A 57671-nucleotide genomic window follows, 5' to 3' on the forward strand; every position below is an offset into this window, starting at 1 on the left:
AGACCACAAAGGCACTTAGCCTCAGAGTTAGGTTTAAGAGTCAGGGTAATAAGTGATGCTGTCTGGTGAGACTTTACTATTTGAAAGCCTTCCCAGAATGAAGATAGGAAAGTATGATTCGGCATGAAAACGGTAGTTTGTGTATGATTTTTGTTTGGCGACTAAACCATGTCACTTACTACCGTTTTTGTTTTTAGTTCCCGCTAATGCGCGATGAACCTTATTTGTTTCGACCTAGTGAGTCAGAAACAGATAAACGGCTCTTTTATTGAGTGGGTGCTGGATTCGAAATCTAGCTCACGAAACCTTAGAGATTGAGTCTACTCAGTGATCTCTTGCAGCACTTCTCCGATTGACCCGCTTGGTTGGGTGATACCCAGTTTGTTCGAAAGCGTTGGCGCAATGTCATATGGCGTCACTGGTCGCGATACCTTCTTAGCTTCAACGTCGTAGCCTGCAAAGATCACAGGCACATGAGTGTCGTATTTCCACGGAGAACCATGTGTAGAGGCAATTTGGAGGCCTTCCATGTCGTTAATGTAGCTGCGCGGTGCAAATACTACGTACACGTCGCCAGAACGAGCAGGGTGGTAGTTGTTTTTAATTAGCTGCATCACATGCGTATCCGGTACTCGGTTAGCCGCAATGTCACTACTTGATACAGCAAACGCAACACCTTTCACTTTTGCAATTTCATCCGCAATAGCTTCTTGGACCTTAGCCAGATCAAGCTTCTTCTCAGCGATCAGATCATGATTCAGATAGATGTAAGGTTGTGCGTACAAGCGAATCGCGTCTTTGGTTAAACCAAATTCATCCTTCAATCGTTTCTCAACACCACTCGAGAGTAGTGTGTCTTTATTGAAGTATTGAGCTTGATTGAAACCAAGCGCATTTGCCGCAGGTGAAGATTCAGGTACACCGTGGTCGGCAGACAGCACAATCAATGTGTTTTCTAGCCCGACTTGGTTATCCACGGTTTTGAAAAGCTTAGCGAGAGTCTTATCAAGTCGGATAAGGTTGTCTTCTGTTTCTAGGCTTTCAGGGCCGTAAAGGTGCACCACGTAGTCATTTGATGAGAAACTCACTGACAGATAATCGGTCACGTCGCCTTGGCCAAGCTTCTCTTGCATCAACAAGGTGCTAGCGAAGTTTTCCGTGATTTCGTCACCAGCAGGGCTGACGGTTAGCGTTGTGCTGTAGTACTTGTAACTTGCCGGGCCATAAGGATGAGGGAAGGTGCGTTGGAAGTCACCGAGTTTCACTTTGTGTTCGGTATCGTGTTCTTGCAACGTGTATTTATCACGCGGTAATGAGAGCTCCCATTTCTGTTTGGAATACTGAGCAGCAATCGCTTTCTCGTTCCAGCGTGATACCCAATCTGGATACTCGTCATAGTAATAGTTACTGGTGACAAACTCCGATTGTGCTTTGGAGAACCAGAAGGCTTTACCACTGTGTCCTGCCAATGAGATTGCGCCGCGGTCTTTCACTGATACACCGAATACTTTTGATTTGCCACTATTGGAAATCGTCAGTTCGTCACCAAACGTGGTGGAGAGTATTGGCTCTGGAGAGCGGCCATCGCCTTGTGCTGTCTTCTGCGTTGGGTCGATCTCTGTTGCTTTATCGACACCTGCACCAGAGGTCAGCATTTGGTAGTTACCGTCTTCTACGTTATACACCAAACGTTCTTCGCTACGGTCATACCAAACGTTACCTACCATGCCGTGTACGCTCGGTGGAGCACCTGTTGCAAGCGACACATGGCCCACGATCGTTTCCGTGTTGCCATGTTGGTAGTTTGCGTTGGTGTAGTAGGTACCATCATCCATTAAGTACCGGAAACCGCCTTCACCGAAGTTGTGCTTATATCGTTCGATTAGATCTGCGCGCAGGCCATCTACCGTGATTTGAAGGACTAGATTTGGCTTTTCCTCAGCTGAAGCTGGGAGAGCGCAGAGTAACGCGAGGGTTAGTCCTGAAAGCTTGGTGTATTGCATAGAGTTTCCTTATTCACTGTTGCCGCTGAGTTCTAATGTTTGGTCAGGTTTCCAACGTTTGGTCAGGTTTCCAACGTTTGGCCAGATTTGTAACGTGTGTGCAGTGCGAATCGTATTTTTAGTATTGTTGGTGACGATTAGTGAACCATAACCTTCGGCATCTTTAGTTAGTTCGCTTCGTTAGCTAGTTCACATCCTTAACTAAACGCAGCCCCATATCTGACATAGTGATCGATTGGCTTGCGAAGTCACGACGGTAACTTTCAGATTCATTTTCGTCATAAGCAAAGCTGCCACCGCGAACCGATTTGTGTGATAAACCGACGTCGCTGTGTTTTGCGTTGTTAGGGTTGTCTGTTGGACCGAATCGGTAGAAGGTGTCATCGAAGGCATCGATAACAAACTCGCCCACGTTTCCTGTCATGTCATATAAGCCTAGTTCATTTGGTTTCTTTAGCCCGACTGGATGTGCGCTATTTTTAGAATTTGCTGAGTACCACGCAACATCATCTAAGTTATTGGAACCACTGTAAGTATAGCCTTTACTTTTATTGCCACCTTTGGCTGCAAATTCCCATTCAGCTTCAGTAGGCAGACGGTATTCTTCACCCGTTAATTCATTCAACTGCTCAACAAAATAGTTTGCTTGCTGCCAACTAAGGTTATTGACCGGAACTTGTGGGTTTTGGAAATAACTGAGAGATGAACCCATCACCGATTCGAACAATTCTTGAGTCACCTCGAACTTCGCAATATAGAAACTATCTACAGTTACATTACGTGCAGGACGCTCTGCTTTGGTCGCTTCTGGACCGTTCGACCCCATGGTGAATGTGCCGCCTTCAACCAACACCATCTCTTGGTCAATTTGTTGGGCGATGGGGTGTGTAGGCACGCTTGCACAGCCACTCAGAAGGATAGTCATGGTGACGCTGCTAATTGTTGCTAACTGTTTGTAATTAAGAAATTTCATCACGTGCCTCAGATGTTCGAAATAGGGTCTAATTCTAACGTTTAAGGTCATTCCTATTGGTTATAAAGGGTATAACATGTCACCTGTTCGAATAGGAATTATGATGGGTCCAGAATACTAAAATAGGTAGGTAAATCATGCATATTACTCAAGGTCCACAATATAACGGTAAAGCGTCTAAGCGCTTGCATGTCATGGCTAAGCCGATTGGCGCAGCATGCAACATTGACTGTAAATATTGTTACTACCTAAGTAAGCAAGATTTGTTGGAGTACAAGAAAGGCAGTTCTCCAAGAATGGATGATGAGACGTTAGAAACCTACATCCGACAATACATCGAAGGTCAAAACACGCCAGAAATTATCTTCTCATGGCAGGGCGGTGAACCGACAATGCTAGGTTTGGCGTATTTTGAACGCGTGGTTGAGCTACAGAAAAAGTACCAACCTGAAGGTGTATTGATTTCAAACGATTTACAAACCAATGGTACCTTGCTGAATGATGATTGGGCGGAGTTTCTTGTGAAGAACAACTTCCTGATCGGTTTGAGTATTGATGGTCCCGAAATGCTGCACAATGCCTATCGTGTTAACAGAGCTGGCCGTGGCACATTCAAACAAGTGATGGCGGCTGTGGAGCTGCTGCACAAACACCAAGTGAAGTTCGCAACGCTTACCTGTGTGAATAACCTCACCAGTCAAAATGCACTTGAGGTCTATCGCTTCCTACGTGATGTTGTGAAGTCACCGCAAATGCAGTTTATTCCTATCGTTGAACAGAAAACGTTCCGAACGGTTGCACCCCAAACATCCCAAGTGAGCGAACAGCTCAAACAAGGCGACAAACGCCTGATCCCCGGCCATAAAGATTCGATCATGGAATCGTGGTGTGTGTCGGATTTGGCTTGGGGTAATTTCCTTATTTCTGTATTTGATGAGTGGGCTAAGAACGACATCGGTAAGGTGTTTGTTCAGTATTTTGAAGCGAGCGTAGAAACATGGATTGGGCGTCCGAACCCACTGTGTACCTTGAACGAGATATGCGGAAAGGGCTTAGCAATGGAGTCAAATGGCGATGTTTTCTCATGCGACCATTATGTTTACCCTGAATACAAGATTGGTAATATTCATCACGAGAAACTTGATGATTTGGCGTACAGCGCACCACAGCAAAAGTTTGGTTTTGCTAAATCCCGCACACTGACCAGTCAATGTCAGCAGTGTGATTACAAGTTCGCTTGTCATGGTGAGTGCCCTAAGAACCGCTTTATCAAAACTCGTGCAGGCGAACCGGGCTTGAACTACTTATGTGCAGGTTGGCATAAGTTCTTTTCTCATGTCGATAAGTCGATGGCGTACATCGCTCGTGCAATGGGGCACCCAGTGGCTCATGGTAAATTCAGCGACTCAGTATTGATGGCGCACCGAGCAAAACAGGCGCAACAAGCCACGTTCGAGACCAAGTTTTAACTCGTTCTTTGGATCAACAGGTCCAAGAAAAATTTAATCAGATACGAGTCTAAGGACAGGCTAAGTTCTCCAGTTTAAGGTAATACTATGATGAAGAAGAGTTTAGCGACGGCTGTTGCTTTATTGATTTCAACGTCCGCATTAATTTCAACGTCTGCGATGGCTGCGAATAGCGTACAACAAACGGTTGACGCGCCAGCACAAAATATCAATCAAGTGCTTGAAATGACGGACACTCAAACCCGCATTCAACAGTTGTCTTACATGGCACAAGATCAGAATCAATCTGTTGAAAATCGTACTGGTGCACTGCAAGAGCTTGCTTCATATCCAAGCCAAAATGCGCTGGTGGCGGTGGTAAGAGGCTTAAAAGATCAAAACCCTGAAGTTCGTGAAGCGGCGGTTATCGGTTCTGAACCTTACCAACTTGAACATCGCTGGGCGTTAGTTTCACCCTTGCTAAAAGACAGCGATACCATGGTTCGCCATACGGCAACGTCAAACCTAGTCCGTGACTTCAATGCATTGGATGACGAGCAGAAAGCACAAATTGAACCACCAGTCACAGAGCTTATTAGCTTCTTGGAAACGCAAGAATCTGAAAAGTACCAATTACTGTTTGCTGATGTGCTTCGTTGGCACAATGACTGGGATAAGGCGGAAACGGTTTATCTAGAGCTGATCAATACGCATCCAAAAGAAGCGCAAGTTTGGTTGAGCTACGCAGATAATTTTCGAGCTCAGAACAAAGATAAGCAAGCAGTCGAAGTATTAGATCGTGGTTTGGAGAGCGTGCCAAACAACGCCGCTCTGCATTATTCGAAATCGTTGACTCTGGTTCGCCTTGAAGACAAAACTGCGGCAGCCAAAGAGATTGAAGTGGCTGCGAAGCTAGCGAAAGATAACAGCTACTACTGGTACCTAAATGGGGTATTACAAGAAGAGTTGGATATCGACAAGTCGACTAAATCGTTCGAGAAAGCATATTTGATCTCTGGTTCTCCAGAGCAGCTATACGCGGTATGCGATATCTATGTGCGCTACGGAAATGAAAAGACCGATGATTGCTTAGGTGAGCTAGGTAAAGTAGCTCCTGACTATGTTATTGATCAGTTGAAAGATAAACGAGTAGCGCCAAGCTCATAATATCCTAATGAGTAATTAGCGAAGCCTATAATGAAAAGCCAGTCGACACGTTCGACTGGCTTTTTCGCATCCATGAACTGCTTAGACGAGGTTCAAGTAACTAAAGACAAAATAAGGGCAAGCCTGTTACTTGCCCATTTCGTTTTATTATTCACCCATAGAGCTTGATGCACGGCGTCTGTCGGTCGCGCCATAGATCTTGCCATCTTTGACTTCAATGGCATTCAAGCCACTGACGACTGGAATGACATGCACCGGATAACCGAGCTGCATGAACTCTGGTACTAACATTTCGGCGTAGGTTTTCTTTTCGACGAGCAAACCCGTTGGGTCATAAGGTTTGGTGCGATCAATCTTGGTCTTTGTCTTTTTGGTAAAACAGCGCAAAAGTACCGCCGCCAATCCCAGTCATATCCGGTTCAACCACCGACATTGTCATCTGCATCGCCACCATTGCATCGACTGCATTACCTCCTTGCTTGAGTACCGAATACCCAGTGCTGCTTACATATGGATTCGTTGCACTTACCATAAACTCTTCGCCAGTTTCGTCTGGCGTAATTGGAAAAGGATTTGGGTTAGAAGACGAAACTCAACATGATCGTATAAAGGACGGCATCTTTGTCATCAAAACCAGTAAGTGCATTGAAATTCTCAACAAAGGCACCGTTTGCTTTACGAGCCTCAAAATATTGCACTTCGCCATTGATGGAGACGTTAGGTAACACATCGTAATCCACACCAATTAGGTAGCTGTTTCCTGTTAGGTGTTCGTGAGAATCAAACTCTGCTCCGTAAACGACGTATGGAGTGAATAAATCTAGTCTGTAGCCCAAACTAGCGTACATCGAGGACGAGATGTCACTGATCTGTCCTTCACTTGTCAAAACAAATTGACCCAGTTCGTATTCTGCTCCTAATGACCAAAGTTGTATATGCTGGTTATCTTGCTCAGTTCTGAATGGGGTCGGTACTCCGGGAATTGTTGTGATAACAATCTGATCGAAATTTGAATCTAGGAAAGATAAATTCCAACGGTAGCTATCACCGCTTAGCTGCAGATTTGCGCCGAGCATGCGATTGGTTTCAAATTCCAGTTTTGTAGTCGAGTTGAAATCTACGTCATTTTTATCTTTTATGCCGATAAACGGAGTAAGTAAAAGAGTAGCTTCGTCACTGACATCGTGAGTCCAGCTCACTTTTATGCCATTGAAAGCTGTGATTCCGAGAACGCTGTTATACACCTCTGTAGGTGGCCTCGCGGTCATATAGGCTTGGCCTACATAGTAGTACTCAGAGGCAAGGAACAGTGGCAGTCGTAATCGACCAATGCTGACATCAAAGTCATTAAATTCATAACCTAAGTAAGCCCACTCTAGCTGCGGCTCACTCCAATCATATTGGGGTGGCTTGACAACTTGCACGGAAGCTTTGAATGAGTTGTAGAAGTAATCGAGTTGAACACCAAATGTGGTATCACAGTCGTAACAGCTCTCATCAGTAAAACCGCGGTTGATGATTAATGGATTATCGTTATCCGATGTTGCCCAAGACGTTGAGCCAAAGCCACTCAAGGATAAATTATCGGTAAGTTCGATATTCGCAAAAGCCGGAGAGGCCATTGAGGCACATAACACTGACGTAATTATTCTTTTCATATTATTTCTCCGAACTTATAACGTAGAGAACGTTGGCATTTTGAGGAACCGAAGAGAGTGGGGAGTAACCAATACGGTTTGGTTTGTCATCAAGCCAGTCGACTAAGCTGTCGGTTGACGCCGTTTTGATTTCTCTTGGATAACGCGCTTTTCCTGAAAAAGATAAACCAGCCCAGTGTGCATTCATTTGAGCGGCATTTTTTCCAAGCAAAAGCTGATAAAAGTCCTCTCTTTCGGCACTGTTCTCAGGCCAATCAGACAGTTCAACACGTTTGCCATTGAGGTGCTTAGTTTTCCCTCTATAGAGCTTTCGCGCTTTGTTTATTGATATCTCTTCAAATCCGGAGTCTAAAGAAAATATGGCATAATCTTCAGCGGCGTGAGCAGGGCTTAGAAAAAGCAAGCTTCCTAATAGCCCTACCGCGACTGGCAACATGACTCTGCGGGGAAGTGTTTTTATTGTTCTAATCCAATCCATGAGGTATCTCCTAACAAGTCGCACTTTCTATTTGATGGAATAGCTTTTCTTTTCTTACGGGCTTCGCTACGTATCCATCCATTCCGGAATCAAAGCACTTTTGAATATCATCATCGATAACACTAGCGGTTAACGCGATAATAGGAGTTTTGCTTAAGCCTTGGTTTTTCTCGTGTTCTCGAATCTCCTTAGTTGCCGTGAAACCGTCCATAACAGGCATCATGCAATCCATCAAAATAATGTCGAAGCTACTGTCGTTCTGGTACATATCAACGGCAATTTGTCCGTTGTCTGCAATTTCAAAGGCATATCCGGCCTTCTTCAGCATGATAGAAGCTACTTTTTGATTGACGCGGTTGTCTTCGACTAGCAATATTCTCTCTGATTTGCTCGGAATTGCGTTTTGTTCCGCTTCTTCAGGCAAAGTACGTTTGGTCGCAGCCCCGTTGATAATTGGAGTGACAGTTGCAGGTTGTTTCTTAGGTTGAGCTTTATAGGAAGCTGGTAGTGGCATAGCTTCTACCGCGGTGAGTACTTTCTCTTTAAGCATTTCGAACTTGAATGGTTTTGGTGCATAGTCATCCATACCAACGTCGAAACACCTCTGAATATCGTCATCGATGACACTGGCGGTCAATGCAATGATAGGGATGCGTCGCGTCGCTTCTGTTTCTTTTTCAATTCTTCGGATGTTGCTTGTTGCATCAAAGCCATCCATAACCGGCATCATGCAGTCCATGAGTATCACCGCGTAATGAGGATTAGCGGTGAACATGTCCACAGCTTCTTGACCATTATTAGCGAACTCGAATTCAAAACCACTTTTACCGACATGAAGACCAGCAATTTTTTGGTTGATCTTGTTGTCTTCAACGATGAGGATTTTGTGTTGGATCTCGACTGATGTCTGGCTTGCTTCTGATAGTTCCGCCAAACCTCGAGTATCACAAAGCTCAATAGCTTTAATTAAACGCAAGCCGAGTAGGGGCTGTGCGACTTGTGCAGTAACGCTGTCACCAAGATCCGCTGGCTCACTTAAGAAGGAACGTATCAAACAGATAGTGATGCCGTTTTGGTGCAGCTTTTCTAAGTTATCTGCGTGGGTATTAGCTAGGAATGCGTCATCTTCGGCGAAAACAACAGTAATAGGTTTAGTGTGTTTTTGAGTGGAGAGCTGCTCTGTAATTGCCGTTATATCATTCGTTTTATCGGTAACCTTCAAACCATAAAGGTTAAGGTCGGACTCTATTCGCTCGGAGAGCATGTTTTCGTTACCCAGCACATAAATATCAGCCGTTGCTGTACTTGGTTTTGGCAGTATCAAGTCAACAGGCAATACCAAGTCGAAGTAGAAACAGCTTCCTTCACCTTTGACGGAGTCGAGTTGAATTTGACCACCCATCAGCTCTACCAACTGTGTACTGATGGCTAGACCAAGACCAGTACCACCAAATTGACGTGTGGTTGAATCGTCTTCTTGAGCGAACGGTTCAAATATCTGTTTTTGTTGCAGTGAATCGATACCAATACCCGTATCTCGTACAGCAAATCGAATGGTGGCATTGTTATCTGCTTTGTTGAGCGTTTGAATTGATAATGTGACGCCACCTTCAGCCGTAAACTTCACCGCATTCGACATAAAGTTCATCAAGATCTGTCTTAAACGGTGATCGTCTATCATCACGCGTGCTGGTGTATCTGGGCTGATATCAACGTTAATCGATATTCTTTGTTCTTTCGCTTTTGGTGCCACAATAGAGGCGATGTCGTATATCGACTCTCTAATCGATGCAGAATGCGGGCTGATTAATAGCATGCCAGACTCAATTTTAGAGAAGTCTAAGATATCGTTGATTAAGCTAAGGAGCAGTTGGGATGAAGTTTCGATCGTATCAACATAGTCACGTTGTGTCGGTGTAAGCGGCGTATCTGCGAGGATTTCCGAAATACCAATAACACCATTGAGCGGGGTGCGAATTTCATGAGACATGTTGGCCAAGAAGCTACTTTTTGCTTTGCTGGCTTGTATTGCGTGGTCTTTCGCGTGTTCGGCATCCTCTTTGGCTCTCTCTGCGTCTTCTTTTGCTACCGTCAATCTCTCTTTCGCGAGCTCTCGTTCGATGGTCAATCGTTCAACTTGCTGAGCAAACAGACTGAGTTCATCTTTACCTTGGATTAATTTATCTAAAGAAGGGCGCGTGTCATCATTTTCGCTTTTTAAGAAAGCTAACACCAAATTAAGGTTGTTAGTGACTTGTCTCGCCAAGCTAAGAGTTAAACCCATAACAATCGCTGCCAGCAAAGCGACGATTGAAATAAACAGGGTTCGTTGTATTTGCGCGTCATAGATGGCTTGCTCAACTTCTTGTTGAAACTCTTGCTTGATTACGCCGCCAAGGCTTTGTAATAAGTTGAGCCGTGCGCTCATCGCTTCTAAGCCGACAGACACTTCTTGTGGCGTCAGTTGGCTGATTGTATTTAGGTCGAGTAGCGCGCTTCTTATCTCTTGGCTTTGAGCAAACACATCATTTCGAAACACTTCAACCATCAAAGAAACTTGATGTTCGTTGGCGTTCAATGAAACAAAGCGCTCTAAGAACAATTGCTGTCTTTCACTCAAGGTTTTGATCTGTTCGGCGAGTTCTGGGTCGTACTCTTGGCTGATTTGGAAGATCTCAATCAGTGAACTACCAAGCTTGAACTCTTCGTTCGACCAAAACATCAACCACTCAAGTTGTTGAAGGGCAGTGAGGTGCTGTTGAATTTCACGTTTAGTGTTTTCAAAAGGGACTTTCTCTACTTCAAGTAACAGTTGCTTGTATAAATCGCTCTGCCATTCGAGGGCATCCAATTTATCGTAAGTGTCAGTCACTTGCATCGTCGATAAGGTCGCTTCGCTGAAATCGGCAACAAGTTGATTCATTTCATCAGATGCGTCTAAAAAAATGATGGGAGACAGGTTTTTAAGTTCTGCCTTTACTTGGTTGCTTTGAGTAGCAAACTCTTCAGGGCTAGAGGTTAAGGTACTTCTATACAAAATAGAAATATCTTGAAGATAGACAGATAAGTGATTGGTTCGTTCAAAATCGGTTAACTGAGTCGTTAATATATAAGCCTGTCTACCTGCTAGGAAGAGTAATAATGAAATGGGAAGTAGAACTAAGCCAAAGAGTTTATGTTTGACTGAAAGGTTATTCCAAACCGTAATCGCCATATAAGGATCCATCCAACTGTCGTTATATAAAAACAGTAGAATAAAAATGCCGATATGGAAACTTTGAAACGGTAAATTTTACGTAAGTGTGGGAGAGGTATAAGTTCTTGTGATTCCAGAGCTTATTTTGAAATGCGTTCTTTTATTAGTAATTTATAGCGTTTGGCAGTTTGTTTAATTTTATGCTTATTGATGAATCACTTAAAAAGCTTACTAATGAGGACGATTGTTATCGAGGCTTAATTCGAAAAGAAGTTGCTCTAATACGGTTTTTGCAGAGGGTTCTAATGTCCAAATACCGAGCATTCTGTTAAGTGCGGCGCGATACACTCTGTTTTTTAGTAGGAAGGCGAGTGTGCTCGTATCATTGCTGAATACGTGCATTTGTACGATGGTGAGCTCTGCTTTGTTCTCAATGTCTATTTTCTGAAGATTGAAAGCGGGTAGGAAGGCAGACTCATACCAAACCTCAACGATCTCTCGAAGCTCCATCTCTTCTTCAGGTACATCGCACTCCTGAAGTTGGTGGTTTTCAGGAATTGCGGATAAGTAAGCTACATCAAGCTTGTCTGCAACGAATGTGTACATATTCTTCCTTGTTACCTGTGGTATTGGGGCGAATCATCCCTCTCGCTTATGAATTTGTCAATTATATCCATTTCCCTAAATAGCGAATTGTGATTAAGCGTTGAGGTTTTAGCTTAAGCTGTTTAAGTATTTGTCTGTTAAGCCAAAATATTTCAAATTTCCATCCGGCTCTAACACTAAACTCATGTTTGATGTTGCGATCAAACCTGGGTCGTTAGTAGAAAAAATCACGGTCTTATTCAACAATTTATCGGAGAACAGGCGATTAAAGTATTGAGCGTTTTCTTGCTCTGCACCGTTGAACGGTTCATCAATGATAATCAGAGATTGCTCACAGTTACCTAGGCCAAGTGCCAGACGCAGTTTTTGTTGAATTCCATTCGGAAGACTTTTGCATTTATCCACGCTTAACTGAGTAGCCAAGCCTTCCGGAAGCCATTCATCTAATTCGAAGAAGCTGATCATCTCTTGCATCTTGTCTGTTGGAATCAGTCCGTTGTGTAAAATGAAGTTGGTCTCAAGTGAGCCTTCAAAAATATGCAAATTGAAAGGGATGTAGTTAATCGACGTGCGATAACGGTAGCTATTGAACTGTTTAATGTTGTAACCATCGACAGATACAGCGCCTTGATAGCGGTCTTCTAACCCAGCAATGATTGAAATTAAGGTGGTTTTACCGCAGCCCGTAGGGCCACAAATGACCACTTTGGCACTGGGTGGGATTTTGAACCCCAAGTTAGTTAAACCCGTTGCGGCTCCTGCATATCGGTGACTGACTCCGCTGCCCACAATGCTTCCTTGGAACAGGCGAATAGGTGGGCTTTTTTCTAAGGTCAATTTGTCGTCATTCATCGACATCAGGTTGTTTATCTGTGCTGATGAAGCCTTGATCGATTGGAACTTGGAAATTGAGTTATAGATACCCATGATTGGGCCTAACGCTTTCCAAACCAAAATAACGGTTGCGAGCATGGCACCCGCATCAGAAGTACCTTCCATCACGCCGATTACCGCGGTCACGATACTTGCTGTGCCAATCACTTGGATCAAACTACCGCCAGCGGCCTGAATCTTACTGTTAGTCACGGCAACGTTCTCTGCATCGCTGGTGCTTTGCATATGCGATGCACTGAATCGAGATTGAACGACACGAAGTAAAGGCAGGCCTTGGATTGTTTTGATACCACGAAGGATTTCGTTCCATTGATACGAGACCATCGCATTGGCGCGCGAACTTTTGGATGTGGCTTGCGAGTAGATATAGCGAGAGTAAATACAGAACACTAACATCAGGATTAAACCACCCATCACCACTAATGCCGCTGTACCAGACATCAGAGCAATGGCGATGATAAATACGATCACAAACGGCATATCAAAATAGCTGAGCGTCGATTCGGCAGTCACCAAGCGTCGGAAGGTATCGATATCTTTCAAACGTGCTAGCTGAGAAGAGACCCCAGCAGTAGATGTCATCGCATAGGGTAGCCAAAGCAACTTAGATATAACGGCTTGCGAGATGTGCACGGCGAGGTCTTTACCGGAAGTGGCAATGATGTTGACCCGCATTTTCTTAAAGAAGTATTCAGAGAAGCCGACAATAATGGCGAATAAGGTTAGCCAATAGAGTGTGGCTTCGGAGCTCGAAGTCAGTGCGAAGTTATATACACTCATAATAAAGAATGGCTGCAATGCACCGAGAATACTGATGACGAAGCTGAGAATGATCAGGCTTTTAAGTTCATTGTTATAACGATAGAAAGCGTATTTAATCCAATTGCTTCTGTCTTGCGATTCTGGAGGTGGCTCGCGGAACAGACGAGAATATTCGCTAATCGCAATCAGCAAACAGGGCTTTTTGCACATTGGGTATTCAATGGTGTTGTTGTTCGTGTAATCAAACAGCAGCAACTTTCCATCTTTGGTGCCTAAGAAAATCGCACTTAGATTCTCTATTTCAATAAAGCATGGCTGAGGGTGTTTATCTATATTCTCGAGTGTCTTTAATTTGGTCACATCACAGCGATACCCAAGACGCTCTATGGTTGCTGTAAAGCTGTCGCTGTCTTTGTGTTTCGGAATAAAAGCATCGCTGAGTATCGCGGGTGTGCCTTCCCATTCGAGTGCTATCAAGGTGTAGGCCAAACCGCGGATAAGTGGCGATTGACTGTAACGTTCGTCGTATCCGCTGGATTCAAAATCCAAGACACGTTGCGGTACATTATTGAAGTCGACTAAGATACTCATTGGTCACCTCCGGTAAGTTTTACGCGTTTGAGGCGATGGTTAAGCTTGTCCATTTTATTACTGGCGATGATCAAGATTTTGTCGTTGGCTCGATAAGCCGTACTGGTGAGAACCATTCGTGCAAATTCCTCATCAAACACACAGTCGATGTCATCAAATATCAATACGCGCTTACTGGCGAGCAGGGCGCGAACTAATAATAGGGCGTAGCCAACTTGGCGTGAGAATGGGTTACGCATATGGCCTTTGAGTTCTGTATAAAAACCGGCAGGAAGCCCATCAATTTGGGCTTTGATGTTCATGGTTTCACACAGTGCAAACGCCGTGTTATTCAAGCTTGGGCGGAAACAGGTGAGGTTATCGATAATCGTCCCTTCTACGAACGAACTGGTCTTATCAACCATCAGAACACTGTTACGCCAAACGTTGTAATTGACGTCATCCAAAGGCGTGTCGTTAATCATGATATCTAGTTTGCTATCACTGTTCTGACGCGTAATACAGTTAGCGAGGTGGGTCTTACCTGAACCACTTTTCCCTGTCAGCAAATAGGCTTGTCCGAGTTCGAACTCGATACGCTGCTTTTCAGAATACTTAACCGAGATACGTTCTACTTCTGTTGTTTCATGTTGGTGTTTAACAGAGGCGGCCAATTCAAGGAGGTCAACGATACGCTGAATATGGAGTTTGTTTAACTCCCAACGGCTCGCGGTGCGCATCACTTGTTGGTAAGGCGCAAAATAACGGTTGGTTAGCATGATGATCGCGGCCATGATGCCTTGGCTAGATTCCATATTGATAACGGCCGTTGCCAGTACCACAACAACGCAAGCAATGGATAGCTGTTGGATGAGCGCCAAAATCAAGCCAAAGTTCGACTCGATTTGCTCATATTTGATGTTCTCAACTTCGCGCTCTTCGACCATTTGTGTCATCAGGCTTTCAACGCGGTATTCCATATTTCGAGCTTTGATATCAAGCGGGCTAGAGATGATCTCAATGATTTTGGAGGTAGTTAACCCTTCGATGTCTGACTTATTCTGCAAACTACCAATCTTTTGTTTGGAAAGGCTCCACGCAAAAATAGCCAAGATGACAGAGGCAATCAGAAGGATAATGCCAGCCCATATGTTGATGAGTCCTATGATGAGGATAGTGATCACGCTGACGGCAAGGTTGATAAGCGCTCGAACCGATTCGCCACCAAAGAAGGTTTTCAATTCAGGAATGGTTGAGATTCGTTCTAGGTATTCGCCTGGCTCCAAACGTCGGAACTTAGAGATTTCCGCCAAACAGATGGATTGAAATACCTTATTGGTTAAGTTGGTCTCAAACTGCCTCATGATGACAGAGGAAATCTTCTCTTCCTGATTTTTTAAGTGATAGTCGAGGAAGATAGAAATCAAGATAATCGCGAACAATAAGAACAGAGTATCTTGTGCTTGGTTGGGTAACACTCGGTCAAAAATGATCAGAATGGAGAAGGGCAGTACCAAACCAAACAGGGTCGATATTATCGTTGAGAAAGTCAGATAACACTTATCTGCCATGTTGATCTTTTGCGAAAACTGCTCAGTTTGCATTGCGACCTCCTTTCCTCAACGACTCCGTTGAGAGAAGATGTTTAGGCACCAAATCTTGATTGTCTCGTCCCTCAATATCGCTCATTAATTGCATCACGCTTTCGATAGATTGAATTGAGAGTATTCCCTTAATTTGCTCAAGCTTGATGGTCTCGATGATGTAGTCGTATCGTGCGCTTTCGTAGTCTCTTAAGGCGCTGAATAGTTTACTTTCCGCCGCCAGCAAGTCGGTGATAGTACGCGTGCCCAATTGGTAGGCTCTTTGGATCCCTTTATAAGACGCGTAGTTGGCGCGAATGATGTTTTCGTAACTGCTTATAGACTGCGAGAAATCGTTAATGTTGAGCACGGAGGTATTCACACTGTTACGTGTGGTGTAAAGCGAATCTTGGTAAAGCAGCTCAGTACGTTCGATGGCCGTCGATGATTTTTGATAGCCGTAGTAATCAGAGCCACCAGACAAGATAGGAACTGCTAGGTTTAACCCAACACTGGTTGAGTTACTTTCGCCTGTCGCTGTAATGTCGGTTTTGTCGAAGTTATTGGCGTCATCGTGTCGATAGCTGGCTGAAAGCGATACGGTCGGTAAGAAGTTCGAACCGCTCTCTTTTAAGCTTCTGCGGCTTCTCTCGACGTTTTTCTTAGCCACTAACAAGTCGTTGTTGAGCTTTAACGCTTGATCCATGATTGATCGTTGTTCGGTTTCGTTTATCTCTTTTAAAGGCACACTTTCGTAGATATCTTGAGACGGAGTGATAGGGTATTGAATCTGAATCGATAGCCCGTTGAGAATGACGCGACGGTCTTTCTGCAAGGTTCTCAATCGATTCGACACACCTTCTTTCTGAGCAATCACTTCGTAAAGCTCACTGGCGGCTGTATTGCCGAGTTCCACATTGCGTCGCATTTGATGTTCACGCGTCTCAGACGACTTAAGCTCTACCTTGGTCGCTTTAATTTGTGCGTTGTTTTTCAAATACTCAAAGTATTGAGAGCCGATTTCTGAAATAGTGCTTTGGATTTTGTTCTCGTGTTTAATCTCTTCAATGTTGAAGTCGAGCTTTGCCGTCCCATATTTGAAAATATCGCCCAGATTGAAGATCGATTGAGAAAGGGAAAGGCTGTAGCTGTTCGAGTTATAGCTTGAAGTTTCATCAGGCACACTTGATAGCAAGGTTTCATTTTCATTCCATGTGGTATCGGCAGCACCATTGAGGGAAGGAAGAAATTTTGAGCGGCTGATACCAATGTTGTACTCGTTCTCTTCGACCCCTTTATCACTCGCCCGAAGAGAAAGGCTGTTCTGCAGACCGAGTTCTACCGCCTCAAGCAGGGTAGTCGCCGATGCTGAAGGTGTCGTGCTTAATGTAAGCGCAGCTATGATGCTGCTAGTTAAGTTTTTGTACCGCCACATACTTGTTGATCACCTTGATGATTTGGTCGCTTTTATAAGGTTTGCTGATTACGTAATCCATTCCGGCCTCAATACAAGCCTGGTGTTCGTTACTGCTGGTCAATGCGGTTGCACCTATGATGGTACAAGGGTTTTTCTCGTTTTCTTGTTCGAATTGGCGAATGCGTTTTGTGGCTTCGATGCCACCCATACCCGGCATGATGCAATCCATGAAGATGATGTCAGAACGCTTGTTCATAAAGTGCTTCACGGCATCGGCGCCATCGCCAACCATGTCTGGTTCATATTCTTGTTTGGTCAAGATTCGTTTCAGTAAAATTTGTTGAACTCGGTCATCCTCTACGATAAGGAATGAGCTGTTTTCCATCTGTTCTTCCGATGCTTCCGCTTCCATAATGGTGAGTAGGTTTGGAATGAACTCGTAAGGGATAGCAGGAGCGTTGATGATTTTGTCGACGAAGCTATGACACTCTTGTGCTTGCTGAGTGTTGGTCACTGACAACAGTAACTTGGTATTTGGGTGGTTCTTAAGCTGAGATTTCACCGTCTTGCTCAACGACGGCAGCTTGTTGGGTTCAAAGGTATCGGTGAGCATAATCGCATCGTAATCACCGAACGTTTTCGCCGCTGAGAAAAGCTCATTTGCAGTGCGAATCTCGGTGATATCAAGCCCCAAGTTACTGAGCATTTTCTTCATCACATCGATGCGAACTTGAGTATTAGCACACAAGAGTAAACGCTTGCCATCAAAGCGAGTTTTCTCTGTGTGGAAGTTCTTAGCCTTAAGATCAAGCTCGATCTGAAAACGTTCCTGAGCCCCTGACTGGAACCAGTGGCTCTCGTAATATCCGTAATCCTTCAGAACGCTTTTCGCTAAGTCATCTGTGCTGGCTGTATGGTCTTTGTGTGCGCTCCAATGGAGTTTGTTGAGCTTGGCAACAGAAACATCCAGTGTTGATAAGAAGTTGAGGTTGATGGTGACACGGGTATTTTCCATGTCTGAAGCCGCACCCGATTCAATCGTTACAAACAGTTTCTTATTTGATTTGAGTTGAATGGCATTGGAAAGCTGCAGGAACAATATCCAGAACAAGCTGGTGGATTGACCTTCTACACGATTGGGTAAGTTGTCAGAGATAAAACAGTCAAGTTGGCTTTCATTACGTTGTACTTTGGCACTGATATGAATCATTAATTCAGATAACACACTCAGTAAAGAGAACTCTTTCGACTTGCTTTCCGTACCCTGTGATATCAAGCGATTATAGTTTTCTGCTAACTCAGATAGTGTGCTACACGCAGAGGTAATATCGTTCGCCATCAACACGCCGTTTTCATCGGTTTCTTGAACCAGATATTGGACGCCACCGTTGATGGTGTTTGTAATTCCGCGAATCTCATAACCGATCAGCGCATACAACTGTTTGTAGAGATCGTTATTGCGCTTTTGGTCTTCTAATTTACTGAAAATAAGTTTGAGATGAGAGTAAATCTGACGCTGCTTGGGGTTGATGCTAACTTCATTAAGAAGCTCTTCAAGACGTTGTAAATCTAGCTGCTTCAGCTCTTGATACAGGGCATCGAATTCATAGTCGATTTCGCGTTCGTTAGAACTGGATTTCTTTAGCTTCAACATAGCAACTGAGTTGGATAGAATCGTAATCACAGCCAATATCACGACCACCATAAACAACCAGATAAAGAACTCGTTTTTTTCTGACATTAAGTCATTTGCATGGTTGTTAAACATGGTGCGATAGTTGTCGTCCATCTGCAGATAGTTATTGGTCAATGAAAGGTACAAGCCTAATACGTCGTTACGTGTTTTTGCGCTATCGGAGAAACGATTAATCGCCAATTCCAGTTGTGTGTATTCAGTTGCCCCAACCAAGCTGAACTCGGTTTTGTTCAACGAGGCTAAAGAGCGAAATTCATCAATTTCTAGCTTCAAGTTAACCAGGTTGAATTGGTTAGTGCCGCAAGTGTTGGTACTTAAACACTGTTGCAGAGTTTGAATATCTTGTTCTATGGTCTGATTAAGCTTCTGGGCTTGTATGAGCAGTGGGGCGCTTTGCACTTGTGCGACTGAATCTATTTTTGACCAAGAACAGTATAAATAGAAAGCGAGCGCAGCCAATACCACACTAAATAGTATGCTTAGACGTAGGGCGGGTATGGAAATATTGTACGAAGGTTTACCGCTCATTGATTATCTCTCATCGAAAGCATCCTCGATGGCTGACATCACCGGTTTCGCAGCGTATTCGATCACGCGACGCGAGCCTGTTTTCACATCAGCGGTAAACTCCATGTAAGGTGATAACTTGTATTGAGTGCCTCCTCGTTCAAGAAAGTTTCGGTCAATTTCAATCTCAGCTAAATAGAATTCAGCGTCTTCTTCTTCGTATGATGAACGGCTGATTGAGGCGATGGTTCCCTCAACAAACCCGTATTTTGCAAAGTTATAGGTATCCATTTTTACTTTCACTGCCTGACCAATTTCGACAAATCCCATGTCTTTACGTGGGATCTTCGCTTCACCGTGTAACGAATTATTTATTGGGGCAATATCGGCGATACTTTCTCCTGGCGGAATCACAGCAGAACGGAAATTGAAGTGAAGTTTATCGACCACACCATCGACTGGCGAGTAGACGACTAGGCGATCAACCTTGTCGGAATGCTGCGGTTGTAAGATTCGCTTTAGCTTGAGGTCTTTGTTCGCTTGAATGATTTGTGCTTGGTACTCAGAGTTTCGATTCTCAACCAAGTCACGGTGTTGCTTTTCCAGTTTGTCGAGTTGGAAACGCTCATTCATCACAGATTCGTCAAGGTTCTCAATCTCACGCACCATATTCGACTCTTGTACTTTCATGTTAAGAACGTCGACATAAGACGCCATCTCTTCTTTATAGAGGGTGTTTTTGATGTTGAGCTGCTTACGTATCAGAGAGAGTTGATTCTCTGAACTTTTGCGACGCTTTAACATTGAACTGATCAACGAGTTCTTGTGCTTAATATCGTGTGTAATGAGTTCTTCATTTGAACGGTTTTTAGAGAATTCTTGTCTCCAGGTATTCATGTTGACCTGAACTTGCTCAGGGTATTTCTCAATGAAAGCGTCGAAGTTAGGCTCTATCATGTCGCGTAAGCTTTCATAACGAATCTTATCGAGCTCTATCTGAATAATTTCAGTATTGACGGTATCAAGTTGAGTGTTACGGTCAAGTGAGCGTATTCGAGCGATAGGTTGGCCCTCATAAACGACTTCCCCTTTTCTGACTAATAATTCTTCTAATATCCCGCCTTCTAAATGCTGAACTTTCTCAACATCCGATTCCAATAGCAGTTCGCCACGTACAGAAACAACAATATCGATACGTGCTTGTGACGCCACCGCAATAGCGACCAAAGCGAGCAAGAATATAATGAGCAACGTTTTGTGAACGCTGGTCATGGCACTAGCAAGCACAATAGTGTCATCAGCTGTGACCTTAGAAGCCTCGTTATTGGAAACAAGTGCTTTTCTGAGGTGATGTTCTATTTGGTTATTGCTCATGACTGACCTCGGTTACTTGCCATCTATTACTTCCTTAATATCCAACAAGTGGTTGATTTGTCGATTGACGTTGTGCAATTCAGTTTTTACATCCTCTATTAGATCTTCCGGCGCAGGAAACTCGTGTCTACTCAAGTGTTCCAATTTGGCCATTTTTGGCGGAAGGTCTTGGTCGCAAAGCAACGTTAAGATGGTCTTCAATCGTTTTGAGTAACTGTTGAGTTCATCAAAACGATTACCTTTATGAAGCGCTTCTATATTTAGGGCTGCGTCAGAAAAGTCATTGTAAAAGTCGCCTAATAGCAATTGCAGCCCTTTGTGGTTGTTGTCGACCGAGCGCAACAAATTCGTCATGTCTATCATCGCTCCACTCCCTTAATTGCTTTAATCACAATAACTAAGGATCTTTAAAGGCAGTTTTCAAATTTTTTTTGATTCTTTCTCTTTAAAAAGAAATTATGAAAAATGTTGTATAAAAAATTGGTTTTTCAAAATGATGTCCTTTAATGCCTCTATAAATACGATCAGTTAGCTAGTAGCAACGGAGGCTGTAATGGCAGGCGAAAATAACCAAAACAACCAAAATGAAGATCTAAATGACGCGGTAGAACAAACGGACACGAACGACGCGGGTACGCCCTCCCAACAGCAGAATCAACAAAATCAACAAAACACGATTGCGTCGACAATAGCGACGGGTGCTGAAAATGCGGATGCGGCAGACGAAGTTAACCAGGCTTTAGACGAAAATCCGAGTGGTGCAGGTAATGCTGAAGATGCCTCTGCTTCTGGTGCGGCTGTACAAGAAGAGACGCCAGAAAGTGATGGAGATTCAGACGCTGCACAATCCAATGTAGTTGGTGGAGCCGCTTCTGAAGCTGGCTCGGATAACGCTGCTGGCAGTGGTGGCGGTGCTGGAGCGGGCGCACAAGCTGTAGGTGGTGATATCGCAGAGGCTGCGACAGGTGGTGTAGACGCTGAAGGTAATGAAGAACAAGGCCAAGCTGCGCGTACTTCAGCAGCGCCGAGTGCGACATCTTCAGAGTCGGGTGACCAACAAGTTGGTGATGAGCTAGATTCACAAACAGTAGAAGAGACGTTTGCAGTTGATGTTCAAGCTTCTGACGAAGAGACCATTAGCGAAGTAGAGGATGACTTTGATTCTGAAACGTTAAGCGAAACGTTTAAAATCAAAGTGGAAAGTGAAAATGATGCGCCAGAAGCTGAACAAGATCTGGCTTACATCATGGATGAAGATGGCTCCATAACATTCACTCAAGAACAATTACTCGAATACGCAAGTGATGTAGATGGGGACGAGCTTGTTGCTTCTAACGTTCAAGTTGGTGATGATGCAACAGTTCAAGACAATGGTGATGGTACTTTCACCGTTGTTCCTTCAGCTGATTTTAATGGTGAACTTGACCTTACTTTCGACATCAGTGACGGCCAAGAAACGATTAGCAGCGCAATTGATTTAACGGTACGCCCGATTAATGACGCGCCTGTTTCTGAAGATAAAACGTTTGAAATCGAGGAAGACGGAACTCTTGTATTCACCGACGCTGACCTCCTTTCTGGTGCGACAGACATTGAAGGTGACAACCTAACGGTTGAAGGTGTGACCTACGATGGTGGCGACGGTATCCTTACTGACAATGGCAACGGTACGTACACCTTTGCGCCAAATGAAAACTTCAATGGTGACGTAAACTTCGGCTTCGATGTATCAGACGGCACCGATACGGTCTCTGCCAACATCGACGTGAGCGTAACTGCCGTTGATGATGCGCCAGTGTCTGGCGATTTAGCGTACTCAATCGACGAAGATGGTTCTATCCGTCTAAGCCAAGAGCAACTGTTATCACAAGCATCTGATGTTGAAGGCGATGACCTTACTGCTAGCGACCTTACGGTTGGTGGAGATGCGACGGTTGTAGCTAATGATGACGGCAGCTTCACCATCACGCCAGATGAGAACTTCAATGATGACATCGATATCAGCTTCGATATCTCTGATGGCACCAATACGGTTCAAGCTTCTGCAGACCTAACCGTTAACCCAGTAAATGATTTGCCAGTACCTCAAGATCAACAGTTCAGTGTTGAAGAAGATGGAACGCTTATCTTCACCGATGCAGACCTATTAACAGGCGCTACTGACATTGAAGGCGACAACCTAACGGTTGAAGGTGTGACCTACGATGGCGGCGACGGTATCTTGACCGACAACGGCAACGGGACTTACACCTTTGCGCCGAATGAAAACTTCAATGGCGACGTAAACTTCGGTTTTGATGTGTCTGACGGCACCGATACGGTGTCAGCAAACATCGACGTAAGCGTAACTGCCGTAGATGATGCGCCTGTGTCTCGTGACCTAGCGTACTCAATCGACGAAGACGGTTCGATTCGTCTAAGCCAAGAGCAGCTTCTATCGCAAGCTTCTGACGTAGAAGGCGATGACCTAACAGCTAGCAGCCTAACGGTTGACGGTGATGCAACAGTCGTTGCTAATGATGACGGCAGCTTCACGATTACGCCAGATGAGAACTTCAATGGCGACATTGATATCAGCTTCGATATCTCAGATGGTACCAATACCGTTCAAGCATCAGCTGACCTAACCGTTAACCCAGTTAACGACCTGCCAGTACCACAAGATCAACAGTTCAGTGTTGAAGAAGACGGTACGTTAATCTTCACCGATGCAGACCTATTAACAGGCGCTACCGACATTGAAGGTGACAACCTAACGGTTGAAGGTGTGACCTACGATGGTGGCGACGGTATCCTTACTGACAATGGCAACGGTACGTACACCTTTGCGCCAAACGAGAACTTCAATGGTGATGTAAGCTTCGGTTTCGATGTATCTGACGGTACCGATACAGTGTCAGCGAACATCGACGTAAGCGTAACAGCGGTTGATGATGCGCCTGTATCGGGTGACCTAGCGTACTCAATCGACGAAGACGGTTCGATTCGCCTAAGCCAAGAGCAGTTGCTTTCTCAAGCATCTGATGTGGAAGGTGATGACCTTACTGCCAGCAGCCTAACGGTTGGCGGTGATGCAACGGTTGTTGCTAACGACGATGGCAGCTTTACCATCACGCCAGATGAGAACTTCAATGGCGACATCGATATCAGCTTTGATATCTCAGATGGCACTAATACGGTTCAAGCATCGGCTGACCTAACGGTTAACCCAGTAAATGATTTACCAGTTCCTCAAGATCAGCAGTTCAGCGTTGAAGAAGACGGTACACTTATCTTCACCGATGCAGACCTGTTAACAGGCGCTACCGACATCGAAGGTGACAACCTTACTGTTGAAGGTGTGACCTACGATGGTGGCGACGGTATCCTTACTGATAACGGTAACGGCACGTACACCTTTGCTCCAAATGAAAACTTCAATGGCGACGTAAACTTCGGTTTTGATGTATCAGACGGCACCGATACGGTCTCTGCCAACATCGACGTAAGCGTAACTGCCGTTGATGATGCGCCTGTATCGGGTGACCTAGCGTACTCAATCGATGAAGACGGTTCTATCCGTTTAAGCCAAGAGCAATTGCTATCACAAGCATCTGACGTAGAGGGCGATGACCTTACTGCTAGCGGCCTAACGGTTGGTGGAGATGCGACGGTTGTAGCTAACGATGATGGCAGTTTCACCATCACGCCAGATGAGAACTTCAATGGCGACATTGATATCAGCTTCGATATCTCTGATGGCACCAATACCGTTCAAGCATCGGCTGACCTAACGGTTAACCCAGTAAACGACCTACCAGTACCTCAAGATCAACAGTTCAGTATTGCAGAAGACGGTACTTTACAGTTCACAGACGCGGATCTGCTTACAGGCGCGACAGACGTTGAAGGTGATAACCTGACGGTTGAGGGCATCACTTATGAAGGCACTGATGGCGTACTGACTGACTTGGGTGAGGGATCATATAGCTTTGCTCCAAACGAAAACTTCAATGGTGATGTGAGCTTTAGCTTCGATGTGTCAGACGGTACCGATACCGTGTCTGCAAACATTGATGTTAGCGTGACTCCTGAGAACGATCCGCCTGTTGCGGGCTCAACCTCATACATGGTCAATGAAGACAATGCCATCACAATTTCTGATGAACAGTTGCTAGCTAACTCTTCGGATATTGAAGGTGCGGTGTCGGTTGATACTGTGACTTACAGTGGCACTGATGGTGTGTTCCAAGATAACGGCGATGGCAGCTATACCTTCCTTCCTAATGAAAACTTCAGCGGTGATATCAGCCTTGATGTGATTGTTGCAGATGAAGAAGGTGCAATTGATGAAACCACAGCAGGTATTACCGTTCTTGAAGTGAACGATCCACCAGTTGCGGGTCCAACGTCATACACCATTGACGAAGATTCGGTTCTGACGTTCAGTGAATCTCAGATTCTTGTGAATGCTTCGGATATCGAAGGCGATGTAGAACTTGTTGGCATTAACTACGATGGCTCTGACGGTATCTTCACTGTAAATGGTGATGGTACATGCAGCTTTGCACCCAACGAAAACTTCAATGGTCAGGTTCAACTGGGTGTGACCATTCAAGATGAAGATGGCGCAACGGTTGAAACACACATTAACGTTGATGTATTGCCAATCAATGATGCGCCAGTATCGGGCGATTTGGCTTACACCATCAATGAAGATAGCTCCATCACGCTAAGCCAAGAGCAATTGCTAGCAAGAGCAGGTGATATCGATAGCGATAACTTAGAAGCTATCAATCTATCTACTGATGAAAATGCGACCATCCAACACAATGATGATGGCAGCTACACCATCACACCGAACGCAGATTACAACGGTGACCTAGATCTGAACTTCGATATCATCGATAACGATGGTGGTTCAGTTCAAGTTGGCCTAGACATTACCGTGAATCCGGTTAATGACTTGCCACAAGCGCAAGATCAACAGTTCACGATTGAAGAAGACGGTACGTTACTCTTCACCGATGCTGACCTGCTTGCAGGTGCGTCGGATATTGATGGTGATGAACTGTCGATTGAAAACGTACTCTACACAGGTGCAGATGGTGTTCTTAGCGATAATGGCGACGGCACATATAGCTTTACTCCAAACGAGAACTTCAATGGTGATGTTCAATTCTCATTCGATGTCTCTGACGGTACTGATTCAACATCAGCTGTTATTGATGTCAGCGTAACGCCTGAGAATGACCCACCAGTAGCGGGCTCAACATCGTACACAGTTCAAGAAGATGGCCAAATCACGATCAGTGATGAGCAATTATTGGCAAACTCTTCCGATGTAGAAGGTGATGTTTCACTGTCTGGAGTATCGTACTCCGGTGATGACGGCTCTTTTGTTGATAATGGCAATGGTACTTACACCTTTACGCCAAATGAAAACTTCGATGGTGATATTTCACTAGACGTTGTTGTCGTTGACGAAGACGGTGCAACCGCAACCACAACCGCTGGCATCGATGTTATCGCTGTGAATGACGGACCTGAAACTTCGGGCATTCAGGCTGAAGTCGATGAAGATAATTCAATCACCATTACTCAAGAGCAGTTACTCGCTAATGCGACCGATGTTGAAGGTGATGAGTTAACGGCATCTAACCTACAAACCAACGATCCAGATGCGACAATTGTTACTAATGACGATGGTTCATTCACTATTACGCACACAGAAAACTTCAATGGCGAGTTGGACTTCACATACAGCATCAGTGATGGTGAGAATGAAGTTCTGACGACACTCGACTTGACGGTTAACCCTGTCAACGATGCGCCGGAAGCGGGCGATGAAATCTTCATCCAAGCACAAGAAGACCAAACCGTTGGTGTGACACTTCGTGAAGAACCAGCACTACGTTTAGACCAAGCGCCAGAAAACGGCATCATTGAAGCGAATGTGAATGACGAATGGGTGGTACTGGAAGTAGGACAAGAAGTTCCTGCAGATACCGAAGTCCGCTTTGTTCCAAGTGAAGATGCTCTTGCTGAAGGTACACACACCACACAAATCGGTACGTTTGACGATAACGCGAGTGTGGATGATTGGGGTACAGAAGTTGACCCTTATACGCGTGAGTTCTCAGATGGTGACTTAACGGTAACCGTTCAAAGTAACGATGATCCTCTTGGTGCTTGGAATGGTAACACCCACATTGGTCACGGACTTGGTGATACCGACCGCCAAGGCCTGAGTGGTGATGAGAAACTGACTGTTTCGGTTGAAGGTCAAGACATCAATGAAATCAGTTTCCACCTAGATGGTTTGGGTGGTTGGTTCATGGAAGAGTCTCGTCATTTTACAGAAGTCGAAATCAAAGCGTTCAATGAGGATGGCGACTTAATTGACTCGATGACTTACCACAAAGAAGACCGTGGTACTTTCGAGACAGATTACACGCTAACGGTTGATCAACCAGTGTCTTACTTTGAGCTTGGTACCGTGCAAGGTAATGGTACTTACGTCGTTCAAAACATGACAGTGTCACAAACTTGTCATGATGAAGCTGTGTTTACATCGATTGGTGTAGATGGCTCAGAGATTACTGAAACGGTTGAGTTGAATATCCATGCGGGTGACAACGAAATCGAGTTAACGGCTGATCTTCCGAATATTACTGTCGATACCGATGGTTCTGCCCAGTTTGCTTCGGTTGTAATTACCGAAGAGCAACTACTGGCGCAAGCATCTGATATTGATGGCGACGACCTTGATATTGAAAATCTCGAGCTAGTGGGTGAAAACTCAGAGCATGCAACACTCACCGATAATGGTGATGGTACTTGGACGGTAACACCGGATGAAAACTTCCATGGTGAAATCGAACTCGGTTACCAAGTTACCGATGGTGAGCTGACAGACAGCAACATCATTAATATCAACTTCGAATCGGTGAATGATGCGCCAATCGTTTCTGGTCCGATTGTTCTATCGACAGATGAAGATGAAGGTATCACGTTCAGTGCAGATGACTTACTAGCGAACACCACTGATGTGGAAGGCGATACGCTGTCTATTTCTGACATCACTTACGGTGGTGATAACGGTGACTTGGTCGACAACGGCGATGGTACGTTTACCTTCATGCCGAATGAAAACTTCAATGGTGAAATCGACATCGACTACAAGGTGTTTGATGGTACTGATGAAGTTGCAACGCACCTAGACCTAACGGTTGTACCGGTCAATGATGTGCCAGTTCCTGGTGAACCATTGCACACCCAAATGCTTGAAAACGGTTCCATGATCATCGAAGCGAAAGACCTATTGTCTGGTGCTACCGATGTTGATGGCGACATTCTTCATGTCGAAAACCTATTACTTGCAGACCAAACGCAAGGTACGTTAACGGATAACGGTGATAATACCTTTACCTTCGAACCTGCAGAGGACTTCTACGGTGAAGTGAATCTGACTTTCGATATCAGTGATGGCCAAGCAAGCGCACCAAGCACAGCAAGAGTTGACGTTGAAATTGTCAATGAAGGCCCAGAGGTGAGTGGTCCAATTGAAGCCGCTGTTGATGAAGACGGTTCAATCACTATCACTCAAGAGGATCTGTTAGCGAATGCAACCGATGTAGATGGCGATAACCTTGAAGCGGTTAACTTTGCGACCAACGATCCAAATGCGGTTGTTGTAGAAAACCCAGATGGTAGCTTCACGATTACACCAAGTGCAGATTTCTTTGGTGAGATTGAATTTACTTACGATGTCACTGACGCGATCGAAACTGTTGCGGCTGACCTCAACCTAACCGTCAATCCAATCAATGATGCGCCAGACGTGCCTGACATGTCTTTCACTACGGAAGATGGTCAAGCGATTACTATTACCGAAGCTGAGTTACTGGCACAAGCGACAGACGTTGAAGGTGATGAACTGTCAGTTGTGAATGTGACGAGTGCAAGCGACACGGTAGAAGTCACAGACAATGGCGACGGAACATACACATTAACACCAGAGCAGGGCTTCTTCGGTAATGTTGACCTAGCGTTTGATGTGAGCGATGGCACGGATGTGGTTGCCGCAAACATCGACCTAAAAGTTGAGTTCGTCAATGATGCGCCAGAAGCGACGCCAATGGTGGCTGATGTCGACGAAGATGGTTCAATCCTCGTTACACAAGAAATGCTACTGGAGAACGCGAGCGACCAAGATGGCGATGAGCTATTTGCTTCTTCGCTTGAAACCAACGATCCGAATGCAAGCATTGTCGACAACGGTGATGGCACGTACACAGTGACACCTTCTGAAAACTTCAACGGTGATATTGCATTCACTTATGAGGTGAGCGACGGTGAGCTGAGCACGTCTAATGATATGACATTGACCGTTAATCCGGTGAATGACATTCCAATTGTTGCTCCAGGCATGTATCACATTGAAGAGGATGGCAGCATCCTGTTCACTCAAGAAGATCTATTGAGTGCTGCAATTGATATTGATGGCGACGACCTAAGCGTTACCAGCATCAATTACTCTGGTGATGAAGGCACAGTAACCGACAACGGCGATGGCACGTTCAGCTTCGTTCCTGAAGAGCACTTCAGTGGTGATCTGCAGTTCAGCTTTACTGTGACAGACGGTACGGATGAAGTTGAACAAGACATTAATGTTCACATTGAAGCAGTTGCTGATGCGCCTGACTTAGTTATCACGGATGGTGATGGTGTTAACGTCGACGACCAGGCGATTTTGGTTGAGCCAGGCGGTATTGTTGAACTGAACATTGCTGCGGCACTTGTCGACCAAGACTTGTCTGAAACACTCACTGTTACAGTAGATGGTGTGCCAGAAGGTTCGGTTATTCAATACGATAACGAAGGCGTTCTGAATGACCAAGAGAACGGTATCACCAGTTACAACGACACTGAAATCATAGTAACGTTTGAAGGTGAGACGGCTGGCTACCAAAACGCTGCGGGTTACTACAAAGTAGACGAAGACGGCAACATCACAGGTGTTGAAGTTGTTTACGAAAACGCATCACAAGTTGGTGGTGGCGGCGACCTTGTTCCAGGGCAAGATCAATTCAGCTTCCAAGTCGAGGAAGGTGAGAGCTTTAACCTGTTCTTAATTCCAAACGGACATCAGCACAACGACTTTGATGCGATGCAAGACGGTCAGTACGAGTTCCGTGCTGAGGATGGTTCGCCTGCGAACATGGATACGGTTGATCCTCAACTTGTCTTTGTGGCTGCTGATGGAACCGAGACAGTGATTCAAGGCCAGAATGGTGACGCGATCTTCCATGGTGGTTCAAGCTCTCAGCTAAACCAAGATGGTATCGAACATACTCGTACTATGGTTAATGAAGACGGCGAGCTGGTTTACGGATTTGAAGATTTGTATGGCGGCGGTGATGCCGACTATTCAGACTTCAACTTCACAATCGATGTGGGTGAAGTGAACAGCCAAATCTACAGCGGTGAAGTGACGGTTGGCCCTGATGGTACGGTGAACTTACCAACAACGGCTATCGAAAATGCGCTACAGATCCAGTTACCAGAAGACTTCAACGAACAGCTTGAAGTTCATGTAACTGCAACCGCAACAGAGCTATCGAATGATGATTCTGAAACGGTCTCTCAAACCATCTACATTAACGCGACAGGCGCGCACATTGAGCACGCACCTGAAGCGCTGCCTGTTGCAGCAACAGTAGAAGAAGATGGTTCTATCACCATTACGCAAGAAGACTTGTTAGCTAATGCTCGTGATCTCGATGGCGACCAGCTGACGGCTTTGAATTTAGCGACCGATGATGAGAGCGTTACGATTACCGATAACGGTGATGGTACGTACACATTAACGCCAGATGCTGACTTCAATGGCGATGTTAACTTTACGTTTGATGTGTCTGATGGTGATGATGTTGTCTCTACCAACCTAGAGCTAACGGTTTCACCAGTGAACGATGGTCCAGAAGCACAAGACCAGACATTCACAGTCGGCGAAGATGGCGTGTTAACCTTCAATGACCAAGACCTATTAACAGGTGCAACGGACATTGAAGGGGACGACCTAAGTGTTGAAGGTGTAACTTACACTGGCGCAGATGGTGTCCTAACCGACAATGGCGATGGCACATACAGCTTCGCGCCAAACGAAAACTTCAATGGCGATGTGAACTTCTCGTTCAATGTATCAGATGGTACCGATACGGTAACCGCTAACATTGATGTGAGCGTGACGCCAGAGAATGACCCTCCGGTTGCGGGTAGTACGTCTTACACGGTTCATGAAGACAACTCTATTACAATCAGTAACGAACAACTGCTAGCGAACTCTTCGGATATCGAAGGCGAAGTCGCAATTGATAACGTGACTTACAGTGGTAGCGACGGTGTTCTGGAAATCAACGGTGACGGTACATACACCTTCTCGCCAAACGAGAACTTTAATGGCGAAGTTAGCCTAGATGTTGTCGTGACGGATGAAGATGGCGCGACCGAAGCAACAACTGCGGGTATTACTGTCCTTGAGGTGAACGATCCGCCAGTTGCTGGCCCAACGTCATACACCATCGATGAAGATTCAGTACTGACTTTCAATGAGTCTCAAGTTCTGCTGAACGCTTCTGATATTGAAGGTGATGTTGAGCTTGTTGAGATCAACTACGATGGCCCAGACGGTATCTTCTCAATCAATGGTGACGGTACATGTAGCTTCGCTCCGAATGAAAACTTCAACGGCCAAGTGCAGTTGGATGTGACCATTCAAGATGAAGACGGCGCTCAAGTTGATACGTTTATTACGGTTGATGTATTACCAATCAACGACGTACCAGTATCAGGCGACCTGGCATACAGTGTTGAGGAAGACGGTTCGATTACCTTGAGCCAAGAGCAGCTTCTTTCTCAAGCAAGCGATGTAGATGGCGACGACCTTACTGCTTCTAACTTGATTGTTGATGGAGACGCGACGGTTGTTGCTAACGATGACGGCAGCTTTACCATTACGCCAGATGCGAACTTCAATGGTGACATTGACCTAACGTTCGACATTAGCGACGGTACAGATACGCTTGTTGCGACGGCTGACCTAACCGTCAATCCAGTTAATGACCTTCCACAACCACAAGACCAAACGTTCAGTATTGGCGAAGATGGCGTCTTGAACTTCACTGACGAAGACTTGCTGACAGGGGCGACCGACATTGATGGGGATGACCTATCGGTTGAAGGCGTTACTTACACAGGTGCGGACGGTGTTCTTACTGATAATGGCGACGGAAGCTACAGCTTTGCGCCAAACGAGAACTTCAATGGTGATGTGAACTTCAGTTTTGATGTGTCAGATGGCACAGATACGGTTCAAGCCAACATTGATGTCAGCGTGACACCAGAGAATGATCCACCGGTTGCAGGTAGCACGTCTTACACCGTTCATGAAGACAACTCAATTACCATCAGCGACGAACAGTTACTTGCTAACTCTTCGGACATTGAAGGTGATGTGGCAGTCGATAGCGTGACTTACACTGGCGCTAATGGTGTCTTTGAAGACAATGGTGACGGTACTTACACCTTCTCGCCAAACGAAAACTTCAACGGCGAAGTTAGCCTTGATGTTGTCGTTACCGATGAAGAGGGCGCAACTGAAGTGACCACCGCGGGTATTACTGTACTTGAGGTGAACGATCCACCAATCGCAGGCTCAACGAGCTACTCAGTCAACGAGGACGAAGTTATCACCATCAGTTCAGAGCAACTGTTGGCGAACGCTTCTGATATCGAAGGTGAAGTGGCGATTGATAGCGTTAACTACACAGGCTCAGACGGTATATTTACCGACAATGGTGACGGAACATTCAGCTTCGCACCAAACGCTAACTTCGATGGCGATGTAACCCTTGATGTTGTCGTTACTGATGAAGAAGGCGCAACCGTAGCAACCAACGCAAGCATTGATGTTCTGCCTGTTAATGATGCTCCAGTATCGGGTGACTTGGCGTACAGCGTGGACGAAGATGGTTCAATTACCTTGAGCCAAGAGCAATTACTTGCTCAAGCGAGTGATGTTGATGGCGATGACTTAACAGCGGCTAACCTAACCGTTGGTGGTGATGCGACAGTTACAGCAAACGATGATGGTAGTTTCACTATCACGCCAGATGCTAACTTCAATGGCGACATTGATTTGAACTTCGACATTACCGATGGCGATGCGACGCTTCAAGCAACGGCTGACCTAACGGTTAACCCAGTTAATGACCTGCCAACAGTCGGTGAGCCACAATTTGTGACTCAAGAAGACACCAGCTTTACCTTCACAGAAGAACAACTGCTGCAAAATGCGGGCGACATTGATGGCGATAACTTATCGGTTGAAAATGTGGCTTCAGATAGCGGTACTTTGGTAGATAACGGCGACGGCACTTACACATTCGCACCGAATGAAAACTTCGACGGTAATGTGAATGTGACGTTCGACGTGAATGACGGTACCGCGACAGTACCAGCAGAAGCGACAATTGATGTTCAATCTGTGGTTGATATGCCAGAGCTGTCGATTGCTTCTGACCTAGTGATTGCTTCAGACAACTTCGAGTCTGGCTCAAACGGTTGGAATACAGGCACAGAAAGCTCTCAAGGCTTCGAATCAGGTGACATGCTAGGTCGTATTGGTGGCACTGGTGGCGATGAAGCTGTCAGCAAAACTTACGACATTCCAAGTGATGTGAGCGAAGTTAATATCTCGTTCAGTTTCTACGAAATTGATTCTTGGGATGGTGAGTCATTCCAAATCTTTGTCGGCGGCGAAGAGCTTACTTCGTTAGATAACTCGGCGTTCCAAACTCAAGATGGCACGACAACGTTGTACGATTCAGCGGGCAATGAAGTCGGTGAAGTTGTTCACGGCGTGTCGCAAGGTGAAGGCTTCAGTGGTTGGAACGACCAAGCACATCAAATCAACCTAACGGTACCAGTAGAAGACGGCCAACTTGAACTTGGCTTCGGTTCAACCCTGAATCAAAGCGTCGATGACGAGGCGTTTGGTATCGACAACATCGAAATCACAGTGTCTGACGCGGATTACCAAATCATTGGTACTGAAGACACACCTGTACCACTTGATATTGATGCAGCTCTAACAGATACCGATGGCTCAGAAAACCTTGCTATCTTGATTGAAGACGTGCCAGAAGGCAGCTCGCTTTCTGCAGGTACCGATAACGGTGATGGCACTTGGTCATTGCAACCAGGCGAGCTAGAAGGGCTAGAGTTTATCCCTTCAGGTGACTTCAATGGTGATGTGGTTCTAACTGTGAATGCAACATCAACAGATGTTGATACCGGTACAACCGCAACAGCTACGCAAGACGTGACGATTCACATCTCACCTGCGAACGATGCTCCAGAAGTTGACGGTGATATTAGTGCCGTTACAGCCGAAGATAACAGCATCACGCTAACTCAAGAGCAGTTGCTAGAGCACGCTGTCGACATTGATGGTGATGACCTATCAGCAATCAACCTAACCACCAATGATGAAAATGCGACCGTTCAAATGAACGACGATGGCAGTTTCACCATTACACCGAGTGAAAACTTCAACGGTAATATCGAATTTAGTTACGATGTCACCGATGGAGAGGACATGGTCGCTGCTGGCCTAGACTTGACGGTAACACCTGTCAATGATGCGCCAGAGCCACAAGACCAAGCATTCACTATTGGTGAAGATGGGGTTCTTAACTTCACTGACGCTGACCTGTTAACGGGTGCGACGGATGTTGAAGGTGATGACCTAACAGTCGAAGGTGTGACATACACTGGTGCTGATGGTGTGCTTACCGACAATGGTGACGGAAGCTACAGCTTTGCGCCAAACGAGAACTTCAATGGTGATGTGAACTTCAGCTTTGATGTGTCAGATGGCACGGATACGGTTCAAGCCAACATTGATGTGAGCGTGACGCCTGAGAACGATCCACCAGTGGCGGGTAGCTCGTCTTACACTGTGCATGAAGACAACTCAATCACGATCAGTAACGAACAGCTATTAGCCAACTCTTCAGATATTGAAGGTGAGGTTGCGATTGATAGCGTGACTTACACTGGCAGTGATGGTGTGTTCGAAGACAACGGTGACGGCACTTACACCTTCTCTCCAAACGAGAACTTCAATGGAGATGTGAGTTTAGCGGTTGTTGTTACCGATGAAGAAGGGGCAACAGAAGCGACTACCGCGGGAATCACTGTACTTGAGGTGAACGATCCGCCAATCGCAGGCTCAACCAGTTACTCAGTCAACGAAGATGAAGTTATCACCATCAGTGCAGAGCAACTGTTGGCGAACTCTTCTGATATTGAAGGTGAAGTGGCGATTGATAGTGTTACTTACACAGGCGCTGACGGTATCTTTACTGACAACGGCAACGGCACATTCAGCTTTGCACCGAACGCAAACTTCGATGGCGATGTTAGCCTCGATGTAGTGGTGACAGATGAAGACGGTGCGACAGTAGCCACCAGCGCAAGTATTGATGTTCTTCCAATTAATGATCCACCAGTATCGGGTGATTTGGCATACAGCATTGATGAAGATGGTTCGATTACTCTGACTCAAGAGCAGTTGCTGTCTCAAGCATCTGATGTGGATGGCGATGATCTGACCGCAAGCAACTTAAGCGCAGGCGATAATGCAACCGTTGTTGATAATGGCGATGGCACCTTTACGGTAACGCCAGATGCGAACTTCAATGGCGATATCGACCTAAGCTTTGATATTTCGGACGGCACCGAGTCGATTGTGGCGAACGCCGATCTGACGGTAAACCCAGTCAACGACTTGCCAACGACATCTGATGTTTATGCGAACGTTGATGAAGATAATGTCATCACTATCACGCAGGAGCAGTTACTTGCGAATGCCGCTGATATTGAGGGCGATGACCTTGTCGCTTCCGACTTAACCTTAGTGGGCGACGATGCAACGATTGTCGACAATGGCGATGGCACGTTCTCAATCACTCCAAGCGAAAACTTCAATGGCTACATCGATGTTGCCTACAGCATCAGCGATGGCGACACACCAATTGCCGCTAACTTAGGCTTAACCGTTGACCCAGTTAACGACGCGCCAATTGTTTCTGCTGATGTGGCGATAACCATTGAAGAAGACGGTTCATACACCATTACTCAAGAAGAGCTCCTACAATTCGCGACTGACATCGAAGACGATGACATGACCGCAATTATCGGAGAGCAGGGCGATGAAACAACCGTAACCGGTACAGTGTTGGATGCTGAAACTGGCAATCCAATCGCAGGTGCGGATGTTACGCTAACCGACAACGCAGGTCATTCTTACACAGCGGTGACCGATCAATCTGGTAACTACTCTGTGAGCGGTCCAGTTGTTGACCAAGGTGCCGTTACGATTGAACAAGAAGGCTCAATTACTAGCAGCTTCCTAGTTCCAGCAGGCGAAGATACCAATGGTGGCGTGACTGCAATATCTGAAGTCCTTGAAGAAACAGATATGCGTATCGTGGTCACATGGGGTGACAGTCCACGTGATATGGACAACCACCTATGGCTCTACGATACAGAGAATGGCAGTGAGCTAGACCATATTTACTATCGCGACATGAGCCATGATTTGGGTGAAGGTAATGTCGTTCAGCAAGATGTAGATGACACGAATGGCGGTGGTCCTGAAACCATCACTATTCCAAATTATCAAGATGCTGACATGCACTATTCAGTACACAACTACACCAGCAGAAGTTGGGATGTAGATGGTGTTGAAGATGTACAGGTTCAGGTATTTGTTGGCGATACATTGGTTGAAACCTTTAGCCCTGATTTATCTGAAAGCCCATCGGGTGACCACTGGCATGTATTTGATATCGTGAACGGCGTTATTGTTCCAAGCCAAGATGTAGGCAGCGAGAATGCGTTTGATTTACCAACGGCAGAAGAAGCGCTCGCGAATGAAAACGGCATTGATATCTCTGAATTGCTAACCGGCGAGGAAGGTGATGATTCTGGTGAAACGGGTGGTAACGAACCAAGTGTTGGAGATGTTTCCATTGAGAACGCTCTTATCACTGACAATGGTGATGGTACTTACACCATTACACCGGAAGAGAACTTCAATGGTGAATTCTCGATTAGCTACAACGTAGACGATGGCAACGGTGGGGTTACTCCAGCGGAACTAGACGTGACCGTAACAGCAGTTAACGACCTTTCTGTAATTTACGACCACGACTACACCATTAATGAAGATGGTTCGCTGACCTTTACCGATGAACAGCTATTGGCTGGTGCAACGGATATTGATGGCGATGACCTTTCTGTCGAGTCGGTTAACTACGAAGGTACAGACGGTGTGTTCACGGATAACGGCGACGGTACTTATACCTTTGCTCCAAACGAGAACTTCAATGGTAATGTCGACCTAACTTACGATGTGAGTGATGGTACAGATGTTGTATCGGCGAATATTGATGTTCAAGTGGTTCCAATCAACGACGTACCGGTAGCGGGTTCTACGACTTACAGTGTTGAAGAAGACGGCAGTATCACCCTAAGCGATGCACAACTTCTAGCGAATAGCTCGGATGTTGAAGGGGAAGTGTTTGTCAGCGATGTAAGCTACAGCGGCACTGATGGTGTATTCACTGATAATGGTGATGGTACTTACACCTTTGCTCCAAACGAAAACTTTAACGGTGACATCAGTCTTGATGTCTCTGTTATGGATGAAGATGGCGCAACCGCTGAAACAACCGCAGGTATCGACGTCATTGCCGTTAATGACTTGCCAGTTGCAGGTTCAACGACCTACAGCGTTGACGAAGATAACGTGATTACCATCTCTGAAGCACAGCTTCTTGCGAACAGCTCAGACATTGAAGGTGATGTATCCGTTAGCGACGTTTCCTACTCAGGCGCAGACGGTATCTTTACTGACAATGGTGATGGTACTTACAGCTTCGCACCAAATGAAAACTTCAACGGCAATGTCAGCCTAGATGTCACCGTTGCTGATGAAGAGGGTGCAACGGCTGAAACCACTGCGGGTATTGAAGTTATCGCGGTTAACGACGCGCCAGTGTCAGGTGACTTGGCTTACTCAGTGGATGAAGATGGTTCAATCACACTAAGCCAAGAGCAGCTGCTTGCTCAAGCATCGGATGTGGACGGCGATGATCTTACCGCTGCCAACCTAACCGCCGGTGATAACGCGACCGTTACGGCAAACGATGATGGTTCATTTACCATTACCCCGGATGCTGACTTTAATGGCGATATTGACCTAAGCTTCGACCTTTCTGATGGTACTGAAACGGTTGTTGCAACGGCTGACCTTACTGTGAATCCAGTGAATGACATCGCAGTTGTAGAAGATGTCGCTTACACCATTGAAGAAGACGGTTCGCTTACCTTTACGGACGAGCAACTGCTAGCAGGTGCTTCTGATATTGATGGTGATGAGCTTTCAGTCGCCGACGTGTCTTACACTGGCGCAGAGGGTGTGTTTACCGACAATGGCGATGGAACCTACACCTTTGCACCGAACGAGAACTTCAACGGTGACGTAAGCCTAGACTTCTCAGTATCTGACGGTACAGAGACGGTCGATGCTAACATCGACGTAACGGTAACAGACGTTAACGATGCACCAGTGGCAGGCGCAACGTCTTACCAAATGAACGAAGATGGCACCATCACATTGAGCCCTGAGCAGTTGATTGCTAATAGCTCCGATGTGGACGGTGAAGTGTCGCTTGATAGCGTGAGCTACTCAGGTGCAGACGGTATCTTGGTTCAAAATGAAGATGGGTCGGTAACGTTCGCACCAAACGAAAACTTTAACGGCGACATCAACCTTGATGTGACGGTTATTGATGACGACGGTGCAACGGCTCAGACTACCGCTGGTATTGAAGTTATTGCAGTTAACGACGCACCAGTGGCCGGAAACGTGGCTTACTCGGTTGATGAAGACGGTTCAATTACGCTATCTCAAGAGCAGTTGCTGGCTAACGCATCCGATGTTGATGGTGATGCACTAACCGCAAGCAACCTATCTGCAGGTGACAATGCGACCGTAACAGCGAACGAAGATGGTTCATTTACTATCACTCCGGATGCTGATTTCAACGGTGACATTGATTTGAGCTTCGATGTGTCAGATGGCCTTGAAACTGTTCAAGCTGGAGTCGACCTAACGGTTAACCCATCCAATGACCTACCAACAGCAGAAGACCAAAACTTTACTGTTGAGGAAGATGGAACGCTAATCTTCACGGATGCAGACCTACTAGCAGGTGCTGCAGACATTGACGGCGATGACTTGTCTATCGTTGACGTGTCTTACACGGGCGCAGAAGGTGTGTTCACTGATAACGGTGACGGCACTTATAGCTTTGCTCCGAACGAGAACTTCAATGGCGATGTCAACCTAGGCTTCACAGTGACTGATGGCACTGAGACAGTCGATGCCAATATTGGTGTGACGGTAACGGATGTTAACGATGCGCCGGTAGCGGGTTCTACGTCTTACCAAATGAACGAAGATGGCACCATCACAATCAGCCCTGAGCAGTTAATTGCTAATAGCTCTGACGTTGATGGTGAAGTGTCACTTGAAAGCGTGACTTACTCAGGCTCTGACGGCACCTTGGTTCAAAACGATAATGGGTCTGTGACCTTCACGCCAAACGAGAACTTTAATGGTGATATCAGCCTAGATGTGGTCGTGACCGATGATGACGGTGCAACGGCAACAACAACGGCAGGTATCGAAGTTCTGGCTGTGAACGATGGACCTGAATCTGAGGATGTGAAACTAACCACAGCCGAAGACAGCACCATTCTTATCACACAAGACATGTTGTTAGCTCAAGCTACCGACATCGATAACACCGCAGACGAGCTGTCGGCTTCTGGTCTACAAATCGACCCTAGCTTGGGTGAGTTGCTAGATAACGAAGATGGTACTTGGTCATTTACACCAAACGAAAACTTCAATGGCGATGTGCCAATGACGTTTAATGTTAGCGATGGCCAAGAGACAATTTCAGTCGACGGCAACATCGATGTTACGCCAGTGAATGATGCACCTGAAGCGCCAATGATTGAGATGCAAGGCGAAGAAGATGTGGTCATGGTGATTGACCCGGCTTACATCGCGGATCAAGTGACAGACCTTGATGGCGACGAGATCAGCATTGAGAGCATCACAGTTCGAGCTCCAGCGAACGCGACCTTAACTCAGCAACCAGACGGCATGTATCACTTAGTGACTACTCAAGACTTTAATGGCTTAGTGGAACTGGGTTATCAAGCTACTGACGGTGAAGAAGTGGTTGATGGCTCGCTGAATGTGGATGTCATTCCGGTTAACGACGCACCATTCAATGTCGGCAACGCAATGATGACCACAGACGAAGATGGCGCGTTCACCTTCGATGCTGGCGACTTGATGAACTTGTTCGGTGACATTGATACCGCTGACCTTGTTGTTTCTCGCATTATCACTGCAGACGGTGAAGATGGCGGAGAAGTAACAGACAACGGTGATGGTACTTGGACATTCACACCAACAGGCGACTTTGCGGGTGTTTCTGACCTACAAGTTGTCGTGAGTGACGGTGAGTTCGAAACTGTTCTCGATGTTCCCGTGTACGTACGTCCTGTCGCAGATGGCGCGGTTATTTCAACTGACCATGACGGTCCATTGGTGTTCGGTGAGGATGAAACCGGTCACTTAGGACTGAATGTTGGCCTAGTCGATGACTCAGAGACACTGAGTAACCTAGTGATGACAGGTTTCCCTGTTGGATTCGAGGTAACAGATGGTGTGAATACCGTGATGATCACCGAGCCGGGTCAATACATCGACCTGTTCGACTGGGATATCTCAAACATTCAAATGACGCCTCCTGAAGACTTCCATGGTGAGTTCTTCGTAACCGTAAGTGCAACAACGGTTGATTACGGAGATGAACCGGAAGCGTTTGATGATGGTATCGATTCAGGTGATTTCGAAACTGTAGCGGGTGATTCCATCATCCTAACAGCGGACGACCTAATCGGATTGGCTGAGAATGTGGATGCAGACAGCGATGATGAAGTGAAACTGGTTCATCTTGCTGACCGCAGCCAAGGTGAGATTGTCGATAATGGCGATGGCACTTGGACGTTCACACCAGCACCAGGCTTCACGGGCGAAGCAGACATTGCGTACGTAGTTGATAAAGATGGCGTGCTTCATGATGAGCAAACTGGCGTAGTCGTGAAAGAAGGTGACTCGCAAGGGAATGCAGCACCAGAAGTTAACAGCATCACAACGACGGAAATCGCAGCGGATGCCACCTTGTCGTTCACTGATGAAGACATGTTAGCGAATCTGAGCGATGCAGAAGGCGACAGCTTGAGCATTGAGTCAGTAAGCTTGATGGAAGGTCAGGGCGTAATTGAGAGCGATAACCAAGGTAACTATCAATTCACTCCTGCTGAAGACTACACCGGCGATGTTCAAGTTGGGTTTATAGCGACCGATGGCGAAAATCGCATCGAAAGCTTCTTCAATGTGGATATCCAAAGTGGCGATGAAGCAGCGGCGAGCGAAGGTTATACCTTAGCTGATGATGGTTCACTAACTATCACGGATGCACAGCTGGTGGATGAGTTAGGCGTCAGTGATTCTGCACAAGTTGTTGATGTTGCAGACGCGAACGATGCTGGCTTCTTTGCCGAATCAGGTGAAGGTGAGTGGACTTACTGGCCGAACGAAGACTTCGATGGCAATTTAGCGATGAATGTTGAAGTTAACGACGGCGGTGAAGTATCAAGTCACAGCTTAAGCATCCAAGTTGAAGATGATTCAGTACAAAGTGATGAACCACAAGTCCAAGCTGCTCAAGCAACAGAAGAGCAACAAGTGGAAGTGGCTCAACAAGCTGATGACCAAGCTCAAGATGCTGAAGCTGAAGGCAGCACAGCAGATGTAACCGCGGCACCGGGCGATACCATCTCTATCTCGATTCCAGATGAGGTGAGTGGTAACGAATCGGTTGATTACGCTGATATGTCTGGCTTACCTGAGGGCGCTACTGTGAACAACGCACTGGATAACGGTGATGGTAGCTTCACAATCAGTGGCAACCTAGAGCAGCCTGTATCCGTTGAACTTCCAGAAGGTTATGAAGGTACTAGCGAGATCCAATTCCAAGGTTACGACGAATTGGGTAGTTCAATAGACGGTGCTAGCGGTTCTGTTGAGGTTGAGGTCGATGATCAATACACCATGCAAGGTTCTACTCAAGAGCAGCAACCAGACATGGCGGGTATGGAATCTGGAGGCAGCGACTGGACAAGTTCAGGTGGTCAAGATCAAGGTGTTGACTTCACGGATGACTCTGGAAGCTTTGATTCAGATTCTCAAACTGGAACCGATCAAGGCAACGACTTCGACCAAAGCTCGATTTAATCGAGAGGGCTTGGTTTTAGTCTGAACCGACATTTAGTCTAAACCGACAAGTAGATAGGGCAGCGTAAAGTTGCCCTCATTAAAGCCATGTAGAGTTATTGATACATGGCTTTTTTTTATTTATTTTTTTGTTTCGCTAAATAAACTTGAGAACAGGTAAATATGTCCTTAATTATTAGAAGGGTCCGTTAGACAGGAGGGACGACATGTATCGTTATGTCAGTTCACCGCAAGCGTCGAAGTACATAGTGCCACCGCCTCAACATCGAGAGTTGTCGAGTGTGGATGTGCCTGAGTCTGAATTAGAGATGCGAGAAATATTGAATAATTGGTTTGCTGATGGTTTAGCGCCCATTATTGAAAGTGACGATGACTACATCTCTGCGAGCGATCACGTTCGATTTGAAAAGCTTAGCCGCACCGTTGGGATGTTGTTGAGAAACAAAGATTATTATTTTGCGGCTAAACGGATTTTATCAGTGTGGGAACAAGATTGTCTTGAAACCACTTATATCAATTATCTCATTTTGCGCAGTGAGCGAGTCACTTCTTTAAGGTAAGTTAATGATGTGGCATTTGTCATTTTTCATTAGGCATTAGGCATTAGGGATTAGCGACTTAGGGTTCGTGTGCTTACGATCTTTTTATTTTTCTAACGAATCAGCAAACAAAAAGGGCAAGCTTGGAGGCTCACCCTAAAGGTCTTTGTTTTGGCTTAACGTTATTTTCAACTAATTCTCAACTGGGTTACGACTTACACCCAACCATCAAATTTGAGTCGTTTTTGAATTCTTTCGACCGCTTCTTTCTGCATTTGTCTAACACGTTCATTAGAAACATTCACATCCAACATTTGTCCGACCTCAGACAGCGTTTTCACCTTGTTATCAAAGAAACCAAAACGGTGGATGAGCACCTTTTGTAATTTTGGAGGAAGTGTATAGATGATTTGTTCTAGAGCTTGGGTAAAGGATTGATCCTCACAATCTTGTTGAGGGTCTGGGATATATTCACTTTCGCATTGATCAAGCACCATAGGCGCATGGCTAGTTCCAACCGTTGTCGTCACGTCAATAAACCCGCTTAACGCCACCAGTTGATCGACGCGTTCGGCCTTTACACCTGAACTGTCTGATAGCTCAGAAATTGAAACCTCTTTACTCATTTTTTTGCTTGCATCGAGCTTTTTTGAGGCGAGGCTGTTTATTTCTTTACACACGTGGGCTGGCAATCGAACGGTTCGACCCGTGTTCATGAGTGCGGCTTCAATGTTTTCGCGGATCCACCAAACAGCATAGGTTGAAAAACGATAGCCTGGTTCTGGATCGTATTTGTCGATGGCCTTAATCAAGCCAATGTTGCCTTCCTCGATCAGGTCGAGCAGGGTGAAATTATTGCCTTTACGTTTTAGGTAACTCTTTGCGATTTTCACAACAAGGCGCAGGTTTGATTCGATCATGACATCACGCGCTTTTTTATCACCCGCGCGATTCAATTTTGCGTAATACACCTCATCTTCACGCGACAGCAGATCAATGCCAACAATATCTTTCAGATAATGAGCATAAGGGTCTGCACTGGTAGAAAATGATTCGGTAATGGGTGTTTCATCCGTGAGCCCCTGAAACGCAGCAAAACTATCGTTGTTCATTTCCTTGTCCTTATCTAGCCGACTGAACGTTTTAGTTTTTTTTATTATGCCACCAAGTGATTAACGCTTGGTTTCATTAGAGTGTAGATAACAATTTCTTCTTTACCAATAAATAAAATGCAATTTCGTATGTTTATGTCACAAAAAGATCTACAAATATTTAACTATTTTGCATCTCATCAAGTGTGTTGGTTTTTCGTTTAAAACATTAAGACGGATAGTTTATAAAGCATGTGTTATACATCGGTTTATCTAGATAAATGACGTGAATTTATAGGTGTGGGTTAGAACTATAATTGAGAGGAGAAATGATGAGAAAAATGTTAAGAGTCGAGGTTCAATGTTTCCAAGCACCTCAACTCTTTTAGCTGTGTCGGCTGTTAAGTATCGCCATGCACGTTTTAATTCTATCGACTAATAAGTGCTAAGAACCTCATCGATTTGCTGATTAATGATCTTCATTTCGCTGTAGATAACCGAAAGATCATCATCTTGCGGCGCAAGCTTATTGAGTGTGTTTTGTTCTACTCTTTCCAATGCAACTGTGGCCGTTTCTTCACCAAAGCTGGCTAAAATGCCTTTTAAGGTGTGCACGGTAAAATGAAGCTTGCCCCAATCTTGTTGTTGAACCAACTCTTCGATCTCTTGTAGCGAATTGCCATGGTCTTCTTGATATGTAGACAAAACGGCGTAAATGACGTCTCTGTCATTGTCTAAATAGGCGTTTAAAGCATCAAAGTCTAGCATGTGGACTCCTGTCGGCTGAATGTTGAAAATGGGCTAGGCGGCTTAGTGGAAAAACCATACCTTGATGAATCACTAATCCATTGATTCCATTTTGGAGGAAGTTCTAACTGTAAGATTTCTTCTAGATAGTCGTCGCTAAGTTTCTCATCTATATGAGCTTTATTGACGGCGTATATATAGTCAAGTTTGGCGGCAACTGAATATGGGTAACTGTGAATGTAGTCCTTTATTTCTTGGATCGAACCCAAATTTTCAATGTTTATACACGTTGAAGGGTCGACATTTTTGGACTCAAGTTGGTGATTTATGGCTTCTCCACGAGATTTGAGACATTCCACTGTTAAATGATAAAGAGAGTACTCACCAAAGTGGGCGAGCATGGGTAATAACTGAGTGAGCAAATAAGTCGGTTGGCTGTGGAAATTGTTCGCTAACAGTGTCGAAGCTCTAATCACTTTTTTGTGGGCAATCTGAGGGCTATTTTCGATGAGCAATATGCTGCTCTGAAATAGGGCAAGGCTGGCCAAAACTTGCTGCTGTTGTTTTACCGGAAGTTTCAGGTTTACCAACTCGGTGAATTGGTTGGCGTGCTCAAGCAAAATACGTTTGTACTTTAGTTGCGTCTCGCGCTGATACGTTGCTTTTAAGGAATTAAAGTGCGCACCAATGGAATGGATGACATCAATGTCAGCAGCTGAAATGTGGGTTGCATACATCTCACCTAACTTTATGATCATATGTGTGTTATCTGCGTTCTCAGCTAAGTCGATGGCCCTGATTGCACGATGGCTGATGCTGGGAGTCATCTCAAATGCACGAATCGCTAATTTAAGAGCAGGCAGCAGCATTTTATGTTTTTCATAGATACAGCTTAAGCAGTCAATCACGCTCAATGAGAGTGGCTGTGCTATTAGAAAATTGTGGAGCTTATCTATGGCTAAATTTGGCTTGCCTAAGCTGTCGAGAATCAGCGCCTCAGCCACCAATTTGGTTGGGTGCATGTTGGTTTTGGAGTTGTTAATGACGCTAGAGAGTAACTGCCATTTCTTACCTGCAATTAAATGTTCAATCAATGTCGCTTCGAACTGAACGCTAGTACCATTAGGGGAGATCGCCAAAGCTTGAGCTAATCTCTCTTGACTGGCAATGGGATACAAATCATTCAGTTGGGTGAGTTTCTTTGAAACGGACACGGCACTTTGGATCTTTTTACCCAACGTTTGAGTATTAATCGGTTTAGAAACGAAGTGGTGTGCTTCACCTGAAAGGGCGGTTAATACTGTTTCCTGACGCATATCCCCAGAGAGCAAGATTGTCGCCACAGTATGATCGATGAGGCGGTTTCGATACAGAATGCCCAACAGCTCAAAGCCAGTAAAAGACTGTTCTAAGTGGTAGTCAATGAGGAGTACATGAAAAGAGTGTGTCTCGACCGCTTTAATGGCTTTTCGATAGTCGGTCGCAATAAAAATACAGTCGCGCGAAACTCCCAAACTAGCCAGTTGCTGCTTAATAAGTATTGTTGCGCTTTTAGAGTCGTCGACGATCAAAATTCGAAGGTCTGTTGGTAAGGTCAAATCCATTTTCCTTAATACCAAATGTTATTTTTTAATTTAGGTGTCAAGTTGCACATTGTCAAGGTGCCTATATCACATACAAACACTCAATAAACTATTGGTAATTAAAGAGTATTAGATAACATTTATGAAAGCCTTCAAACGCAGGTGACTTTTACCTGATTTTAGTGGGGTTATACGTGTTTTAGAAATAAAAAAGAGGCAAGCCGATAAGCTCACCTCTCTGTTTTATTGTTCGAGTTTTTATTCGAAATGTTGTTCTTTGCTTGAAGTTTTATTTACCGAAACTCTAGCGTTAATCACGCATGTTTAGAATCAATACTGCCGCTAGAGCCAAGAACGCCGTCATCATTAAGAACACATCGTTGTAAGCCATGATGGCTGCGTCACGTTGCATTGTGCCGAGCAAACTTGCTTGTGCTTGTTGCATCGCAGTTGCGGCATCACTTCCTGACTGAATGAAAAACGCTTGTTGTTGCTGAAGCGTCTGCCAACCAAGTTGACTCACTGAAGGTAGCGACTCCTTGATGTGTGCTAAGTGCTCACGGGTTTTGTTATCCAATAGCGTAGCGATAATCGCGATGCTGAAAGCGCCCCCTAAGTTCCGCATTACGTTGGTTAACGTTGATGCGTCTGGCGTGTCCATTTTGCTGATGTTCTTCATGGCAACCAAAGACAGCGGAACCATGATGAACGGACTACCAATAGCACGCAGAACCATAGATAAAATCAGCTGTTGCCCGCCAAAATCGATTGTCATGTGTGTATTTACGTAACAACTAAAACCGAACATCGCGAAGCCAAAGGTAACCAAGTACTTAGGCTTAATGATCTGTGTTAGCTTTGGCACAATTGGGAATATCAGAAGCTGTGGGAAACCCATCCACATTAGCACTTCACCAATTTCCATCGCGTTATATTGCTGAATTTGAGTGAGATACATCGGTAGAACATAGATAGAGCCGAGCAATGCCATTCCTAGAATCAAATAGGCGATACAAGACATCGCAAATTGCCCATCCCGCAATAGCCGCAGGTTAACCAATGGCTTCTTGTGTTGGAGTTCGTTTATCACGAAGTAAACCAAACTCACCGCCGACACGATACTCAAGCCAATAATAAAGCTCGAACTGAACCACTCTTCACGGTTACCTTCTTCTAACACCACTTCCAAACAACCTAGCCCTAATGCCATGGTGGCGATACCAAACCAATCGGCTTTTTTCAGCGTGCCAAGGTCGAGCTTTTCATCGTCCAAGCCATATCGGATCATGGTGATCACAAGCAAAGCTGGCGGAATATTGATGTAGAAAATATAGTGCCACGAGAAGTTCTCCGTCAGCCAGCCACCAAAGGTAGGGCCAATCGATGGAGCAAAGGTCGCGGTTACACCAAACAGTGCCATACCCACAGCACGCTTGTTGACCGGCAATAACTGAATCACCAGCGAGAAAGCAAGCGGGATTAGAGCACCACCACTGAAGCCTTGCATCGCGCGGAACACGATCATCGAGGTCATGTTCCAAGAGAACGAACACAACAAAGATGAAATGGTGAAAATGGCTGTCGTCCACGTGATATAACGGCGTTTACCGAGCGCTTTAGAAAGCCAACCACTGAGTGGGATAGCGATCATCTCTGCGACTAGGTAAGACGTAGAGATCCACGAGCTTTCATCCAAGGTGGCTGATAGCGCACCTTGAATATCTTTGAGAGACGAGTTGGTGATCTGAATATCCAAGATCGCCATAAACGCGCCAATCAAGCCGCCAAATAGGGCGATCCAATGGCGTCTCGAAACCTCGTCATCATCATTTGTTTGGGTGACAACACCAGCGTTACTCATGGTCTAGCCTCGTTTATCGATGGTCGCTACCACAGACAAACCAGGAAGCAGTCGACCTTTCAACTCTTGCTGATCTGGAATAGTAATTTTAACCGGTACACGTTGAACGATTTTAGTGAAGTTACCGGTCGCGTTTTCTGGTGGTAGGAGCGCAAATTTAGCGCCAGTCGCAGGGGAGAAACTGTCTACCACACCTTCAAGAGGCTGCCCCGGGAACGCATCCAGCTCTACTTCAACCGTCTGACCTTTGTGAATACCACTTAGCTGTGTCTCTTTGAAGTTGGCTTCAATCCACACTTGGTTGTTTGGTACCAAGCTCATCAGTGGTGCGCCTGCTTGAATCAGCAAGCCTTCACGTACGCTGCGTTTACCAATCACGCCATCTGCTGGCGCGTAAACTTTGGTGTAATCAAGGTTAAGCTGTGCTTGATCTCTCTGGGCTTGAGCTTCGGTCACGGATGCATTTGCTTGCTCAATCTCACTAGCGATAACGGTTAATTGGTCATTGGTTGCAACGAGGTTTGCTTTTGCTTCTTCTAAATCTGCCTGAGTTACTTTTTGTTGTGCAACCATGCTATCGACTTCATCTTGAGACGCGTAGTTACGCTTTAGTAAGCTACGAGAACGTACCACTTGTTGAATCGCGCGTTCGTATTCAGCTTGTGCAGAATCAACGCGGCTTTCTGCTTGATTGATCTTGCTACGTTGTAACGTTTGTTGTGCCACTAGATTTTTGACGTCTGATTGCACGACGCTTAAATGGGCGTTTGCTTGAGCGAGTGCTGACTGGTAATCACGGTCATCGATTTGAACCAGCAAATCACCTTCTTTAACCGATTGGTTATCACTCACATAAGACTTAACAATATAGCCAGAGACCTTAGGGCTAATATTCGTGATGTCGCCTTGTAGGTAGGCATTGTCGGTAGATTCAAAGTACTGGCCATAGCCGTACCAGTATCCAGCACCGGCTAAACCCAATGACAGCATGATCGCAGTAGCAATAAGCGGAGCTTTTTTACGTTTTTTTGTGCTTACTGATTGCGAAGCGTTATTGTTCTCTGTCATTTTTTATTTCTCATTTTGTTTTTATTTAGATGTAACGAATTGTAAATGAATTCGATTGATTGATAAGATAGGAAAAAAGGGAAACACTGTTGCAAAAATCTTACTAATATAGCTTTGGGAGAAATACGATGGACTTAAATGCTGTGACTGTTTTTACACAAGTTGTTGATTGTGGGAGTTTCACGCACGCAGCTGAAGCATTGAACATGACCAAGTCGACCGTCAGCCGAAAGCTTGACGAGCTAGAGCAACACCTAGGTGTGAGGTTGATCACTCGTTCGACACGAAGTTTAGTCTTAACTCCAGAGGGTGAGCGCTTTTATCAGTCGAGCATGCAGATGCAAGAGATCATGAACCAAGCTGAGTTAGAGGTTTCTGCCAATCAGGATTTGATCCGAGGGCAGTTGAATGTTGTGTTGCCTGTCGAATTGGGACATCAAGTATTAGCCACATACATCCACAGTTTCCTAAAAGAGCACCCAAACGTGACTTTGAACTTAGAACTGTCGAATCGAGAAGTCGACATCATTGCGGAGGGGATCGATCTTTACGCGCAAATTGGTGAGCTGGTGGATTCGAGCTTGGTTTCTCGCTACCTCACAACATCGAAGCGTGTATTGGTAGCCAGCCCTGAGTATTTAGAACAGTTCGGTGAAATCTCTTCACCCGATGACCTTAAGCCTCCATTTAGGATGATTGAGGTGGTGAACAAGGCGGCACGTCTACCTAAGTGGCATTTGCAATTAGAAGGCGGTGAGTCGATTTTGATCGATCTGCCGTGTCAGTTACGGGTGAATACCATCACGGCATGCCTAACAGCTTGTGTAGATGGGCTCGGCTTGGCGGTGCTTCCTGAATTCATTTGTCGTGAGCACTTCAAGACAGGCAAGTTGATTCGTTTGCTACCTGAATATGAGATGCCGGAAGTTTCAGTAAGCCTAGTGTATGCAGACAGGCAGTTGATGCCGAAACGTAAAAAGGTCTTTATCGACTATCTACTGACTGCCTTTCAAAATAGGAAGCAAAAGTAACGGGGAAAACCTTAGCGGTTAAGTGCTTAGGCTTCCTATTATTCGTTATTGTCTAAACCGTATCGAAGCTAACTATGATCGGGCTGCCAGTCGACGACTTGCCCATTCGCCAATATAGCTTTGACCGATAGGGCAGCAATATCGACACCGTTGTAACGAAATGCCTTGTTAGAAAAGTTAGCAATGATCTTACTCCCGTCACTGAACTCGGTTTGTTGAACATCGCCGTTTTTATCTAACCAGTCGAAATCGACTAACTGTTTATCCCATAACTGTTCGTGCATCGGTTCAAAGCCATCTTGATAGTGTTTGAGTGCTTTGATTCGCGGGCTTGAACTTGATAAAGCTTCATCTCTGGTTAAGTGAACCATCGGGGGTGTGTTGTACAGCATGGCGATTAAGTCACGTTCTGCTTGTACATTAGTGAACTTAAGGCTGTCTGAATGCCAATGGTGCGTATTGATTACTTCATCATGGAAAACGGCTTGGTATAACGGAATTCGATATTGTGGCGAAAACAGTAGCGACTTGTAGGGCTCTTTAACCTCGGCGGGTTTAAAGAAGAAGTCAGGCTTGTGGTTTGGGTACCAACGACCTAAGTAATAGGGAGACTGGCGGTTCTCTTTCATGTCTTTATCTGTCCAGCCAAAACCAACCGTTTCTAAGCCGTGTGCAAACGCGATGCCTTTTGTTGTTAGGCTGTTGCCATCTTCAGATCCTAATACTAACGATGGTTGCTCGCTAAGCCACTGCATTCGGTTGTTGAAGGCAGAAAGCATATCCGATTCGTTTGTATCGCCATTGACATTGCTGTTGCTATGACTCTTGCTATGACTGTCTATAGAGCCGCTGTAATCCTCACGCGCCATGGCGCTTGCATCAACATCTAAGAACAAGCTGTTGAAGTTGCCGAATTTCATAATGTCTTGAGCGCGCTGCTTTACGTAATCTAAATGGCAATTCGGATTGAGGTAGAATCCGTTACCTCGAAACCCTTTTTTTAGGCTGCCATCCGCTAATTCAATGGCACAACTCTCACGCATCGGCTCTGGTAATTGAGCGGTTAGCCAGTTGTCGTTCAGCTTCGCAGGAATGGCTGTGTTGTAGGAATCGTAGGTGCCGACCAGATATCCGGACTGTTTTGCCAGACCCACAGCGTTAGGTTGATAGAATGCTGGCATCCAATTATCGAATCCGAGCCAAAGTTTGCTTAAGCCTGCCTTATTTAGATTGGCTACCATGTCTGAAGACAACGCTTTTCCCCAAGTGTCTGACGAGTTTAGGTAGGGGGAGGCGTGTTCAACCAACCAATTTTTCTCATTCTGCGCTGCCAAGTATTGAGCTTTAATCGTGTTGTTTTCGAGCGTCGCAGTACCGACTGGAAATAACACCTGCAACGACTGGCTAATAGAGTCCAACAATAACTGTTTGTGGTACTGACTGAACCAATCTTTGCCCTTGGAGAGTGATGAAAGCTCTCTTTTTGCTTCCTTGGAAACGTTGAGTTTAGAGCTCTTTAGATACCAAGCTTTCAATCCCCACCAGTCACTCACATCTTGGACGCTTAGTGGATCTTTGCCAAACAAATAAACGTGGCTCGCGCCGATCAACTTACTCACATCTGGATTGCGCTTTTGCTTTGCTACAAGTGTTTCAGACTGGTCATTATTGATGCGCCAATCTCGGTATTGTTTGGCACCATCTAACCACGAGTCTCCGAGGGTGATACGAACAATAAAAGTCTGTGACTGATTGAGCATCGTAAATTGGTGTGATGCCTTCATATCAATTTTGGTCTTCTTATCAGAGGACGTATCCAACGATGCATCTGAAAAGAGCAGTTGATTGTTGGTTGCATTAATCATCTGATAGCTAATGAAGTGGTCGTTCTGTTGTGCTGTCCAAAAAGGCATCTTTAGGTCTTGAGTGGTGTTGCTTCCAGAATGGTTGTCGACTAGATAACTCCTCCAAAGCTTGTTATCTGTAGGTACACGCATGCCTTCGCTAAAAGGAAGAAATAGGGTCTGAGTTTGTTGTTCTGCAAGATCAAACCACGCCAACTCGATGGGATCGTTTCGCTTCACTTGTATATTTGAAGGGAAGCTGAACTGAAAAGTGAGTTGATCTTGATTAAGTTCTGCCTCAACGTTTACCCCACTAGGTACTAAGGTCCAAGTTGCGGTCTTTGCTGATTTAGTTTTATCGGAAAGGCCAATGACTAGATGCGTCACTTTCTGTGGTTGGCTATCAACGGTGAGAGCGCCGCTGTTAACGCTTAAGCCGTTCCAATCGATCTCTAAAGTATTCGATGAGATAGCGACGGTATTGTTGGTAGCACTGTTAGCGTTGTCGCGAATACTGCTGCCGCTAGCGCTGCTATTACTGGTTAGCGTTATTTGGCTCGCTTGTGCATTGGATGAAAACAGACAAGCTGTTGTTAAAGTTACAATGGCACAAGTAGAAAGACTGAGTGGGTGACGTACGCTGAGCATATCTAGATTCCGTAAAGGGTAAGTACGGTTATTACACCCAAGTAGCGCTAGTGCTTTGTCACCTATATGTCTCTATTTTCTGCATTACCTAGTTTCTAATCTTCTTCTGAAAGCATTCCATTAGAAAGGCACCGCGACACGCTGCACATATTGGACTTCAATCGCGCCTTGGTATTCAAACATTTCAACCGAGGCACTCAAGTGTTTGGCATTAGTCCCTAGTGGGCTTTCTGTGGGAACGGGTGCTTGCGCTGTCTTGATTGGCACTTTGTAGCCTAACAGGTTGTAGTTTTCATCGAACCATTGCCAACTCACATTGGCGTTAGGGCAGTTGTCGATCACCTTCGGTGGCGTGATCACGATATGTGGTTCGCTGAGTTTACTTTCGAGTGTTAACCATCGCTTGCTGTTGCCTAAAGTGACAACAATAGGATAGTGGTTTGAACCTATCTTTAGTTGATAAACACCAGATTCGGGTTTGATAAACATTTCACTGGTCTCAATCTCTTGATACTCATTGTTAGAAGCGAGTTGTCCATCGAGAAGGACTTTACCTTTAGGGGAGACCAGAGAGATAGGTTGTGTTTGGGTTTTCATGTCTTCACTGAGTTGTTCTGCAGCGACGTTGATTTGATAACCTTGCGATGACAGGCCGTAACGTCGAATGAAGCTAACTTGAATGTGATGTTTCGTTTCAGTGTCTTGTCTTAGTGAAGTTCCGCATTGAGTTTGGCTCAATATCTCTTGTTTCACAGGCAGCCAAAGCTCACTATCGAGTGTTTGTTGATCGAGTGCGATTTGAAGCTCTTGCCACGCGACTTGAGGTTGTTCATCAAGCAGAGATTGATACGTATGTTGCAATGGTGTGTTGGTAAACCAAGCGGCGTGACACGCAAACGGCAAAGCGCAGATCAATGCGATTAACGAAGTGACTCTCATTATGATTCCCCAGCTAAGCGGTAACCAACGCCGCGATGTGTTTCGATCTTTAGGGTTGGCAGCTTCTGGCGCAAGCGTAGGATGTGATTATCCACGGTTCGGGTACTTGGAAAGGCTTGATAACCCCAAATCTTATTGAGTAACTCATCACGATGAAACACACGACTTTGGTTCTGAACAAACAAGACCAATAACTGGAACTCTTTAGGTTTTAACGTGATCGGGTTTTCATCCAAATAAGCGATTCGTTCAGACAAGCGGACTTCAATGTTGGCGTAATTTAGTTGGCTCACCCCTAACGGACGAAGTTGGGTAATGACTCGAGCAAGCAACTCCTCGTTTGAGAAAGGTTTAGTGACGTAATCTTTGGCACCTGCCATTAAGCCTTCTACGCGTTGCTGGACTTCCACTTTAGCCGTTAACACAATCACAGGAAGCGCTTTGAGGAGTAGCCAATTCGGCAGGTGTCGCAAGCTGTCACCGTCTTCGAGTTGTCGATCCAGTATCACTAGATCGGCGCGGAACCATTGCTTACTGGCACTCTCTGAATCCTTCGCCCAAAGGCATGGGTAACCATTGGATTCAAAGAAGCTGACGAGGCCTTGTCCAAGCAGTTGGTCGTCTTCAATCAGCAGTAGGGTGTTCATAAGCAATTTCCAAAATACATCGGGTTGGGTTACGAAGAATAATGAGGCGGCCATTCGCTTGCTTCATCAAGTGCTCGACAATAGTCAGGCCAATGCCCATGTTATCCAGTTCGTGCGTTTCACTTGGCGTGACACCAGACATGAGCCGTTGTATCGGTGAAGGGAAGTGCCCCTCGTCTTGTACCTCAATCGTCAGCTTGTCACCGAGTTCGACCTTTACCAAAACCTCACCTTTACCATGTTGTTTGGCATTCTTGATTAGATTATCCAAGCAGATGGTTAGCCAGTAATAGGGAAGGTTCAGTTCAACTTCACGCACTTCACATTGATAAGAAATATTGTGCTTTTCACAGACATGATCGAGCCACTCTTCTAATGAAGCGTTTTGCTTCAACAAAGGCTCTGACTGATCCGAACTTAGGTACACTTTGCTGTTTTCGGTGAGCTGAGAAAGCCTTTGATAGTCAGATATTAAACGCCAAACCGCACTTTGAGTTTCATCAGAAAAGTCATCGTAGCGATTTCTAAACATTTCGACGGTTAAGCCTAGGCTAGTAATAGGCGTGCGCAGTTCATGAGTAAGAAGCTGTAAAACGAACTGCCTCTCTTTTCGTTGTTTTGTTCTTAGGTATAAGACTCTAGCGAGCCCGGAAAGCAACGTTAGCAGCAATGTAAAGATCAAGGTTTTCATGATCAGATTGTCATTGCTAGGCTCGTTTAAGCACACGTTACTGTAACGAAAAGTACAGGTTTCACCTGCCAAAGATACCTCTTGTTGCTCTGCGATAGGTTGCCAAACATCTAAGGGAATAGCTTTCCAGCCTTGTTCGCCACTTAACCAAAGCACATCATCTTGTTGCCAAGCGCGGTATCCATTGAGCAGTGCTTCTCTGCCTTGTGCACTTAGGCTTTCTAGTTTGTTATATAAAGGGTGCTGAGGGTTGGTAAGACTCAAAAATGGGCGTATCTGCTCGGTCACATCTGGGTAAGCGGCTAAATAACGACCAGCAAAGCTGCCACCGGCAGGGTGACGTTTGGAGTGTGCTGCAAACCAAATCGAATCCAATGTTTGTTGCTGACACAGAGCGAGCTCGAACTCGATGGCTTCATGTAATGAAGGGTTACTGCTTTCAATCGCTTGGCAGTGATCTTGTATTGACGCTAACGCTGCGATGTCGTCCCAACTGAATTGGTTGAAATCAGGATAGCGGCTATTTTCATGGAGCAGAACTTTTGGATACTGAGCCAACTCTTGTTGAGATACTAAGAGTGGGGATGATTGCCAGCTCAGTTGATACAGAGTTTGCCACTTATCTTGCAAACTTTGGGCATTGACTAGGGTTGGGAGCCAAAAGATCAAGCAAAGAGCTAATGTAAACCTGCGCATCCAATCATTCTCGTTAAAAGTCGTGGGGCGAGTCTAAAGAGTTTTGGGCGCGATTTGTAACCTGAATGTCAACAAGTGTTCTTTTAACAACAAATTGTCGAGTGGGTCATGCTTTTAAATAATAAAGTACAAATACAGTAAGTATCATTTATTTGAAATAAAATAGATAATTGTGTACTTACTGTCATTATTGGGCGAAATGAGGGGACTATACTGGGCTCATACCTAATAAGAGGAACCATCATGAAACTCATCATCAAATCAGTATTGGCAATCAGTATTTTGGCTACAGGCTCTGCTCATGCGTTCGAATTAACCAGCAACGATATTCAAGAAGGTCACCCAATGGCAAAGACTTTTGAATACTCTAGTTGGGGTTGTGACGGCGATAATCAATCACCACAATTGATGTGGAAAGATGCACCAGCAGGTACCAAAAGCTTTGCTATCACAGCTTATGATCCAGATGCACCGACTGAAAGTGGCTTCTGGCATTGGGTTGCGTTTGATATCCCTGCAACTGTGAACGAGCTACCTCGCGGTGTCGACATCTCTAAAGTCGGTGGCAAAGAAGGTCGCATTGATTACGGTACAGTTGGCTACGGTGGCGTTTGTCCTCCAGAAAAAGATGGTATGCACCGTTACCAGTTCACGGTTTGGGCATTACCAACGGACAAACTTAACCTCGACGAAAATACGCCGTCGGCTGTGGTTGGATTCACGTTGAACAGCATGGCTTTAGACAAAGCTAAACTGACCGCAACTTATACACGTTAATAGCTTATGTACGTTAAAGCTTATACACGTACATAATAAGTAAACAAGGGGATGAGATGAATCATCAATATCAAGTGACGATCTTTCGTGCAGAGCAGTTACAAAAACTGCGTAATGTGAGGATTCTATCCCCTAGTATCATTCAGATTATTACAGGCAGTAAGCGCCTGTTTTGGAAAGATTCAGCGGCAGAGCTCTCACATTCTGAGCTGTTGTTTTGTGAGGCATCAGCTTCACTAAGTTTTGAGAACATGCCCCACAAAGGGCGCTTCTTGTCGCGAGTGTTCAGCTTTCAATTCCAACCTTCTCAGGCGATGCTTGATTTAAGTGAGGAACGGTCGAATGATCTGGGACTGCCTACAGTAAAAGTGGATCGAAACTTACAAGACTCACTCAATGCTCTGTTCTCTTTTGATACACAGAGCATGAGCAAAGAGACTCAACAGTTTTGGTTGCAGGGCTTGTACCAGCAATTAGCTGAAAAAGGGGTGTTGCATCTATTGTTTGTCAGTGCCAACGTCTCGTTTAGCCAAAAGCTCAGCCATTACCTTTCACATTCACCAGATGAGAAACATCCATTAGAGTCGGTGGCGGAGCGTTTTGCGATGAGCCGAGCCACATTGATTCGGAAGCTCAAACTGGAAGGCATGCAATATCGAGAGGTACTGGCTGAAGTTCGCTTGAGTCACGCGCTTTATCTGATGCAAAACGGACAGCAGAATGTGGCGATGTTGGCTCAGTCTTGCGGTTACCAATCGGAAGGGCGTTTTAGTCAGCGCTTTAAAGGCAAATTTGGTTTGTCGCCAAGTGAATACATCAAAACCGTCGTCAGCCATAGAGTCGCGAGCAAATAAAGTCGCGATACCATAATCATTCTGTTTGCCTAAACGCTCACTTTCTTATCTCGTGCTGCCAATGCCGCGAAAATCGTGCACGCAAAGGCAACAGATGCGATCAACAGAATCGGCACACTCCAAGAATCTGTCTGAGCATGAAGCTTACCCACCAGCGTTGGACCAGTGGCTGCCAACGCATAACCGATTCCCTGAGCCATACCCGACAATGATGCGGCTTGGCTGCTATTCGATGTACGCAAGCCAACAAAAGAGAGCGCGATAATAAATGTCGAGCAGTTGGCTAATCCAAACAGTCCCACCCAAAAGATCGCAAACTCAGGCAAATACAGAAGACCAATCAATCCAACAAATACACTCGATGCACACAGAGTGATGAGCCATTGTTGATTGTCACTTTTGGCTAAGAACGGCAGTAACAGCAGCCCTGGAACCATAGTCGAAAATTGCAGAAATCCATAAATGTAGCCTGCATCGATTTCGCTGTAGCCAAGATCGTTCAATATCTGTGGCAACCAGCCAGCCAAAGAGTAGAAGGTAAATGAGTTAAGCCCAAGCGCTAACGTTACTTGCCACGCTACGCCGCTTTTAATCATCTGTTTCATCGGCAGAGGTTTGTCTTGTTGCTTGTTATTGCTGGCCGAAGATGAGCGTTTTCTGATTTTAGGCAACCAGATCATCAAAGCTAATATTGGAAATACCAAGTTCATTAACAGCGCTAATTGCCAACCCGTGATCGTAAATAAGGTTAGATTTGAAAACGGCACCATCAAACTTGAGCCTAACGTCGACCCGATGCCCATCGTAAAGATGTACAGAGAAGTCAC

The 57671-nt window shown here is 45.4% G+C and carries 30 protein-coding genes and 1 pseudogene (1 of these 31 running past the window's edge); 7 read left to right on the forward strand and 24 right to left on the reverse strand.

Features of this window, described 5'->3' with window-relative positions; translation table 11 throughout:
- Positions 1-320: 320 nt before the first annotated feature.
- Together AB4185_RS13405 and AB4185_RS13410 are read right to left on the reverse strand one after the other, a co-directional pair.
- Positions 321-2003 carry an alkaline phosphatase family protein gene (locus tag AB4185_RS13405; RefSeq protein WP_017069461.1) on the reverse strand — a complete coding sequence of 561 codons (1683 nt, stop codon included), beginning with the start codon at positions 2001-2003 and terminating at the stop codon, positions 321-323.
- Positions 2004-2187: 184 nt separating this feature from the next.
- Positions 2188-2976: an SUMF1/EgtB/PvdO family nonheme iron enzyme gene (locus AB4185_RS13410; RefSeq protein ID WP_017060470.1), complete on the reverse strand. Its 789-nt coding sequence runs from the start codon at positions 2974-2976 to the stop codon at positions 2188-2190.
- Positions 2977-3113: 137 nt separating this feature from the next.
- On the opposite strand from AB4185_RS13410, the gene AB4185_RS13415 reads away from it, so the two are divergent.
- Together AB4185_RS13415 and AB4185_RS13420 are read left to right on the forward strand one after the other, a co-directional pair.
- A complete protein-coding gene (locus AB4185_RS13415) occupies positions 3114-4445 on the forward strand; it encodes an anaerobic sulfatase maturase (protein WP_102332855.1) in 1332 nt (443 codons plus the stop codon).
- 87 nt (positions 4446-4532) lie between these two features.
- Positions 4533-5591 carry a HEAT repeat domain-containing protein gene (locus tag AB4185_RS13420; protein ID WP_102332854.1) on the forward strand — a complete coding sequence of 353 codons (1059 nt, stop codon included), beginning with the start codon at positions 4533-4535 and terminating at the stop codon, positions 5589-5591.
- 147 nt (positions 5592-5738) lie between these two features.
- Here AB4185_RS13420 and AB4185_RS13425 read toward each other — a convergent pair.
- The 12 genes and pseudogenes from AB4185_RS13425 to AB4185_RS13480 form a co-directional block, all read right to left on the reverse strand.
- A pseudogene (locus AB4185_RS13425) lies at positions 5739-5951 on the reverse strand (gamma-glutamyltransferase); the annotation flags it as partial.
- Entirely contained in the window at positions 5941-6123 is a 183-nt protein-coding gene (locus AB4185_RS13430; RefSeq protein ID WP_029222748.1) for a gamma-glutamyltransferase, read from the reverse strand. The gene AB4185_RS13430 and the pseudogene AB4185_RS13425, both read right to left, overlap by 11 nt.
- Positions 6124-6169: 46 nt before the next feature.
- Positions 6170-7249: a sulfate ABC transporter permease gene (locus tag AB4185_RS13435; RefSeq protein ID WP_102332853.1), complete on the reverse strand. Its 1080-nt coding sequence runs from the start codon at positions 7247-7249 to the stop codon at positions 6170-6172.
- Between the two features lies 1 nt (position 7250).
- Positions 7251-7727: a hypothetical protein gene (locus tag AB4185_RS13440; protein WP_017060466.1), complete on the reverse strand. Its 477-nt coding sequence runs from the start codon at positions 7725-7727 to the stop codon at positions 7251-7253.
- A gap of 10 nt (positions 7728-7737) precedes the next feature.
- Positions 7738-10941 (reverse strand): response regulator, encoded by a 3204-nt coding sequence (locus AB4185_RS13445; RefSeq protein ID WP_102332852.1) that lies wholly within the window; start codon positions 10939-10941, stop codon positions 7738-7740.
- A gap of 213 nt (positions 10942-11154) precedes the next feature.
- Positions 11155-11529 (reverse strand): hypothetical protein, encoded by a 375-nt coding sequence (locus tag AB4185_RS13450; protein WP_017060464.1) that lies wholly within the window; start codon positions 11527-11529, stop codon positions 11155-11157.
- Between the two features lie 108 nt (positions 11530-11637).
- A complete protein-coding gene (locus AB4185_RS13455) occupies positions 11638-13776 on the reverse strand; it encodes an ATP-binding cassette domain-containing protein (RefSeq protein ID WP_017064681.1) in 2139 nt (712 codons plus the stop codon).
- Positions 13773-15359, reverse strand: coding sequence for an ABC transporter transmembrane domain-containing protein (locus AB4185_RS13460; RefSeq protein WP_102332851.1), 1587 nt, complete (start codon positions 15357-15359; stop codon positions 13773-13775). The genes AB4185_RS13455 and AB4185_RS13460 overlap by 4 nt, the downstream gene beginning before the upstream one ends.
- On the reverse strand, positions 15349-16773 hold the full coding sequence (locus tag AB4185_RS13465) for a TolC family protein (protein WP_017064679.1): 1425 nt from the start codon (positions 16771-16773) through the stop codon (positions 15349-15351). The genes AB4185_RS13460 and AB4185_RS13465 overlap by 11 nt, the downstream gene beginning before the upstream one ends.
- Positions 16748-18979: a response regulator gene (locus tag AB4185_RS13470; RefSeq protein ID WP_372059098.1), complete on the reverse strand. Its 2232-nt coding sequence runs from the start codon at positions 18977-18979 to the stop codon at positions 16748-16750. Before AB4185_RS13470 ends, AB4185_RS13465 begins: the two co-directional genes overlap by 26 nt.
- 3 nt (positions 18980-18982) lie before the next feature.
- Positions 18983-20332: an HlyD family type I secretion periplasmic adaptor subunit gene (locus AB4185_RS13475; RefSeq protein WP_017060459.1), complete on the reverse strand. Its 1350-nt coding sequence runs from the start codon at positions 20330-20332 to the stop codon at positions 18983-18985.
- Positions 20333-20344: 12 nt separating this feature from the next.
- On the reverse strand, positions 20345-20695 hold the full coding sequence (locus AB4185_RS13480; RefSeq protein WP_065584860.1) for a hypothetical protein: 351 nt from the start codon (positions 20693-20695) through the stop codon (positions 20345-20347).
- Positions 20696-20885: 190 nt separating this feature from the next.
- Between AB4185_RS13480 and AB4185_RS13485 the strand changes: the two genes are divergently transcribed.
- Both AB4185_RS13485 and AB4185_RS13490 read left to right on the forward strand, forming a co-directional pair.
- Positions 20886-41828 (forward strand): tandem-95 repeat protein, encoded by a 20943-nt coding sequence (locus AB4185_RS13485; protein ID WP_372135539.1) that lies wholly within the window; start codon positions 20886-20888, stop codon positions 41826-41828.
- Positions 41829-42034: 206 nt separating this feature from the next.
- Positions 42035-42388, forward strand: a complete 354-nt coding sequence (locus AB4185_RS13490) for a hypothetical protein (RefSeq protein WP_017060510.1) — start codon at positions 42035-42037, stop codon at positions 42386-42388.
- A 194-nt stretch (positions 42389-42582) separates the two neighbouring features.
- Here the strand turns inward: AB4185_RS13490 and AB4185_RS13495 are convergent, their stop codons facing one another.
- From AB4185_RS13495 to AB4185_RS13515, 5 genes are all read right to left on the reverse strand, one after another.
- The gene (locus AB4185_RS13495) at positions 42583-43479 is read right to left on the reverse strand and encodes an RNA polymerase sigma factor RpoD/SigA (protein WP_017060509.1); all 897 of its coding nucleotides are present in this window, start codon (positions 43477-43479) and stop codon (positions 42583-42585) included.
- A gap of 414 nt (positions 43480-43893) precedes the next feature.
- Positions 43894-44226 carry an Hpt domain-containing protein gene (locus AB4185_RS13500; protein WP_017060508.1) on the reverse strand — a complete coding sequence of 111 codons (333 nt, stop codon included), beginning with the start codon at positions 44224-44226 and terminating at the stop codon, positions 43894-43896.
- The gene (locus AB4185_RS13505; protein WP_017064673.1) at positions 44220-45809 is read right to left on the reverse strand and encodes a response regulator; all 1590 of its coding nucleotides are present in this window, start codon (positions 45807-45809) and stop codon (positions 44220-44222) included. The genes AB4185_RS13500 and AB4185_RS13505 overlap by 7 nt, the downstream gene beginning before the upstream one ends.
- A 289-nt stretch (positions 45810-46098) precedes the next feature.
- Entirely contained in the window at positions 46099-47649 is a 1551-nt protein-coding gene (locus tag AB4185_RS13510; RefSeq protein ID WP_017060506.1) for a DHA2 family efflux MFS transporter permease subunit, read from the reverse strand.
- A gap of 3 nt (positions 47650-47652) precedes the next feature.
- Positions 47653-48717, reverse strand: a complete 1065-nt coding sequence (locus AB4185_RS13515) for an HlyD family secretion protein (protein ID WP_372099306.1) — start codon at positions 48715-48717, stop codon at positions 47653-47655.
- A 128-nt stretch (positions 48718-48845) separates the two neighbouring features.
- On the opposite strand from AB4185_RS13515, the gene AB4185_RS13520 reads away from it, so the two are divergent.
- Positions 48846-49748: a LysR family transcriptional regulator gene (locus tag AB4185_RS13520; protein ID WP_017092646.1), complete on the forward strand. Its 903-nt coding sequence runs from the start codon at positions 48846-48848 to the stop codon at positions 49746-49748.
- A 68-nt stretch (positions 49749-49816) separates the two neighbouring features.
- Here AB4185_RS13520 and AB4185_RS13525 read toward each other — a convergent pair whose 3' ends face one another.
- The 4 genes from AB4185_RS13525 to AB4185_RS13540 all read right to left on the reverse strand — a co-directional run bounded on the left by AB4185_RS13525 (position 49817) and on the right by AB4185_RS13540 (position 55213).
- Entirely contained in the window at positions 49817-52240 is a 2424-nt protein-coding gene (locus AB4185_RS13525; RefSeq protein ID WP_372135540.1) for a glycoside hydrolase, read from the reverse strand.
- A 120-nt stretch (positions 52241-52360) separates the two neighbouring features.
- Positions 52361-53179 carry a DUF2861 family protein gene (locus AB4185_RS13530; RefSeq protein WP_372135541.1) on the reverse strand — a complete coding sequence of 273 codons (819 nt, stop codon included), beginning with the start codon at positions 53177-53179 and terminating at the stop codon, positions 52361-52363.
- The gene (locus AB4185_RS13535) at positions 53179-53826 is read right to left on the reverse strand and encodes a response regulator transcription factor (protein WP_372135542.1); all 648 of its coding nucleotides are present in this window, start codon (positions 53824-53826) and stop codon (positions 53179-53181) included. The genes AB4185_RS13530 and AB4185_RS13535 overlap by 1 nt, the downstream gene beginning before the upstream one ends.
- On the reverse strand, positions 53804-55213 hold the full coding sequence (locus AB4185_RS13540; protein WP_372135543.1) for a DUF3404 domain-containing protein: 1410 nt from the start codon (positions 55211-55213) through the stop codon (positions 53804-53806). The genes AB4185_RS13535 and AB4185_RS13540 overlap by 23 nt, the downstream gene beginning before the upstream one ends.
- A 243-nt stretch (positions 55214-55456) precedes the next feature.
- Between AB4185_RS13540 and AB4185_RS13545 the strand changes: the two genes are divergently transcribed.
- Both AB4185_RS13545 and AB4185_RS13550 read left to right on the forward strand, forming a co-directional pair.
- Positions 55457-55990 (forward strand): YbhB/YbcL family Raf kinase inhibitor-like protein, encoded by a 534-nt coding sequence (locus AB4185_RS13545; protein ID WP_017060498.1) that lies wholly within the window; start codon positions 55457-55459, stop codon positions 55988-55990.
- A 56-nt stretch (positions 55991-56046) separates the two neighbouring features.
- Positions 56047-56844, forward strand: coding sequence for a helix-turn-helix transcriptional regulator (locus AB4185_RS13550; protein WP_372135544.1), 798 nt, complete (start codon positions 56047-56049; stop codon positions 56842-56844).
- Positions 56845-56873: 29 nt separating this feature from the next.
- On the opposite strand, the gene AB4185_RS13555 is transcribed toward AB4185_RS13550, so the two are convergent.
- Positions 56874-57671 carry the 3' portion of a CynX/NimT family MFS transporter gene (locus tag AB4185_RS13555; protein WP_102320431.1) on the reverse strand. 396 nt of this gene lie beyond the right edge of the window, so only the last 798 of its 1194 coding nucleotides appear in the window; the start codon falls outside the window, past its right edge; it ends in the stop codon at positions 56874-56876.

The organism is Vibrio sp. 10N.286.48.F5 (assembly GCF_041469785.1).
Lineage (GTDB): Bacteria > Pseudomonadota > Gammaproteobacteria > Enterobacterales > Vibrionaceae > Vibrio > Vibrio crassostreae_C.

Excerpts from the sequence above, each read along its gene's own strand:
- AB4185_RS13540 (WP_372135543.1), bottom strand. The coding sequence starts at position 55,213 with ATGCGCAGGTTTACATTAGCTCTTTGCTTGATCTTTTGGCTCCCAACC.
- AB4185_RS13510 (WP_017060506.1), bottom strand. The coding sequence starts at position 47,649 with ATGAGTAACGCTGGTGTTGTCACCCAAACAAATGATGATGACGAGGTT.
- AB4185_RS13530 (WP_372135541.1), bottom strand. The coding sequence starts at position 53,179 with ATGAGAGTCACTTCGTTAATCGCATTGATCTGCGCTTTGCCGTTTGCG.
- AB4185_RS13465 (WP_017064679.1), bottom strand. The coding sequence starts at position 16,773 with ATGTGGCGGTACAAAAACTTAACTAGCAGCATCATAGCTGCGCTTACA.
- AB4185_RS13435 (WP_102332853.1), bottom strand. The coding sequence starts at position 7,249 with ATGAAAAGAATAATTACGTCAGTGTTATGTGCCTCAATGGCCTCTCCG.
- AB4185_RS13490 (WP_017060510.1), top strand. The coding sequence starts at position 42,035 with ATGTATCGTTATGTCAGTTCACCGCAAGCGTCGAAGTACATAGTGCCA.
- AB4185_RS13500 (WP_017060508.1), bottom strand. The coding sequence starts at position 44,226 with ATGCTAGACTTTGATGCTTTAAACGCCTATTTAGACAATGACAGAGAC.
- AB4185_RS13485 (WP_372135539.1), top strand. The coding sequence starts at position 20,886 with ATGGCAGGCGAAAATAACCAAAACAACCAAAATGAAGATCTAAATGAC.
- AB4185_RS13525 (WP_372135540.1), bottom strand. The coding sequence starts at position 52,240 with ATGCTCAGCGTACGTCACCCACTCAGTCTTTCTACTTGTGCCATTGTA.
- AB4185_RS13420 (WP_102332854.1), top strand. The coding sequence starts at position 4,533 with ATGATGAAGAAGAGTTTAGCGACGGCTGTTGCTTTATTGATTTCAACG.
- AB4185_RS13475 (WP_017060459.1), bottom strand. The coding sequence starts at position 20,332 with ATGAGCAATAACCAAATAGAACATCACCTCAGAAAAGCACTTGTTTCC.
- AB4185_RS13460 (WP_102332851.1), bottom strand. The coding sequence starts at position 15,359 with ATGCAAACTGAGCAGTTTTCGCAAAAGATCAACATGGCAGATAAGTGT.
- AB4185_RS13535 (WP_372135542.1), bottom strand. The coding sequence starts at position 53,826 with ATGAACACCCTACTGCTGATTGAAGACGACCAACTGCTTGGACAAGGC.
- AB4185_RS13415 (WP_102332855.1), top strand. The coding sequence starts at position 3,114 with ATGCATATTACTCAAGGTCCACAATATAACGGTAAAGCGTCTAAGCGC.
- AB4185_RS13445 (WP_102332852.1), bottom strand. The coding sequence starts at position 10,941 with ATGGCGATTACGGTTTGGAATAACCTTTCAGTCAAACATAAACTCTTT.
- AB4185_RS13455 (WP_017064681.1), bottom strand. The coding sequence starts at position 13,776 with ATGAGTATCTTAGTCGACTTCAATAATGTACCGCAACGTGTCTTGGAT.
- AB4185_RS13440 (WP_017060466.1), bottom strand. The coding sequence starts at position 7,727 with ATGGATTGGATTAGAACAATAAAAACACTTCCCCGCAGAGTCATGTTG.
- AB4185_RS13470 (WP_372059098.1), bottom strand. The coding sequence starts at position 18,979 with ATGAGCGGTAAACCTTCGTACAATATTTCCATACCCGCCCTACGTCTA.
- AB4185_RS13515 (WP_372099306.1), bottom strand. The coding sequence starts at position 48,717 with ATGACAGAGAACAATAACGCTTCGCAATCAGTAAGCACAAAAAAACGT.
- AB4185_RS13520 (WP_017092646.1), top strand. The coding sequence starts at position 48,846 with ATGGACTTAAATGCTGTGACTGTTTTTACACAAGTTGTTGATTGTGGG.
- AB4185_RS13480 (WP_065584860.1), bottom strand. The coding sequence starts at position 20,695 with ATGATAGACATGACGAATTTGTTGCGCTCGGTCGACAACAACCACAAA.
- AB4185_RS13505 (WP_017064673.1), bottom strand. The coding sequence starts at position 45,809 with ATGGATTTGACCTTACCAACAGACCTTCGAATTTTGATCGTCGACGAC.
- AB4185_RS13545 (WP_017060498.1), top strand. The coding sequence starts at position 55,457 with ATGAAACTCATCATCAAATCAGTATTGGCAATCAGTATTTTGGCTACA.
- AB4185_RS13495 (WP_017060509.1), bottom strand. The coding sequence starts at position 43,479 with ATGAACAACGATAGTTTTGCTGCGTTTCAGGGGCTCACGGATGAAACA.
- AB4185_RS13550 (WP_372135544.1), top strand. The coding sequence starts at position 56,047 with ATGAATCATCAATATCAAGTGACGATCTTTCGTGCAGAGCAGTTACAA.
- AB4185_RS13410 (WP_017060470.1), bottom strand. The coding sequence starts at position 2,976 with ATGAAATTTCTTAATTACAAACAGTTAGCAACAATTAGCAGCGTCACC.
- AB4185_RS13450 (WP_017060464.1), bottom strand. The coding sequence starts at position 11,529 with ATGTACACATTCGTTGCAGACAAGCTTGATGTAGCTTACTTATCCGCA.
- AB4185_RS13405 (WP_017069461.1), bottom strand. The coding sequence starts at position 2,003 with ATGCAATACACCAAGCTTTCAGGACTAACCCTCGCGTTACTCTGCGCT.
- AB4185_RS13430 (WP_029222748.1), bottom strand. The coding sequence starts at position 6,123 with ATGGTAAGTGCAACGAATCCATATGTAAGCAGCACTGGGTATTCGGTA.